Origin of the sequence: Ferrovibrio sp. (assembly GCF_019636075.1) — a bacterium.
Classification (GTDB): domain Bacteria; phylum Pseudomonadota; class Alphaproteobacteria; order Ferrovibrionales; family Ferrovibrionaceae; genus Ferrovibrio.
Genome location: NZ_JAHBYG010000014.1, coordinates 1 through 55,094, shown reverse-complemented (window position 1 = coordinate 55,094; position 55,094 = coordinate 1). Strand labels below are relative to the sequence as shown.

At 63.3% G+C, this 55,094-nt stretch carries 57 protein-coding genes (1 of these 57 running past the window's edge); 30 read left to right on the top strand and 27 right to left on the bottom strand.

What is annotated here, in order from left to right; genetic code table 11:
* Positions 1-274 carry the end of a cupin domain-containing protein gene (locus tag KF827_RS08390; RefSeq protein WP_291003321.1) on the top strand. 275 nt of this gene lie to the left of the window's left edge, so only the last 274 of its 549 coding nucleotides appear in the window; its start codon lies off the left edge, out of view; the stop codon is at positions 272-274.
* 6 nt (positions 275-280) lie between these two features.
* Here the strand turns inward: KF827_RS08390 and KF827_RS08385 are convergent, their stop codons facing one another.
* The 5 genes from KF827_RS08385 to KF827_RS08365 form a co-directional block, all read right to left on the bottom strand.
* Positions 281-634: a RidA family protein gene (locus tag KF827_RS08385; protein WP_291003318.1), complete on the bottom strand. Its 354-nt coding sequence runs from the start codon at positions 632-634 to the stop codon at positions 281-283.
* 53 nt (positions 635-687) lie between these two features.
* Complete coding sequence (locus tag KF827_RS08380) at positions 688-1,998, bottom strand: TRAP transporter large permease subunit (protein WP_291003315.1); 1,311 nt, start codon at positions 1,996-1,998, stop codon at positions 688-690.
* A gap of 6 nt (positions 1,999-2,004) precedes the next feature.
* On the bottom strand, positions 2,005-2,457 hold the full coding sequence (locus tag KF827_RS08375; RefSeq protein ID WP_291003312.1) for a TRAP transporter small permease: 453 nt from the start codon (positions 2,455-2,457) through the stop codon (positions 2,005-2,007).
* 129 nt (positions 2,458-2,586) lie between these two features.
* On the bottom strand, positions 2,587-3,570 hold the full coding sequence (locus KF827_RS08370; RefSeq protein ID WP_291003309.1) for a TRAP transporter substrate-binding protein: 984 nt from the start codon (positions 3,568-3,570) through the stop codon (positions 2,587-2,589).
* A 120-nt stretch (positions 3,571-3,690) separates the two neighbouring features.
* Positions 3,691-5,733 (bottom strand): PAS domain S-box protein, encoded by a 2,043-nt coding sequence (locus tag KF827_RS08365; protein WP_291003307.1) that lies wholly within the window; start codon positions 5,731-5,733, stop codon positions 3,691-3,693.
* Positions 5,734-5,896: 163 nt separating this feature from the next.
* Here KF827_RS08365 and KF827_RS08360 point away from each other — a divergent pair, with 163 nt between their 5' ends.
* Positions 5,897-7,255, top strand: coding sequence for an MFS transporter (locus KF827_RS08360; protein WP_291003305.1), 1,359 nt, complete (start codon positions 5,897-5,899; stop codon positions 7,253-7,255).
* Here KF827_RS08360 and KF827_RS08355 read toward each other — a convergent pair.
* Entirely contained in the window at positions 7,206-8,477 is a 1,272-nt protein-coding gene (locus tag KF827_RS08355; RefSeq protein ID WP_291003302.1) for a cyclopropane-fatty-acyl-phospholipid synthase family protein, read from the bottom strand. The two genes, KF827_RS08360 and KF827_RS08355, sit on opposite strands and share 50 nt — an antisense overlap.
* Before the next feature lie 138 nt (positions 8,478-8,615).
* Between KF827_RS08355 and KF827_RS08350 the strand changes: the two genes are divergently transcribed.
* Together KF827_RS08350 and KF827_RS08345 are read left to right on the top strand one after the other, a co-directional pair.
* Entirely contained in the window at positions 8,616-9,338 is a 723-nt protein-coding gene (locus tag KF827_RS08350; protein WP_291003299.1) for a hypothetical protein, read from the top strand.
* Positions 9,339-9,389: 51 nt separating this feature from the next.
* Entirely contained in the window at positions 9,390-10,175 is a 786-nt protein-coding gene (locus tag KF827_RS08345; protein ID WP_291003296.1) for an SDR family oxidoreductase, read from the top strand.
* 28 nt (positions 10,176-10,203) lie between these two features.
* On the opposite strand, the gene KF827_RS08340 is transcribed toward KF827_RS08345, so the two are convergent.
* Entirely contained in the window at positions 10,204-10,566 is a 363-nt protein-coding gene (locus KF827_RS08340; protein ID WP_291003293.1) for a helix-turn-helix domain-containing protein, read from the bottom strand.
* Positions 10,567-10,637: 71 nt separating this feature from the next.
* Between KF827_RS08340 and KF827_RS08335 the strand changes: the two genes are divergently transcribed.
* Positions 10,638-11,429, top strand: coding sequence for an ABC transporter substrate-binding protein (locus tag KF827_RS08335; protein ID WP_291003290.1), 792 nt, complete (start codon positions 10,638-10,640; stop codon positions 11,427-11,429).
* Positions 11,430-11,438: 9 nt separating this feature from the next.
* On the opposite strand, the gene KF827_RS08330 is transcribed toward KF827_RS08335, so the two are convergent.
* Genes KF827_RS08330 through purH form a run of 5 tightly spaced genes read right to left on the bottom strand, consistent with a single transcriptional unit; the run spans position 11,439 to position 16,590 of the window.
* Positions 11,439-12,032, bottom strand: coding sequence for a Smr/MutS family protein (locus KF827_RS08330; protein ID WP_291003287.1), 594 nt, complete (start codon positions 12,030-12,032; stop codon positions 11,439-11,441).
* Positions 12,007-12,720, bottom strand: a complete 714-nt coding sequence (locus tag KF827_RS08325) for an LUD domain-containing protein (protein WP_291003284.1) — start codon at positions 12,718-12,720, stop codon at positions 12,007-12,009. The genes KF827_RS08330 and KF827_RS08325 overlap by 26 nt, the downstream gene beginning before the upstream one ends.
* Positions 12,717-14,159, bottom strand: coding sequence for a LutB/LldF family L-lactate oxidation iron-sulfur protein (locus tag KF827_RS08320; protein WP_291003281.1), 1,443 nt, complete (start codon positions 14,157-14,159; stop codon positions 12,717-12,719). The genes KF827_RS08325 and KF827_RS08320 overlap by 4 nt, the downstream gene beginning before the upstream one ends.
* Positions 14,156-14,959 carry a (Fe-S)-binding protein gene (locus KF827_RS08315; protein WP_291003277.1) on the bottom strand — a complete coding sequence of 268 codons (804 nt, stop codon included), beginning with the start codon at positions 14,957-14,959 and terminating at the stop codon, positions 14,156-14,158. The genes KF827_RS08320 and KF827_RS08315 overlap by 4 nt, the downstream gene beginning before the upstream one ends.
* Before the next feature lie 47 nt (positions 14,960-15,006).
* On the bottom strand, positions 15,007-16,590 hold the full coding sequence (purH, locus tag KF827_RS08310) for a bifunctional phosphoribosylaminoimidazolecarboxamide formyltransferase/IMP cyclohydrolase (protein WP_291003274.1): 1,584 nt from the start codon (positions 16,588-16,590) through the stop codon (positions 15,007-15,009).
* 190 nt (positions 16,591-16,780) lie between these two features.
* Between purH and KF827_RS08305 the strand changes: the two genes are divergently transcribed.
* On the top strand, positions 16,781-17,734 hold the full coding sequence (locus tag KF827_RS08305; protein ID WP_291003270.1) for an acetyl-CoA carboxylase carboxyltransferase subunit alpha: 954 nt from the start codon (positions 16,781-16,783) through the stop codon (positions 17,732-17,734).
* A 78-nt stretch (positions 17,735-17,812) separates the two neighbouring features.
* On the opposite strand, the gene KF827_RS08300 is transcribed toward KF827_RS08305, so the two are convergent.
* Complete coding sequence (locus tag KF827_RS08300) at positions 17,813-18,613, bottom strand: hypothetical protein (protein ID WP_291003267.1); 801 nt, start codon at positions 18,611-18,613, stop codon at positions 17,813-17,815.
* A 239-nt stretch (positions 18,614-18,852) separates the two neighbouring features.
* On the opposite strand from KF827_RS08300, the gene KF827_RS08295 reads away from it, so the two are divergent.
* From KF827_RS08295 to KF827_RS08285, 3 genes are all read left to right on the top strand, one after another.
* Positions 18,853-19,305, top strand: coding sequence for a thiosulfate oxidation carrier protein SoxY (locus tag KF827_RS08295; protein WP_291003264.1), 453 nt, complete (start codon positions 18,853-18,855; stop codon positions 19,303-19,305).
* 9 nt (positions 19,306-19,314) lie between these two features.
* Positions 19,315-19,644, top strand: a complete 330-nt coding sequence (gene soxZ, locus KF827_RS08290) for a thiosulfate oxidation carrier complex protein SoxZ (protein ID WP_291003261.1) — start codon at positions 19,315-19,317, stop codon at positions 19,642-19,644.
* 128 nt (positions 19,645-19,772) lie between these two features.
* Entirely contained in the window at positions 19,773-20,171 is a 399-nt protein-coding gene (locus KF827_RS08285) for a cytochrome c family protein (protein WP_291003258.1), read from the top strand.
* 228 nt (positions 20,172-20,399) lie between these two features.
* Here the strand turns inward: KF827_RS08285 and KF827_RS08280 are convergent, their stop codons facing one another.
* Positions 20,400-21,113, bottom strand: coding sequence for a DUF2470 domain-containing protein (locus KF827_RS08280; RefSeq protein ID WP_291003256.1), 714 nt, complete (start codon positions 21,111-21,113; stop codon positions 20,400-20,402).
* 142 nt (positions 21,114-21,255) lie between these two features.
* Between KF827_RS08280 and KF827_RS08275 the strand changes: the two genes are divergently transcribed.
* Positions 21,256-21,996 carry a hypothetical protein gene (locus KF827_RS08275; protein WP_291003254.1) on the top strand — a complete coding sequence of 247 codons (741 nt, stop codon included), beginning with the start codon at positions 21,256-21,258 and terminating at the stop codon, positions 21,994-21,996.
* Positions 21,997-22,023: 27 nt separating this feature from the next.
* Here the strand turns inward: KF827_RS08275 and KF827_RS08270 are convergent, their stop codons facing one another.
* The 4 genes from KF827_RS08270 to KF827_RS08255 all read right to left on the bottom strand — a co-directional run bounded on the left by KF827_RS08270 (position 22,024) and on the right by KF827_RS08255 (position 25,919).
* The gene (locus KF827_RS08270) at positions 22,024-22,995 is read right to left on the bottom strand and encodes a quinone oxidoreductase (protein ID WP_291003251.1); all 972 of its coding nucleotides are present in this window, start codon (positions 22,993-22,995) and stop codon (positions 22,024-22,026) included.
* A gap of 24 nt (positions 22,996-23,019) precedes the next feature.
* Positions 23,020-23,718 (bottom strand): dienelactone hydrolase family protein, encoded by a 699-nt coding sequence (locus KF827_RS08265; protein WP_291003248.1) that lies wholly within the window; start codon positions 23,716-23,718, stop codon positions 23,020-23,022.
* A gap of 66 nt (positions 23,719-23,784) precedes the next feature.
* Positions 23,785-24,927, bottom strand: a complete 1,143-nt coding sequence (locus tag KF827_RS08260) for a CoA transferase (protein ID WP_291003246.1) — start codon at positions 24,925-24,927, stop codon at positions 23,785-23,787.
* A 2-nt stretch (positions 24,928-24,929) separates the two neighbouring features.
* Entirely contained in the window at positions 24,930-25,919 is a 990-nt protein-coding gene (locus tag KF827_RS08255; protein WP_291003243.1) for a tripartite tricarboxylate transporter substrate binding protein, read from the bottom strand.
* Positions 25,920-26,023: 104 nt separating this feature from the next.
* On the opposite strand from KF827_RS08255, the gene KF827_RS08250 reads away from it, so the two are divergent.
* Entirely contained in the window at positions 26,024-26,950 is a 927-nt protein-coding gene (locus KF827_RS08250; RefSeq protein WP_291003241.1) for a LysR substrate-binding domain-containing protein, read from the top strand.
* Here the strand turns inward: KF827_RS08250 and KF827_RS08245 are convergent.
* The gene (locus KF827_RS08245) at positions 26,947-27,474 is read right to left on the bottom strand and encodes a methylated-DNA--[protein]-cysteine S-methyltransferase (protein WP_291003239.1); all 528 of its coding nucleotides are present in this window, start codon (positions 27,472-27,474) and stop codon (positions 26,947-26,949) included. The two genes, KF827_RS08250 and KF827_RS08245, sit on opposite strands and share 4 nt — an antisense overlap.
* 162 nt (positions 27,475-27,636) lie before the next feature.
* Here KF827_RS08245 and KF827_RS08240 point away from each other — a divergent pair, with 162 nt between their 5' ends.
* Positions 27,637-28,704 carry a GTP-binding protein gene (locus KF827_RS08240; protein WP_291003237.1) on the top strand — a complete coding sequence of 356 codons (1,068 nt, stop codon included), beginning with the start codon at positions 27,637-27,639 and terminating at the stop codon, positions 28,702-28,704.
* Positions 28,697-29,719 (top strand): WD40 repeat domain-containing protein, encoded by a 1,023-nt coding sequence (locus KF827_RS08235; protein ID WP_291003235.1) that lies wholly within the window; start codon positions 28,697-28,699, stop codon positions 29,717-29,719. The genes KF827_RS08240 and KF827_RS08235 overlap by 8 nt, the downstream gene beginning before the upstream one ends.
* On the opposite strand, the gene KF827_RS08230 is transcribed toward KF827_RS08235, so the two are convergent.
* The 4 genes from KF827_RS08230 to KF827_RS08215 form a co-directional block, all read right to left on the bottom strand.
* Positions 29,716-30,234 (bottom strand): DinB family protein, encoded by a 519-nt coding sequence (locus KF827_RS08230; protein ID WP_291003232.1) that lies wholly within the window; start codon positions 30,232-30,234, stop codon positions 29,716-29,718. The genes KF827_RS08235 and KF827_RS08230 overlap by 4 nt on opposite strands.
* Before the next feature lie 79 nt (positions 30,235-30,313).
* Positions 30,314-30,694 carry a VOC family protein gene (locus tag KF827_RS08225; RefSeq protein WP_291003229.1) on the bottom strand — a complete coding sequence of 127 codons (381 nt, stop codon included), beginning with the start codon at positions 30,692-30,694 and terminating at the stop codon, positions 30,314-30,316.
* A 36-nt stretch (positions 30,695-30,730) separates the two neighbouring features.
* Positions 30,731-31,081, bottom strand: coding sequence for a DUF1127 domain-containing protein (locus tag KF827_RS08220; RefSeq protein ID WP_291003226.1), 351 nt, complete (start codon positions 31,079-31,081; stop codon positions 30,731-30,733).
* Between the two features lie 56 nt (positions 31,082-31,137).
* Positions 31,138-31,749, bottom strand: coding sequence for a TetR/AcrR family transcriptional regulator (locus tag KF827_RS08215; RefSeq protein ID WP_291003222.1), 612 nt, complete (start codon positions 31,747-31,749; stop codon positions 31,138-31,140).
* Between the two features lie 130 nt (positions 31,750-31,879).
* On the opposite strand from KF827_RS08215, the gene KF827_RS08210 reads away from it, so the two are divergent.
* Together KF827_RS08210 and KF827_RS08205 are read left to right on the top strand one after the other, a co-directional pair.
* Positions 31,880-32,461 carry an intradiol ring-cleavage dioxygenase gene (locus tag KF827_RS08210; protein WP_291003212.1) on the top strand — a complete coding sequence of 194 codons (582 nt, stop codon included), beginning with the start codon at positions 31,880-31,882 and terminating at the stop codon, positions 32,459-32,461.
* Between the two features lie 14 nt (positions 32,462-32,475).
* The gene (locus KF827_RS08205; RefSeq protein ID WP_291003209.1) at positions 32,476-33,105 is read left to right on the top strand and encodes a LysE family translocator; all 630 of its coding nucleotides are present in this window, start codon (positions 32,476-32,478) and stop codon (positions 33,103-33,105) included.
* A 176-nt stretch (positions 33,106-33,281) separates the two neighbouring features.
* On the opposite strand, the gene KF827_RS08200 is transcribed toward KF827_RS08205, so the two are convergent.
* Positions 33,282-33,734, bottom strand: a complete 453-nt coding sequence (locus KF827_RS08200; protein WP_291003206.1) for a hypothetical protein — start codon at positions 33,732-33,734, stop codon at positions 33,282-33,284.
* Positions 33,735-33,950: 216 nt separating this feature from the next.
* The gene (locus KF827_RS08195; protein ID WP_291003203.1) at positions 33,951-34,397 is read right to left on the bottom strand and encodes a hypothetical protein; all 447 of its coding nucleotides are present in this window, start codon (positions 34,395-34,397) and stop codon (positions 33,951-33,953) included.
* A gap of 87 nt (positions 34,398-34,484) precedes the next feature.
* On the opposite strand from KF827_RS08195, the gene KF827_RS08190 reads away from it, so the two are divergent.
* From KF827_RS08190 to KF827_RS08125, 14 genes are all read left to right on the top strand, one after another.
* Positions 34,485-35,264, top strand: a complete 780-nt coding sequence (locus KF827_RS08190; protein WP_291003198.1) for an SDR family oxidoreductase — start codon at positions 34,485-34,487, stop codon at positions 35,262-35,264.
* Positions 35,265-35,304: 40 nt separating this feature from the next.
* On the top strand, positions 35,305-38,136 hold the full coding sequence (locus KF827_RS08185; protein ID WP_291003196.1) for a [protein-PII] uridylyltransferase: 2,832 nt from the start codon (positions 35,305-35,307) through the stop codon (positions 38,134-38,136).
* 225 nt (positions 38,137-38,361) lie between these two features.
* Positions 38,362-39,870 carry a flagellar hook-length control protein FliK gene (locus KF827_RS08180; RefSeq protein ID WP_291003193.1) on the top strand — a complete coding sequence of 503 codons (1,509 nt, stop codon included), beginning with the start codon at positions 38,362-38,364 and terminating at the stop codon, positions 39,868-39,870.
* Positions 39,871-39,898: 28 nt separating this feature from the next.
* Positions 39,899-40,573 (top strand): flagellar hook assembly protein FlgD, encoded by a 675-nt coding sequence (locus KF827_RS08175; RefSeq protein ID WP_291003190.1) that lies wholly within the window; start codon positions 39,899-39,901, stop codon positions 40,571-40,573.
* Between the two features lie 137 nt (positions 40,574-40,710).
* Complete coding sequence (locus KF827_RS08170) at positions 40,711-41,031, top strand: DUF1153 domain-containing protein (RefSeq protein ID WP_291003381.1); 321 nt, start codon at positions 40,711-40,713, stop codon at positions 41,029-41,031.
* Positions 41,032-41,196: 165 nt separating this feature from the next.
* The gene (gene fliF / locus KF827_RS08165) at positions 41,197-42,891 is read left to right on the top strand and encodes a flagellar basal-body MS-ring/collar protein FliF (protein ID WP_367273128.1); all 1,695 of its coding nucleotides are present in this window, start codon (positions 41,197-41,199) and stop codon (positions 42,889-42,891) included.
* A gap of 18 nt (positions 42,892-42,909) precedes the next feature.
* Positions 42,910-43,923, top strand: coding sequence for a flagellar motor switch protein FliG (gene fliG, locus KF827_RS08160; protein ID WP_291003185.1), 1,014 nt, complete (start codon positions 42,910-42,912; stop codon positions 43,921-43,923).
* A 1-nt stretch (position 43,924) separates the two neighbouring features.
* Positions 43,925-44,590: a FliH/SctL family protein gene (locus KF827_RS08155; RefSeq protein ID WP_291003183.1), complete on the top strand. Its 666-nt coding sequence runs from the start codon at positions 43,925-43,927 to the stop codon at positions 44,588-44,590.
* 30 nt (positions 44,591-44,620) lie between these two features.
* Positions 44,621-44,956, top strand: a complete 336-nt coding sequence (fliN, locus tag KF827_RS08150; protein WP_291003180.1) for a flagellar motor switch protein FliN — start codon at positions 44,621-44,623, stop codon at positions 44,954-44,956.
* Positions 44,957-44,961: 5 nt separating this feature from the next.
* A complete protein-coding gene (locus KF827_RS08145; RefSeq protein ID WP_291003177.1) occupies positions 44,962-46,353 on the top strand; it encodes a sigma-54 dependent transcriptional regulator in 1,392 nt (463 codons plus the stop codon).
* Positions 46,354-46,483: 130 nt separating this feature from the next.
* Complete coding sequence (gene flhA, locus KF827_RS08140) at positions 46,484-48,526, top strand: flagellar biosynthesis protein FlhA (protein WP_291003375.1); 2,043 nt, start codon at positions 46,484-46,486, stop codon at positions 48,524-48,526.
* A gap of 17 nt (positions 48,527-48,543) precedes the next feature.
* Positions 48,544-49,596, top strand: coding sequence for a GTP-binding protein (locus KF827_RS08135; RefSeq protein ID WP_291003174.1), 1,053 nt, complete (start codon positions 48,544-48,546; stop codon positions 49,594-49,596).
* A gap of 116 nt (positions 49,597-49,712) precedes the next feature.
* Positions 49,713-50,510: a MinD/ParA family protein gene (locus tag KF827_RS08130; RefSeq protein WP_291003171.1), complete on the top strand. Its 798-nt coding sequence runs from the start codon at positions 49,713-49,715 to the stop codon at positions 50,508-50,510.
* A 5-nt stretch (positions 50,511-50,515) separates the two neighbouring features.
* Positions 50,516-52,105: a hypothetical protein gene (locus tag KF827_RS08125; protein ID WP_291003168.1), complete on the top strand. Its 1,590-nt coding sequence runs from the start codon at positions 50,516-50,518 to the stop codon at positions 52,103-52,105.
* Positions 52,106-52,522: 417 nt separating this feature from the next.
* Here the strand turns inward: KF827_RS08125 and KF827_RS08120 are convergent, their stop codons facing one another.
* Positions 52,523-52,999, bottom strand: a complete 477-nt coding sequence (locus KF827_RS08120) for a flagellar FliJ family protein (RefSeq protein WP_291003165.1) — start codon at positions 52,997-52,999, stop codon at positions 52,523-52,525.
* A gap of 13 nt (positions 53,000-53,012) precedes the next feature.
* Positions 53,013-54,338 carry a flagellar protein export ATPase FliI gene (gene fliI / locus KF827_RS08115; RefSeq protein ID WP_291003162.1) on the bottom strand — a complete coding sequence of 442 codons (1,326 nt, stop codon included), beginning with the start codon at positions 54,336-54,338 and terminating at the stop codon, positions 53,013-53,015.
* Positions 54,339-54,590: 252 nt separating this feature from the next.
* Between fliI and KF827_RS08110 the strand changes: the two genes are divergently transcribed.
* Positions 54,591-55,094: response regulator transcription factor (locus tag KF827_RS08110; RefSeq protein WP_291003159.1), on the top strand; the 504-nt coding region annotated here is incomplete at its 3' end.

Sequence of the window (55,094 nt, the reverse complement as noted above, 5' to 3'; positions counted from 1 at the left end):
CCAGGTGGGCGGCGATCTCAGCGGACGTGCGCTGCAGATTCTGGTGGAGCGTTATGCACCTGGCGCCGATACCGGCCGCGTGCCGCTGAAGCATCGCGGCGAAGAGGGCGGCGTGATCCTGAAGGGCCGGCTGGAGGTGACGGTGGCCGGCAACAGCCGGGTGCTCGGCCCCGGCGATGCCTATTATTTCGAAAGCCAGCAGCCGCACCGCTTTCGCGTGATCGGCAGCGAGCCTTGCGAATTGATCAGCGCCTGCACACCGCCCAGTTTCTGACGCAGCTCATTCCTTGCTGGCGGCGATGGCGATGATCTCGATCAGGTCGCCTTCTTCCAGTTCGGCACCCACGCAGGCGCGTTGCGGCGGATTGTCGTGGTCCACCCATTCCAGCCAGACCGCATTCATTTCCGGCTTGCGCGCCATGTCGGCCAGATAGATCGTGGTTTGCAGCAGGCGGGATTTGTCGGTGCCGGCTTCCGCCAGTTGCCGATCCAGGTTGGCCAGGGCCTCCCGGGTCTGCCGGGTCATGTCCAGTTCATAGGTGTCGGCCGTCACCACGGTGTAGACCAATCCAGCATGGGCAACGATGCTGCTGCGCCCCGGCGCGCTGCCCGGGAAGCGTTTGATCGGAAGCATTCTTCACTCCTGCGCAATTTTACGCAAACACCATACCCAGATGCCGGTGCGGTTCAACGCGCCGGGCCGAGCATCTGGTCCGGCAGCCAGGTGACGATCTCCGGGAAAATGAAGATCAACGCCACCGCCACCACCATCAGCAGGAAGAATGGCAGGGCAACCCGGGCGATATAGGTGATCTGATGGCCGGTCATGCCTTGCAGCACGAATAGGTTGAAGCCCACCGGCGGGGTGATTTGTGCCATCTCCACCACCAGCACCACGAAGATGCCGAACCAGATCAGGTCGATGCCGGCGCGCTCGATCATCGGCAGCACCACCGCCATGGTGAGCACCACCATCGAGATGCCATCCAGGAAACAGCCGAGCATGATGTAGAACACCATCAGCACGATGATCAACATGGCCGGGCTGAAGCCCATCGTGGCGATCCAATCCGCCAGATGCCGTGGCAGGCCGGTGAAGCCCATGGCGAGCGTGAGGAAGGCCGCGCCGGCCAGGATCAGGCCGATCATGCAGGAAAGCCGGGTGGCACCCAGCAGGCTTTCGATGAAGGTGCCGATGGTCAGGCTGCGCTGCGCTGCCGAAATCACCAATGCGCCCACCACGCCGAGCGCTGCGGCTTCGGTGGCGGTGGCGATGCCGGTATAGATCGAGCCCAGCACGGCGAGGATCAGGCCCACCGTGGGCAGCAGATGGCGCGAAGCCCAGACTTTCTGGGTAAAGCTGAAGCGCTCTGTCGGCTCCGGGATCTTGTCGCGGTTGAGCAGCGACCAGACCATGATATAGCCCATGAACAAAGCGGCCAGCAGGATGCCGGGAAACACGCCGGCGATGAACAGCTTGGCGATCGACACTTCGGCGGCCACGCCATACACGATCATGATCAGCGAGGGCGGAATCAGCAGGCCCAGCGTGCCGGCGCCGGCGAGGCTGCCCACCACGATGGTTTCCGGATATCCGCGCTGGCGCAGTTCCGGGATGCTCATCTTGCCGATGGTGGCGCAGGTGGCGGCCGACGAGCCCGACACGGCGGCGAAGATGGTGCAGCCGATCACGTTGGTATGCACCAGGCGACCGGGCAGGCGTGTCATCCATGGCGCCAGGCCACGGAACATGTCTTCCGACAATCGGGTTCGGAACAGGATTTCGCCCATCCAGATGAACATCGGCAGGGCGGTGAGGGTCCAACTGGTGCTGGAGCCGAAGATGGTGGTCACCATGGCATCGCCCACCGGGCGGGTGGTGAACAATTCCATCGCCAGCCAGCCGCAGGCGATCAGGCCCAGGCCGATCCACAGGCCGGTGGCCAGGATGGCGAACAGCGCCAGGATGAGAAAGACGGAAATCAGGATCTGATCCATGGCGGCCTACTCCGTGCGCGCCAGTTCGGCGGGGGTGTCGTCCAGCGGCTTGCCGCGCAGCACGAGGAAGAATTCTTCGATCATGGCGATGAACAGCACACTGGTGCCGATCGCCATGCCAAGCTGGGGAATCCACAGCGGCGTGGCATCGTTGGAGGTGGAGATGTCGTTGAACTTCCAGCTCCACCAAACCATCTTGCAGGAATAGAAGGCGAAGAAGCCGGAAAACCCGATACCAAGTGCCACGCACCACAATTCCAGCCCGCGCCGGATGCCGCCGGTGAAGCGCTTCAGCACCAGGGTGACGCGGATATGTTCGCCGTAGGAAAAGGTATGCGCCAGGGCCAGGAAGGTGGCCGCGCCCATGCAATAGCCGGCATAGGCATCGATGCCGCGGATGTAGAAGTTGAACTGCCGACCGAGAATGCTCAGCAGGATGGTCACCAGCAGGGTGATCATGAAAAGGCCGGCGACCCAGCCGCAGGCCCTGTATAGCGGTTCGAGTGGCGAACGCATCGCAAGCAACCTTTTTTATTGTCCCCCGAAAACATTTCGGGCGGGGTTGCCCCCGCCCGATACGCTTAAGCCTTACTTCTTGAAGGCGTCCACGATGGCCTTGCCATCGGCGCCGGCCTTCTTGATCCATTCTTCGGTCATGGTGGCGCCCACCTTTTCGAAGCCGGCCTTCAAGGCCGGCGACGGCGGCAGCACCTTCATGCCGCCCTTCACCAGGGCCGCCTTGGATTCTTCGGTTTCCACCTTCACGGCGTCGAAGCCCCGCTTCTCGGCGGCGGCGGCGGCATCCATGATCGCCTTCTGGGTGGCGGCATCCAGCTTCTTCAGCGCATCGTTATTCACGAAGACCAGATTCTTCGGCAACCAGGCCTGGGTGTCGTAGAAGTGGGTCATGCTTTCCCAGGCCTTGATGTCGCGGCCGGTGGAGCCCGAGGTGATCATGGTGACGATCACGCCGGTGGCCATCGCCTGGGCCAGTTCGGCCTGCTGCACGGTCACCGGCTGGGCGCCCACCAGTTCGGCGATGCGCGAGGTGGCCGGGCTGTAGGCGCGGTATTTCAGGCCCTTCAGGTCATCGATGGTGTTGAGTTCTTTCTGCTTGGTGTAGATGCCCTGCGGCGGCCACGGCACGGCATAAAGCGCGGTCATGCCCTGCTCGGCCAGCTTCTTGGCGATGAAGGGCTTCTGCGCGGCCCACAGCTTGGCGGCATCGTCAAACGACGTGGCCAGGAAGGGCACGCCATCGGCGCCGAAGATCGCGATTTCGTTTTCCACGTTCACCATCAGCACTTCGCCGATCTGCGCCTGGCCGGTCTGCACCGCGCGCTTGATCTCGGGGGCCTTGAACAGCGATGCGCCCGGATGAACGGTGATCTCCAGCTTGCCGCCCGACAGACGCTTCACGTCCTCGGCGAAGGCAACCAGATTCTTGGTGTGGAAATTGCCGGCCGGGTAGGCGCCGGGCAGGTCCCATTTGGTCTGGGCCTGGGCCATGCCCGGGGCGGCGAAACCGGCGGCCAGCACAGCGGCGGTGGCAAGCAAAGTGCGACGAAGCATGTTTGTGATCTCCCTGCTTTTGGCGGTGCGTTTGCACCGAAGCGGGTAGTAAATCATTTGTATGCCGATAAAGGCAAGCTTTGCCGTGGCGTGCCGGCGATTCATTCGCAGGGCAGGGCTTCAGCCGCGCCGCAGGGCCGCCAGGGCATTCAGCACGGCTTGGCGGTTGAAGGGTTTTTCCAGCACCGGCCGATCTTCGCCGTTGCCGGCCTGACCGGTCAGATTCAGCGTATCGCCGCTCACGAAAATCAGCCGCTGCGCAAGCTCTGGTCGTTCCGCCTGCAAACGCAGCAGAAGTCCGCGGCCATCCAGCACTGGCATGCGCATATCGCTTAAAATGGCGGCATACTCGGTGGTGGCAATGCGTTCCAGCGCCTCGGCGCCGTGGCGCGCCAGGTCCACCCCATAGCCGGCTTGATTGAGGATTTCGCGCAGCAATTCCGCCACTTCGGGATCGTCGTCCACGACCAGCAGTCTGGCCCCAGCCGGCAAGGCTGCGAAGGCAGCCGATTCCGGTGCGGCGATTGGTTCCGGCGCTGCTTCATCGGCATGTTCCGGCAGTGGCAGCCGCAGGGTGAAGCAGGCGCCGCCGCCCTGATTGTCTTCCACCGTCAGACTGCCGCCATGGGCTTCCACGATACCCAGCGATACCGACAGGCCGATGCCGGTGCCGCTGCCTTCCGGCTTGGTGGTGAAGAATGGCTCGAAAATCCGCCGCCGCAATTCCGGCTTCACGCCCGGGCCGTTATCGGCCACTACGATCTCGGCCCAGCGGCGATCCAGGCTCAGCATGGTCTGCACGCTCAGGCGGCGCGGTTCCGGTCGTTCCAGCAGGGCCTGCTGCGCATTCACCAGCAGATTGCTCAGCACCTGGCCCAATTGATCGGCATCGCCGCGTAAGGCCGGCAATGGGTCGAGCTGCGCGCGCTGCAGGCTGATGCCGGCACTGCGCAGGCCGTAATCCAGCAGGCTTAGCGCTTCATCCAGCAGCGTTTCCACATATACCGGCTTGGCGGTTTCGCTGGCGGCCTCCGGTCGGCGCTGGCGGGCGAGTGCCAGAAAGCCGCGCACGATGCGGCCGCAGCGTTCGGCTGCCTGGGCAATGCGGTTGGCGCGTTCGGCCAGGCCTGCCGATGCTTGCGATGCAGCATGCGTGGTCGCGGTATTCTGGCCAGTATTTTGACCAGTCTTCTGGCTGGCATTATGTACCGCGTCGCGCAGCAACTGCGCCTGCCCCAGCACGATGGCAAGCGGATTGTTCAATTCATGCGCCACGCTTGCCAGGAGCGAGCCTTGCGCAGAGAGTTTTTCGCTCTGATACAGCGCCTCGCGCTGGCGGGCGATTTCGGCTTCCGAACGTTTGCGTTCGGTGATGTCGCCCAGCGAGCCGGCGATACGCAGCGCGCGGCCCAGATCGTCGCGTTCGATGGCGGCGGTGGCGCGCAGCCAGCGTTCGCTGCCATCGGGGCGCAGGATGCGGAATTCCAGCATGGTGATGTCGCTGTCGCCCTGCAGCATGGCGCGGATGGCATTGCGCACGATCTCCTTGTCGTCGTCATGCACAAAAGCCTGCCAGGCATTCAGGTTCGGCCCCAGATCGCGTTTGCTGCGTCCGGCAATGCGCTCCAGCCGCTCGGAATAATAGGTGCTGTTGCTTTCCAGATCCCATTCGAAGATGCCGTCTTCCGAACCGCGCACAGCCAGGCTGTAACGTGCCTCGCTACGCCGCAGCGCGGCCTCGGCGGTCTTGCGGTCGGTGATATCGCGCAGATAGGCGGTCAAGAACCGCACGCCGCCGCGCTCGATCTCGGTTACGGTCAGTTCCACCGGAAAGCGGCGGCCATCGGCATGCAGGGCCTCGGTCTCGATGCGGCGGCCCAGCAGGCGCGGCGGCTCGCCGGCCATATGGCGCTTGATACCTTCATCATGGGCGGCGCGCAGATGCTGCGGTACCAACAACTCGCCCACGCCGCGCCCCAGCGCGGCATCGCGGGCCAGGCCGAACATACGCTCGGCGGCCGGGTTGAATTCCAGCACCTTGCCGCGCAGATCGGCCACGATCACGGCATCCAACGCCGCCGCCAGCAAGGGGCGGGCCCGCTTGATCTCATGGGCCAGGGCATCGTGACCCTGCGGATCGGTATCGGCGGTATTTGCGGTCATATGTATAAGAATATCGTTGGTATTCCATCATAGGCTGCCATGCGGCTGTAACAAGAGATGGTTACAGGAAAACCGCGTTGGCTGTAGAGTAAGCTTCATGGCAGGGGGAGACGGCATGGCAGCGGGTGGGTCGGAAACAGGGCAGGCGGATCGGAATCCCGCTATGCCCAAGATGGCGCCCTGGCGCGCCCGGTTTTCCTGGGCCTTGTTCGATTGGGCCAACCAACCCTATTTCACTGTCATAACCACCTTTATTTTCGCACCTTATTTCACCTCGGTGGTGGTGGGCGATCCGGTGCAGGGCCAGGCGCTGTGGGGCTATACCACGGCCTTTGCCGCCACCATCGTGGCGCTGGGGGCGCCGCTTCTGGGTGCCATCGCCGATATCGGCGGCCGGCGCAAACCATGGCTGCTGCTGTTTCAGATCGTGTTGGCCGGCGGCTGCATGCTGCTCTGGCTGGCCCGGCCCGACACGCCGCAAACCCTGCCGCTGGTGCTGCTGGGCCTGGTGCTGGCCAATATCGCGGCGGAATATTCCATCCTGTTCAACAATTCGCTGCTGCCCGGCCTGGTGCCGCAAAACCGCATGGGCCGGCTATCCGGCTTCGGCTGGGGCATGGGCTATATCGGCGGCCTGATCGCGCTGTTCGCCATCCTGATCGTTTCGCGTCCGGAATTGCTGGGCATCACACCGCCGGAAGGCGAGGCGCTGTTCGGGCTGGACCGCACAACCCACGAGGCCGAGCGCATCATCGGCCCCGTAGCCGCGCTGTGGCTGCTGCTATTCGTCACGCCGATGTTTCTATTCACGCCGGATCGTCCGGGCACCGGCAAGAGCACGCTGCAGGCGGCGCGCGAGGGCTTTCGCCAGGTGGTGCATACCGTGCGCCAGTTGCGCCAGCACGGCAACACGCTGCGGTTTCTGATCGCCTACATGCTGTATTACGATGGCCTCAACGCAGTGATCGGTTTCGGCGGCATCTATGCGGCCGGGGTGTTCGGCTGGGGCACCACCGAACTCGGTATTTTCGGCATCGCGCTGAATGTGGTGGCGATACCTTCGGTGATGGCGGCCGGTTGGCTGGACGACAGGCTGGGTTCCAAGCGCACCGTGCAACTCGCCATCATATTGGTGGGGCTGGGTACCCTGGGCATCGCCTCGATCACTGCCGACAGCGTGCTGTTCGGCCTCGCCATCACACCTAAGGCAGCGGGTGCTGCAGCCTTCTCCTCCGCCGGCGAGCAGGTGTTTTTCGTCTGCGCCGTATTGCTCGGGCTGGGCATGGGGCCGATGCAATCGGCCAGCCGCACCATGGTGGCGCGCCTGGCGCCCGCCGGCATGGTCACGGAATTCTATGGCATATTCTCGCTGTCGGGCCGTGCCACCAGTTTCCTGGCGCCGGCAATGATCGGCCTTGCCACCACGTTGTTTCAGGTGCAGCGCATAGCCACGCTGGTGGTGCTGGTATTCCTTACCCTGGGCTTCTGGCTGCTCTGGCAGGTGCGTGAACCCCGGGAGTGAACGCCCCCGGCTTCAGCGACATGCCGCGTTCGTCATCCAGCATGTAATCGCGGGTGACCGGCAGCACATCCACATCCGGCGCCAGCTGAATCTGGAACACCATGTGGCCCATATGGCGGAAGGTGATTTCCGAGGCGGCCAGATAGAATTCCCACATCCGGCAGAAGCGTTCATCATACAACGCCTTGGCGGCATCCCAGCGCGCCATGAAACGCTGGCGCCAATGGCGCAGGGTTTCGGCGTAATGCAGGCGCAGGATTTCGATATCGGTGGTCCACAGGCCGCTACGCTCGATGGCGGGCAGCACCTCGCTCAAGGCCGGGCTGTAGCCGCCGGGAAAGATGTAGCGCCGGATAAAGCCGGCCGTAGAGCCCGGCCCATCGGCGCGGCCGATGGCATGCAGCAATGCCACGCCATCGGGTTTCAGCAGCCGGCGCAGCGTATCGAAATACGCCGGGTAATGCGGTGTGCCCACATGCTCGAACATGCCCACCGAAACGATGCGGTCGAACTGCCCGTCCAGCGTGCGGTAGTCGCGGATCTCGAATTTCACCCGGTCGGCCAGGCCGCGTTCCTGCGCACGCCGGGTCGCCACCGCATGCTGTTCCACCGACAGCGTAATGCCCAGCACATCCACGCCATGGTTTTCCGCCAGATGCAGCGCCATGCCGCCCCAGCCCGAACCGATATCCAGCACGCGCAAGCCCGGCCGCAGCCGCAGCTTGGCGGCGATATGGCGTTTCTTGGCCAGTTGCGCCTGTTCCAGCGTGGCATCTGGCGTTTCGAAATAGGTGCAGGAATATTGTTTGTCGGTATCCAGGAACAGGTCGTATAGCCGGCCATCCAGATCGTAATGGTGGCGCACATGGGCCGAGGCGGCACCCATGGGATTCCATTGCTGCCATTTGCGCAGCAGCCAATCGCGCCAGCGCGCCAGCATTTCCGAGGTGATGCTGCCCTTCATGCCGAGATTGCGGGCCGCCAGTTCCAGAAAATCGTAAATCGTGCCCTGCTCGATCCGCAGATGGCCGTCCATATAGGCTTCGCCCAGGGCCATACGGGGGTCGATGGCGATCCGCAGCGGGGTCAGGCGGTCGGTGATGCGGATCGTAACCCCGGGGCCCTCGGCGGGGTCGCCAAAATCATGGCGGCGGCCGGTCGGGTCGTAATAGGTGAGCGAGCCCTTTTTTATCAATGTGCGAAGCAAAGCTACCAGCAGCATGTCGCCCTCTTCTCAGGCTTTCCAGCCGCGAGCCGACAGGCGGCCAACACGGCTGCAAAATTGAAAACGGGGTAATGGCGTAGTCTTGACCTATTATAAGGGGCGGTTAGCCTGTAACGGCAAGGGGGGTATGAATCGATGCTCAAAGCCACCATGGGGTGTGTTGCCGCCGGGCTTCTGCTGTTCGGCTGCGTGGGCGCCAATACTGGCGACGAGGCGCGGCTGAACCAGCGGCATTGGCGCGGCGCGGCCGGCTGGGATGCCGCCATGGCGCGCGAGGAAGCGGATTTCCTGCGCCGGCCGGAGGCACGGGCCAGCCGGGATGCGGGCGGTCTGCAGCTGTTGCTGGCAGATGGCCGGCGGGTGACGGTGGCCGAGGACCGCTCTTGCCGGGCAGGCTCGGGCATCCCATCCGCAGCCGATATCCTGCGCGATTGCGTGCGCAAGCATGCCATCGCGCGCTTTGCCGAACGCGGCTATTGGCTGTTGGCCGTGCGGCTGCGCGAAGGCGAGGCCTATGCCTTGGTCAGCGAGCGCGATGGCCGCGAAACCATGCTGATCGGTCCACCCTATTTCAGTCCGGATGGCCGCCATCTCGCCGCCGTCAACAAAAGTCTCCAAGGCGATACGGTCAACGGTATCGAAGTTTGGCGGCTGGACGCATCCGGCCCCGAGCTGGTTTTCTTCCATGAGGAGAAAGACGATGCCGGCTATGATTTCACCGATTGGTTCTCCGCCGATACCGCACGGCTCAGCTATCGCGGCTGCATCGGCAAACCTGATGTTGCCTGCGAGCGCCCGCGCGAGGCGGTGCTGACCGGGCGCGGCGGCAAATGGCGCCTGGTCCCCTGGACACGTTGATCCGGATCGGCGTCTACTCCAAAGCTAGATAACGATTATAGGGAGGGGCACATGGCAGGCGATCTGGCGGGCAAGGTGGCGTTGATCACCGGCGCATCGGCGGGCGTGGGCGCGGCCACGGCAAAGCGCCTGGCGGCGCGCGGTTGCGCCGTGGCGATCAATTTTTCGCGCAGCCATGCCGCCGGTGCTGCGGTGGCGGCCGCCTGCGAAAAACTCGGCGCGCGCAGCCTGCTGGTGCCGGGCGATGTGGCAAAGGATGCCGATTGCCGGCGCGTGGTGGCGGAAACCGTCGCTGCCTTCGGCCGGCTGGATTATCTGGTCAACAATGCCGGTACCACCAAATTCGTCAGCCATCGTAATCTCGACGGCCTGACGGCGGAGGATTTCCAGCAGGTTTATGCGGTCAATACCATCGGGCCCTATCAGATGACCCGTGCCGCCGAGCCGCATCTGCGCAAGGCGGGCGATGCTGCCATCGTGAATGTGTCTTCGATTGCCGGGGTATATGGCACCGGCTCGTCGATCGCCTATGTGGCATCCAAGGCTGCGCTGAACGGCATCACGCTATCGTTGGCCCGGGTATTGGGGCCGGAAATCCGCATCAATGCGGTTTGCCCCGGTTTCATCGAAGGCGAATGGCTGCGCAATGGCATCGGCGACAAGGCTTATGAGGCAGCCCGCGAGAACTGGCAGCGGGTCACGCCGCTGGGGCGCACCAACCAGCCCGAGGATGTGGCGGCCAGCATCGTGTTTTTCCTGGTCGATGCCGCCAATGTCACCGGCGAAACCCTGCTGATCGATAGCGGCATGCGGCTGGCGCAGCCACGCGGGCGCTAGGATGCGGCTCACGGGTGGGCGTGAGATGTCAGGCGCCGTCCTTCTCCTGCAGGATTTTCAGCAGCCGGGCGATCCGGGCCTCGTCCAGGTCTTTCACCCGCCGGGCCAGTTCATTGGCCAGCAGGGTGGCTTTGGGATGCAGGCCGGCGGTATCGATGGTCACGCGCGGATGCGACAGTTTGGCCAGATCGGCCAGGGCCTCGGCATCGTCCCAGATAATGTTGAAATAGCCGCAGACGCGCTGGATGAACAGCCAGCTCGGCCGGCCGCGATGGCCATGCTCCAGGGCCGAAAGATAGGCCGAGGTAACGCCCAGATCCTCGGCCATCTGGCGCAGCGTAAGGCCGCGCGCCTTGCGCAGGGCACGCATACGGGCACCGAACGGGGTCATGGCCGGTATGATGCGGGTTGTGTTGAAATCGGATTAGGCGACATGGCCGGCCCAGCCTATAATCCCGAACCGTGAGCCTGCAACCATGCTGCCTTTCCGATCTGCGCCGTTTCGGCCTGGGGCTGCTATTGCTGCTGTTTTTGTTGCCGGGCCCGGTTTGCAAACCGGCCAATGCCGCCGAAGTGGTGATCGGCTTTCGCCTGGTGCCGCCCTATGTGATGGAAGCCGAGGATGGCGGATTGCATGGCCTGGAATACGAATTGGTGCGCGAAGTACTGGCGCTTACCGGCCATGGCATGCAGGCGCGCATTCTGCCATTCAGCCGGTTGATAGAGGATTTCCGCCGTGGCCGCCTGCCGGCCTTCGTGCCGGCAAACCCGGTGATGAACCTGTCGGGCGCCTTTTCCGATGTAATGTTGGTCTACAACAACGTGGGCCTGTCGTTGCAGGCCCGCCGGATCATGGCGGATCGGGCGGATAGCCTGCGTGGCCTGCGCATCGTCGCTTTCCAGAATGCCCGCCGCCTGCTGCCGGGATTTCTGGATATCCAGGAACGCAACCCCGATTATCTGGAGGTGGCCGACCAGACCCTGCAGGTCCGCGCCCTGTTTGCCGGGCGCGCCGATCTGATCGTGGGTGAGCGCCGCATCCTGCAGGTATTGATTCGCTCGGTGCAGGACAGCGCGGGCGGCGTGGCGATCCGCGAACATGCATTATTTCCGCCCACCTATTACCGGGCGGTATTCGCGGATGCATCCTTGCGCGACGATTTCAATCAGGCGCTGGAGCGCTTCAAGCGCAGCGGCGAATACGAGCGCCTGTTGGCGCGCTACGACATACCGGTGCAGATAGCCACGCCGTAATACCTTGTGTTATTCGCGCTGGCGCCGCAGCAGCACGAAATAGGCACCGCTGCCGCCCAGGTCGCGTCGCGCCGGGGCAATGCCCAGCACATGGTCCCGCCAGGGGCCACGCTTCAGATAATCCGGCAGCCAATGGCGCAGCACGCCGCGCCGTTCGAAAATCGGCTGCGGATGGTCTGGGCGTTCTCCCTTGCCGGTGATAACCAGCAGACCGCGCTGGCCACGCGCCACAGCCTCGCGCAGCATGCGGTCCATGGCGCGCTCGGCCTCCGCAATCGTCAGGCCATGCAGGTCCAATCGGCGGTCGATGGGCAATTCGCCACGGATCAGCTTCTGCTTCAACCGGGCATCCATCTGCGGCAGCGGTTTTTCCCGATGCGCCGGCAAGGGCATGCGCTTGCCGGCCTCGGCGCGATGATAATCTGCCGGGCCTGGGCGTTCGGGCCGATGGATTTTCGGCAGTGGGCTGAGCGGCCGTGGCGCGATATCGTCTCGCCTCAGCGGCTTCGCGCCGGCGGCCACATGGCGCCAGATTTCGCCATCCGGTTCCGCGCCACCCGGTATCAGCGGCTGCGGCTTAAGGCTGCTGCGCTTGGGCGGCATCTTGCGGCACATCCTCGATCAGCACCACATGCAGGCGGCGCGGCCCATGGGCGCCCAGCACCGGCACGCCTTCGATATCGGCGGTGCGCGAAGGCCCGGTCACCATGTTCACCGTGCGCGGCCAATGATCGGCGCCGCCAACCTGCGCCCGCAGCTTGGCGAAGGCATCTTCCATACTGCCGCTGATCTGGCTGGCGCGCAGCACAACGATATGATTGTCGGGCGTGAAATGCAGCGTGGTGGGATTCTGCGGCCCGGAATGCAGCATCAGCGTGCCGGTTTCGGCGATGCCGGCGAAGGCCGGAGTCAGGCTTACCAGATCGGTGGCGCGGCCCGGGCCTTCGCTGAGTTGCAGCAGGGGGCGCTTCTGCCAGGGCAGGGCGCGCAATTCATCATGCGGCGCCATGCGGATTTCGGTGGGCAGGTTATGCAGCACCAGATAATCCGCCACCGCATCGGGCACGGCGGCCGTGCTGGCCACGCGTTGCACGGTTACGGTCAGCGCGGTGATCTTTTCGATGAACAGCTTCACCTGTTGCGGATGTGGCAATTGCGCCCGCTGCGGCACCAGATTGCGGGCCATCGCCGATAGCCGGGCATTCACCGCAGCCTGCGCCTTGGCGTCTTCCGGCCCGCGGCCCAAGCCGCGCCGCAGGCTGTTGAAAATGCGTTCGCGGGAATTGCTCATCGCCTTCTCCCGCTTTTCCATTGCGCCATGAAGCTGCCGCCCGGTTGCGGCGCGGGGAAATCGCGCTGCGCGGTCCAGCCATCGGCCAGTGGCAACGAACGCAGCCGGCCCTTGCTGCCGGCCACGGCGCGCAGCGCGGTCATGCCGATGCGCGTTGCCAGGCGATACAGCGCGGGTCGTTGCGCCAGCCAGGCCCAGGCCTCGATGCCCCAGCGCTGCATAGGCGGCGTGATGCGCTTGTCATGGGCCTGCTCGCGCCAATGCCGCATGATCTTGGGCAGCGGAATCCGCATCGGGCAGACTTCCTGGCATTTGCCGCAGAAGGTGGAGGCATTGGGCAGATGCTGGGCGGCTTCGAGGCCGATCAGATGCGGATCCAGCGCGGCGCCGATCGGGCCGGGATAGACCCAGCCATAGGCATGGCCGCCCACCGATTGATAGACCGGGCAATTATTCATGCAGGCGCCGCAACGGATGCAGCGCATCAACTCCTGCAACTCGCCGCCCAGCATTTCGCTGCGGCCGTTATCCAGCAGCACGATATGCATCTCTTCCGGGCCATCGGCATCGTCCGGCCGTTTCGGGCCGCAAGACACCGTGGTGTAAACGCTCATCTCCTGCCCGGTGGCGGAGCGCGCCAGCACCCGCAGGATGGTGGATACATCCTCCAGCGTGGGGATCACCTTCTCGATGCTGGTCACCACGATATGCATCTTCGGCAGGCTTTGCGTGAGATCGCCGTTGCCTTCGTTGGTCACGATCATGGTGGCGCCGTTTTCGGCCACCAGGAAATTCGCGCCGGTGATGCCCACATCGGCCTGGAAATAGCGTTCGCGCAACACCGCGCGTGCCTCGCTCACCAGGGTTTGCGGCTCGGTGGAACGCGGCCCCGGCTTTATGCCATTGGGCGCGTAATCGGGGTGATGTTCCTCGAACAATTCCGCCACTTGTTCGCGGGTCTTGTGCAGGGCGGGGCCGATGATGTGGCTCGGCGGTTCATGGGCCAGCTGGATGATGTATTCGCCCAGATCGGTTTCCACCGGCTGGATGCTGTGCTGTTCCAGAAAGGCGTTGAGGCCGATCTCTTCCGTCACCATCGACTTGCCCTTGGTGACGGTGCGGGCATTGCGGCTGCGGCATAGTGCCAGCACGGTCTCGCGCGCCTCGCGCGGCGTGCGGCACCAATGCACATGGGCGCCGCGCGCGGTGGCGGCCGCCTCGAAGCGCTCCAGGTAGATATCCATATGCGCCAGCGTATGGTTCTTGATCTTCACGGCTTCGTCGCGCAGGGCTTCGAATTCCGGCAATTCGCTGGCGGATTCCACGCGGCGCCCGGCCATCGGGCCGGCGATGATCGCCATCGCCTTGCGCAGATTGGGATCCGCCAGCGCGGCCTTGGCATTGTCCTTGAAGGCCGGCGATGTGATATGCGCGCTCATCGCGGTTCACTCCCACCCCAGTTTGGCTCTCCAATGCCGGGCTGATCGGTCATCCCGGCCAGCACTTCCGCCACATGGCGCACGGTTACGGCAGCACCTTCGCGTTGCAGCTTGCCGGCCATGTTCATCAGGCAGCCCATATCGCCGGCCAGCAACAGATCGGCGCCGGTTTCCTTGATTGCCTGGGTCTTGCGGCCGGCGATATCGGCCGATACCTCGCCGTATTTCACGCAGAAGGTGCCGCCGAAGCCGCAGCAGGTTTCAGCCGCCGGGCTTTCGATCAATTCCAGGCCGTTCACGCCGGCGAGCAATTGGCGCGGCTGCCGCTTCACGCCCAGTTCGCGCAGGCCCGAGCAACTGTCGTGATACGTCGCCTTGGCCGGCAGCGTGGCCTGGATGGTTTCAAGCTTCAGCACATCCACCAGAAAACTGGTGAGCTCCCATACCCGCGCGGCAAAGGCCTCCGCGCGCGCCTTCATCTCGGGATCTCCGGCGAACAGGGCGGGATAATGATCGCGCAGCATGCCGGCGCAGGAACCCGATGGCGCCACCACGTAATCATAGCCGTCAAACGCTTCGATCACCTGGCGCGCAATGGCGGCGGTGTCCTTGCGGTCGCCGCTGTTATAGGCCGGCTGGCCGCAGCAGACCTGCGCATCCGGCACCTCAAGGCGACAACCGGCCTCTTCCAGCAGTTTCACGCTGGCAAAGCCCACGCTGGGCCGGAACAGATCCACCAGGCAGGTGACGAACAGGCCCACGCGCGGATTATGCGGTGCCTCTTGCGGCGGTGTCAGCATCGGCGTTCTCCCTGGGGCCGGGTCTACGCGTTTTATAGAACAATCCGTCAGTGGCGGAAATGCCGCATGCCGGTGAACACCATGGCCAGGCCGGCTTTGTCGGCGGCATCGATCACTTCCTGGTCGCGGATCGAGCCGCCGGGCTGGATCACGGCTGTGGTGCCGGCTTCCACCAGCACTTCCAAACCATCGGCGAACGGGAAGAAGGCATCCGAGGCCGCCACCGAGCCTTGCGTGAGCCGGCCCTCAAGGCCTGCGGCACGGGCGGCATCCTCCGCTTTGCGCATGGCGATGCGGGCGGAATCCACGCGGCTCATCTGGCCAGCGCCGATGCCCACGGTGGCGCCGTTCTTGGCATAAACGATGGTGTTGGACTTCACATGCTTGCCGACCCGGAAGGCGAACAGCATATCGGCCAGTTCCTGCGTGCTGGGGGCGCGTTTGGTCACCACCTTCAATTCGGCCTCGGTGATGCGGCCGGCATCGCGGGTCTGCACCAGATAGCCGCCGGCCACGCTTTTCACGCTCCAACCGGTCGCCACCGGATCGGCCATGCCGCCGGTCAGCAGCAGGCGCAGATTCTTTTTCTTCTCCAGCAGCGCGATGGCCTCGGCCTCGGCTTCGGGCGCCACGATCACCTCGGTGAAAATCTTGCCGATCTTCTCGGCGGTGGCGGCATCCAGCTTGCGGTTCATCGCCACGATGCCGCCAAACGCGGAAACCGGATCGCAGCGCAAAGCGGCGTCCCAGGCGTCGGACAGGCTGGCGGCCGTGGCCACGCCGCAGGGATTGGCATGCTTGATGATGGCAATCGTCGGCCGGTCGGAGAATTCCGATACCAGCTCGAAAGCCGCATCGGTGTCGTTCAGATTGTTGTAGCTGAGTTCCTTGCCCTGCAATTGCCGTGCGGTGGCCACGCCAGGGCGGCTTTGCCCGGAAACATAGAAGGCCGCGCGCTGATGCGGATTCTCGCCATAGCGCAGAATCTGTTTGCGCTCGGCCGAGAGCAGCAGGGTGGGCGGAAACTCCTCGCCATTCTGGCCGGCGAACCAGGTGGCGATCATCGAATCGTAGCTGCCGGTATGGGCATAGGCCTTGGCGGCCAGCTTGCGGCGCAGCATCAGATCGGTGCCGCCGCCATTGGCCTTCATCGAGTCCAGCACGGCGGCATAATCGTTCACATCCACCACCACGGCCACGAAGCCGTGATTCTTCGCTGCCGAGCGCAGCATGGCCGGACCGCCGATATCGATATTCTCGATGCAGGTGGGGAAATCCGCGCCCTTGGCCACGGTGGCGGCGAAGGGATAGAGGTTAACCACCACCAGGTCGATCGGCGGAATGTTGTGTTGCTGCATGGCCTGGGCATGGCTGGGTTCGTCGCGCAAGGCCAGGATGCCGCCATGGATGGTGGGATGCAGGGTTTTCACCCTTCCATCCATCATTTCGGGAAAGCCGGTATGTTCGGCCACTTCCTTCACTGCCACGCCGGCCTGCTGCAAGGCCTTGAAGGTGCCGCCGGTAGACAGCAGCTCCACGCCCTGGCTGGCGAGGGCGCGGCCGAAATCGACCAGGCCGGTCTTGTCGGAAACGGAGAGCAAAGCGCGGCGGACGGGTACGATATCGGGCATGGACCGGGTGCCTCTGGCGGGTCAGCGGGAAAGCGCAGGCTATAGCATGCCGGCCCCTGGCAGCCCAAGGCTTAACCGCCGCCGACCCGCCGCTATGCCCGGCGGTTGCGGCCAAGCCCGGAAAAGCACGAAATATCATGTGGTTGCCGGCATTTGTGCCGTGGCGCATTCGATGCTATAGGAGGCCGCCATGCGCTCTTATCTGGAATTCGAGAAGCCGCTCGCCGAGCTGGAAGCCAAGATCGCCGAGCTGAAGCAGCTGGCGGCCGATGGCAATGCCGATATGGCCGATGAGCTGACCCGCCTGGAAAACAAGGCGGCTCAGCAGCTGCAATCCACCTATGCCAAGCTCTCCGCCTGGCAGAAAACCCAGGTGGCACGCCACCAGGAACGGCCGCATTTCGCCGAATACGTGGCCGGCCTGATCCAGGATTATACGCCGCTTTGCGGCGACCGCGCTTTTGCCGACGATGCCGCCATCCAGGGCGGCCTGGGCCGTTTCCGTGGTCGCGCCGTGATGGTGATGGGTCATGAGAAAGGCCGGGGCACCGAAGGCCGCGTGAAGCACAATTTCGGCATGGCCAAGCCCGAAGGCTATCGCAAGGCGATCCGCCTGATGCGTCTGGCCGAACGGTTCCGGCTGCCGGTGATCACCCTGGTGGATACGTCTGGCGCCTATCCCGGCGTTGCCGCCGAGGAGCGCGGCCAGGCCGAGGCCATCGCGCGGGCCATCGATTGCTGCCTGGATATCCGCGTGCCGCTGGTTGCCGCCATCGTGGGCGAGGGCGGTTCGGGTGGTGCCGTGGCGCTGGCTGCGGCCAACAAGGTGTTGATGTTCGAGCATGCGGTCTATTCGGTGATCAGCCCGGAAGGCTGCGCGGCCATTCTATGGAATGCCGGCGACAAGGCGCAGGATGCCGCCGAGGCGCTGAAGCTCACCGCCGCCGATCTGCATAAGCTGAAGGTGGTGGACGAGATCGTGCCCGAACCGGTAGGCGGTGCGCATCGTGATCCCAACGGTGCCATCAAAAGCCTGGGCGATGCGCTGGAAATCCAGCTGCGCGGCCTGCAGGGCCAGGAGCCGGGCGCTCTGCGCGAGGCCCGGCGCCGCAAATTCCTCGATATCGGCTCGGTAGGTTTGTAACCGCTATCGCTCGGTAGGTTTGTAACCGCTATCGCTCGGTTGGTCTCTAACCGCTATCGCTCGGTTGGTTTGTAACCGCTATTCATCGTAGCTGTCGCTGCCATCATCCTGCACCGGCCCGAGGGCGGTGAGGGCGGCTTCCGCGCGATTCAGGATGGCCTGCAGCGCCGCCGGATGGCGGGCAGCAGATACTGGCCCCAGTAGGTTTTCCGGCAGCGCGCCTTCCGCATAGCCGATCTCGGCGCGGGCCAGGCTTATCGTGCGGCGCAGGGCGGCGGCCTGGGTCAGCTTGTCGCCCGCAGTCGCAGCGGCCAGCGCCAGATCTTCCGCCAGATCCAGATTGCTTGCCTTGAAAGCCGGATAGCGCATGGCGCCGCGCAGGCGCGATATGGCGGTCTTCGGCTCTTTTGCTGCTATCGCAAAGGCTTCGCCGCGCAGTTTCCATTGCGGCCAGGCCGTGGCGGCAGCGGCAGGCAGGGTCAGTTGCACCGGCAAACCCTGGGGCAGCAGGCGGATCGCCCAGGGCGTGGGATCCACCCGTTTGCCATCGCGATAGACCTCCAGCGTCACATGGCCGGGCAGGCCGGGCCAGAGCGGCGTGGGGTCTGCCGCCACTGCCAGCGGCATGCCGGCCTGCTGTTTCTCGCCTGGCCGCAGATTGGCGCTGGCCCCCACCAGGCGCACCGTGATTGTGCCGTCGGGACCGGTCAGTTCGGCCACCAGGCTGGGCCATACAAGCGATTTACCCTGGGCGGTTAGTTTCCCTTGGGCCCGGATCAGGGTGGCTGGCCGGGTGAAGGCAATCGCTGTGCCGGCCGGAAAGCTCAGATCGATGCCGGTGGGATAGGGTTGCTCGCTGGGCGGCTTGTTGGCGGCCACGGCCGGCCATTTCGGCCAGGACTGCACAGGTCTGGATTGCACTGGCCCGGATTGCGCATAAATGGGCGCAGCGGGCAGAGCCAGAAACGTGAGGAGCAACAACAGGCGAATCATGGCGCCTAGGCTTGCCCATGCCGCCCGGCATGGCAACCCGTTAACACTGTTTGTTGATCCTGTTGCAGGGTCAACGAAGCCGGCCTGTGACTTTTCCCGGGCCGCAACTGCGCTATATTCCAAGCATGCAGCCCCGCTCTGTGAAATATACCCGCCGCAGCGCCTTGCTGGCCGGCTTTGCCGCCATCCTGGCGCCGCGCATGGCCTTTGCCGATGCCGCTGCCGTTTCGGCGGCGCTGAAGCAGCTTTATGCCGACAAGCCGATGGCAGCCGGCCGCATCAAGCTGGATTTGCCGGCGATTGCCGAAAACGGCATGTCGGTTCCCCTGGCGGTCAGCGTGGATAGCCCGATGAGCGAGCAGGATCATGTGAAGACCCTGCATGTTTTCGCCGATGGCAATCCGCTGCCGGTGGTGGCCAGCTATCGTTTCACGCCGGCCTGCGGGCGGGCGGCGATTGCCATCCGCATGCGCCTGGCGCAGAGCCAGACCATCATCTGCGTGGCCGAAATGTCGGATGGTTCGCTGTTCACCGCCAAGGCGGCGGTCAGCGTCACCGTCGGCGGCTGCAGCGTATAGGAGGCGGCGATGACAGCAGCATCCATGCCGCGCGTGCGCGTACCCACTAGTGCCAAGCGCGGCGAGGTGATCGAGATCCGCACCCTGATCACGCATGCCATGGAAAGCGGATTCCGCAAGGACGATGCGGGCCGGCTGGTGCCGCGCAAAATCCTCAGCAAGTTTACCGCCAGCTTCAACGGCGCGGTGATTTTCGAGGCGGATTGGCATCCGGCGGTAGCTGCCAATCCGCAGCAGAGCTTTTATTTCAAGGCGCGCGAGAGCGGCGAATTCCAGTTCACCTGGACCGACGACGATGGTTCCGTCTACGGCACCAAGGCCAAACTCGCCGTTACCTGAGCCGGGTGGGTATTCCCTGCGGCAATCTACCCCTGCGGCAATCCACCCCTGCGGCAATCCACCGCCGCGCCTTTGCCGGGCCGTCTTGCTATCGTCAGGTGCTTTCAAGCAACACCAGGAATACCAGCATGAAAATCCGTTTCGTTGCCGCTTGTGCCAGCCTTGCACTGTTTGCCGTCGCCCTGCCGGGCCTTGCCGCCGCGCAGGATGTCGAAGCCGGGCAGAAATCCTTCAACAAATGCCGTGCCTGCCATCAGATCGGCGAGGGTGCCAAGAATGTCACCGGTCCGCATCTCAATGGGCTGTTCAGCCGCAAGGCCGGCGAAGTGCCGGGCTATGCCTATTCCGCCGCCAACAAGAATTCCGGCATTGCCTGGAGCCCGGAAAGCTTCGCCAATTACATCAAGGATCCCAGAGGCGTGATTCCGAATACCAAGATGGTATTCCCCGGTATCAAGAACGAGACCGAGATCGCCAACCTCACCGCCTTCCTGGCGCAATACACCCCGGATGGCAAAAAGAAGTAATTGACTGGAAATTCAACATTTCCTTTGGCCGCCTGGGCAAAACTATCAGGCGGCCAATTTTTTTTGAGAATCTTTCTCGATTGCACTTGTGTTTGAAAATCATTCTCAATAAGATCGGAGCCAGCACAGAGAAACGTCGTCACACTGCTGGTTGCGACGACGGGGTCCGGGGCGGTGTTGTGGGGCGACACCGCCCCGGCATTTTTTTGGCCCGGCTTTTTTTTGAGCCTAACTCCCCTGCCGGGCACGCTTTACCAGGCGCACCAGTTCCACCCGCGCGCCTTCCGCATCCCAGACCGTCTTATCGAAGGGCAGGCGGGCAAGCTGGCCCTCAGGGTGAATCAGATCCGCGCCTTCCGGGTCGATGCCGCAAAGCTGCCAGCCTTCGCCATCACGGCCCAGCAGCTTGCTGGCATACAATGCCACGGCATCGGCATGGTCGCTGTTCATATGCGCGATGATGCTGGCTTCCGCCTCGGCCAGCGCCTGCATGTCGCCCGCCAGCCGGTAATCCTCGCACCAATGGATGCGGCCGAAGCCGGCCACGATATGGGCACGCTCGATTGCCAGCGTGTAGAAAGCGAAATCCTTGAAATCGGCATACATCGCAGCACCCGGATGCCGGGCCAGGAAGCGTTCGCGATGGCGCGGCTCATCCGTGCGCACCGCGCGGCCGAGCAGGGTGGCGCGCGGCCCGGTCAGTGGTTCGGCATAACCCGCCGTGCCGTCGCAAAGTAGCGACACGCGCGGATCGGCCAGCAGGTTTTTCGTATGCTCGGCCAATTGCGAGATCAGCAGCAACGGCGTGGCATCCAGATCGAAGGCCGCCAGCACCAGCGAAGCATAAGGCGAGCCGGCCATATTGGTCGCCAGCGTTGCCGTGCGGCAGGCACGGGCCACAGCGCGGCATTGTTGGGCGGCATCGATACTGGCGGTGGACATGGCGGGCGCTTTCTCCAACGATCAAATGATTGGACAAGCATAGGTCAGGCAAGGCGGCAACCAAAAGGGATTGGAAAATTTCTCGTTTTTAGTGTTATAAATTTCTCATAAGCACTAATAGATATGTGGTTTCGGGGGGCGAATGATAAAAAAATTCGGCGTTTTCGGCGCGCTTCTGTTGCTGCCGGCATGCTCGTCGATCACCGAAGGCACCACGCAAACCCTGACCTTTCAGAGCGATCCACCGGGTGGCGAATGCGTTTTGCGCCGCGATGGCATCGTGATCGGCAGGGCCACCACGCCTGGTGCCGTACTGGTGCATAAAACCCGCTCGGGCATCGACCTGAACTGCACCTTGGCGGGCTATGAGGATGTATCCGCCCATATCAAGTCGGATGTCGCCGCTGCGACGTTCGGCAACATCATCCTGGGTGGTGGCGTTGGCCTGATCATCGATATGGCCTCCGGCGCCAACAATAAATACGATCCGGTTACCGTTGTGGCCTTTACGCCAAAAACAGGCAGTGAAGCAGCGGCTATTCGTGCTGATCGTATGCCTTCGGCATCCTCGCCGCCCAATTGGATTGAGGTCGAGCCCGTTCTGAGACAGCATTTTGAAGCCAATCGTGCGAGCTATGCATCATATTTGGGGGCATATAGCTCTGGTGCAATGCAGTTGGTTGGAGTGAAAAAACAGGACGAACAAAATCAAGAACAATCCGCAAAACTGATTATCTCGGCACGCCTTGATGTCGATGGTACGGCAGCGCCCCATCCGACAGGAGTTACGCAAGCAATGACGCAATCGCGCTTGTTCCAATATACGTTGCAGCGTGAGAATGGTCGCGTGCGCGTCGTTGATTGGAAGATGGTTGCGGGCTGAGCATCAGCCCACAACCATTTTGCGTGACTAAGGAATCAACACCGTCGAGCCGGTGGTCTTGCGGGCTTCCAGATCGATATGCGCCTGCACGGCATCCTTCAGCGCGTAGGTCTGGTTGATCTCGATCTTCACAATGCCCTTGGCCACTACGTCGAATAGGGCGGCGGCGGAAGCCTCCAGCCAGTCGCGGCGGCCGATATAGGTCATCAAGGTCGGGCGGGTGAAGAACAGGCTGCCCTTGGCGCTGAGCAGTTGGCCTTCCACCGCCGGGATCGGACCCGACGAATTACCGAAGCTGACCATCATGCCTAACGGCTGCAGGCAATCCAGCGAGGCCGGCCAGGTATCCTTGCCCACCGAATCGTAAACCACCGGCACGCCCTTGCCGCCGGTGATCTGCTTCACGCGTTCGACGAAATTCTCCCGGCTGTAATTGATCACATGGTCGCAGCCATGCGCCTTGGCCAGCGCCGCCTTTTCATCGCTGCCCACCGTGCCGATCACCGTGGCGCCCAGATGCTTGGCCCATTGGCAGGCGATCAACCCCACGCCGCCGGCTGCGGCATGGAACAGGATCGTATCGCCGGGCTTCACCTTGTAGGTGCGGTTCAGCAGATATTCGGCGGTCATGCCTTTCAGCATGATGGCGGCGGCCACCTTGTCGCTCACGCCCGCCGGCAGCTTCACCAGCTTATCTGCCGGTGCCAGCCTTTCCTCGGCATAGGCGCCGAGGATCGAGCTATAGGCTACATGGTCGCCGGGCTTTAAGTCGCCCACGCCTTCGCCCACGGCGATCACTTCGCCGGCGCCTTCCATGCCGATCGGGCTGGGCAGCGGCATCGGATAGAGGCCGGTGCGGTGATAGGTGTCGAGATAGTTCAGCCCCACGGCGGTGGCCTTCAGCTTCACCTGGCCGGGGCCGGGCAAGCCGACCTCGACATCTTCCCATTGCATCACTTCGGGGCCGCCGGTGCGGTGGAAACGGAATGCCTTTGCCATGATGTCTGCTCCTGTGCGGCTGCCTCAGCCGAGATGCTTCTTGAAGAAGTCGCGGGTGCGGCCATTGGCCAGATCGGCGGCTTCCTTGTTGTAATGTTCGCCACCGATGCGGGCGAAAGCATGGTCCTGGCCCACATAATCCTCGCGGGTGACCAGCGCATGGCCCTTCAGGCCGGCTGCGATCTGTGCCTGCGCCTCCTTGGGCACGAATTTGTCTTCGGTGGCGCAATGCAGCAGCAGCGGCTTTTTGATAGTGGCGGCTTCATCCAGATGGTTTTGCAGATACACACCGTAGAAGCCCACACTGGCATCCACATCGCTGCGGGTGGCCATCAGATAGGCCAGGCGGCCGCCCAGGCAATAGCCCACGCTGCCGGCCTTGCCGGTGGCGCCATCCAGCTTGCGCAGCACGGCGAGCGCGGCTTTCAGATCGGTGATGCCCTTGTCGATATCGAACTGGCCGAACAGCTGAAAGGCGCGCTGCAGATCGGGCTCGATGCGGTCGTCCAGCATGATGCCCGGTTCGATGCGCCAGAACAGATCCGGGCAGAGCGCGAAATAACCCTGGCGGGCGAGATCGTCGCAGATGCCGCGCATCACCGTGTTGATGCCGAAGATTTCCTGGATCACCAGCACGCCGGGGCCCTTGCGGCTGGCGGGTTCGGCCAGATAGGCCTGGAAGCTGCCGCCATCGGCGGCGGGAATGCTCAACATGCGCGGCATGGCTTATCCTCCCGTTATGAAAATCGGGAGGCAGCCTATCGAATGCCGCGCGTGGGCCGCAAGCCTTCAGGCCTGGAACACTCCGAAGCCGAGGCCTGGCGACCAGGAACTGGCTTCGCCCTCGCCCAATTGCACGGCGCAGGAGCCCGGCATGGCGCGCAATTCGCTGGCGAATTCGCCCAGCCTGCGCAGCCGCGCCACCGGAACGCCTTGGGCGGCCAGGGTCTCTTCCAATGCGGCGGCCGGATGTTGACGCAAAGCGGCGGCTAAGGCCGCTTTTAGCTTGGCTGGATCGGCCGCCCGCGCGAAGGCAGCCGGCCCATCGGTGACCAGGCCATCGGGAAAGATCGAGCGGTCGGCGGCGATATCGTCCAGCTTCAGCGCGCGCAGCAAGGCCGCCACATGTTTGGGCTTGTTGGCGCCGATGGCGATCCAGCCGTCGCTGGTTTCAAACAGGTCGGCGGCCGGGCTACCGGAATAGCCCTGGTTGCCCACGCGCGGCGGCGTGTTGCCGGTGGTCAATGCGTCGCAGGTGAAGGGATACATCAATTGCAGCGCGGCATTGCTCATGGATACATCCAGCAGCATGCCGCGGCCGCTGCGGTCGCGCTCGCGCAGGCCGGCCAGCATGGCAAACGCCGCCAGCAGGCCGGTGGCGGCGTCGATGGCGGGAAAGCCAACCTTGATCGGCGGATCGCCCTCGTTGCCGGCCATCAGCGCCATGCCGGTGGCGGCCTGCACCACATGATCATAGGCCGGCCGTCCCGCCCAGGGATTGGCGCCAGGATCGCTGCCAGGTCCGCTACCGGCGCGGCCGAAACCGGAAACCGAGCAGTAGATCAGCTTTGGATTGGTAGCCAGCAGGGCGCCGGGCCCGAGGCCATGCTTTTCCAGCGCGCCGGGGCGCAGGTTATCCAGCAGGATGTCGGCCTTGGCCGCCAGCTTCAGCGCTTCCTGCTTTTGCGCGGCATCGTTCAGATCCAGCCGCAGGCTTTGCTTACCGTGATTGAGCGCGGCATAGGCCTGGGCTCCGCGCGGCGTATTGCGCATTACATCGCCCTCGCGGCCTTCCACCTTGATCACCGTGGCGCCGAGCTGCGCCAGATAGAAACTGGCCAGCGGGCCGGCAATCACATGGGAAAAATCCAGCACCTGCACACCCGAAAGCGGTGCGAATGCTTCTGCCCGCTTGCCTTGGAAAGCCGTCATGCCTACTCCGCCTTGATCTTCGCCGATGCCACGATACGGGTGTATTTTTCGGTCTCGCTGCGCATGAAGGCGGTGAAGTCCGCCGGCGATGCGGTCACTGCGGTATCCGCGCCCATGCGGCTGTTCAACGCCACGATCTCCGCTTCCTGTGCTGCGCGCGAGGCCGCCATATACAGGATGCGCACGGCCTCTGCAGGCGTCTTGGCCGGTGCCCACAGGCCGCTCCAGGCTTCCAGCACCAGATCCTCGCTGCCGAATGCTTCCTTCAGCGTGGGCACATCGGGCAATTGTTCCTGGCGTTTGGCGGCCGTGGTGGCCAGCGCCCGCACCTTGCCGGTATTGATTTGCGGAATCGCCGTGGAGGCGATGGGAAAGCCGTATTCGGTGGTGCCGCTCATGATCGAGGGCACGATTTCCACCGAACCCTTGTAGGGCACATGCACCACATCGATGCCGGTATGGGTGGCGAACGCCGCGCCGGAAAGATGCGCGGCCGAGCCGACGCCGCCCGAGGCATAGTTGAACTTGCCGGGCTGCGCCTTGGCGGCGGCGACCAGGTCTTTCACGCTGCGATAGGGCGAGCCTTCCGCCACCACCAGCAGCGACGGGCTGATGCTCAGCCGGGTGATATGCACGAAGCTGGTCAGCGGATCGAATTGCAGGCTGGGCTGGATCAGTTTCTGGGTGATGTGCGTGGAAGAGCCCAGCACGATGGTATAGCCATCCGGATCGGCATTGGCCGCCACCTGGCCGGCCAGCATGCCGCCGGCGCCCACGCGGTTATCCACCACCACGCGCTGGCCCAGATGTTCGCTCATGCGCTCGGCCATGGCGCGGGTCAGCAGATCGGGGCCGCCACCCGGTGCATAGGGCAGGATCAGCTTCACCGGCTTGCTGGGGAAATGCGCTTGCGCCTTTGCCGCCGATGGCAGGCCGGTCAGTGCCGGCAGGGCTGCCGCGCCAAATAGAAAGCCGCGCCGCGAAACACGCATGATGGTTTCCTCCTGGATTTTATCGTTAGGCCCAGGCTATGGGCTTTCCTTTTATCGGTAAATTATCGATTATTGATCTATTCATAACTCTAGGGAATATCGGGATGGACGCGCTCGACCGCCTGCGCATACGCAATCTCAAACTGCTGCTGGCGGTGCAGCGGCTGGGATCGCTCAGCGCGGCGGCTGCCGAGCTCGGCTTCACCCAACCTGCCGCCACGAAGATTCTGCGCGAACTGGAAAGCCTGTTCGGCCATCGCCTGCTGCATCGTATGCCGCGCGGCGTGAAGTTGACCGAGGCCGGCGAGGCCGCCATCGAGCGGCTGAAGCTCGGCCTCACCATGTTGGATCGTGCTTTGCAGGATGCCCGCCAGGGCGGCGGTGCGCCATTGCGGCGCCTGCGCATCGGCGTGTTGCCGCTGGCGGCTGTCGATCCATTGCCGCAGGCGGTGCGGGCTTTGCTGGCGGATGCCATGGATTTCCGGCTGGAGATCGTGGAGCAGACCGTGCCCGTGCTGTTGCAGGCCTTGGAGCGGCGCGAGATCGACGCCTTCATCGGCCGCGTCGATGCGGGTCTGCTGCATGGTACGGATAATGCAGCCTTGCATGCGGTGCGGTTGCGCGAGGAGGGGCTGGGTTTCGCCGTCGCGGCTGATAATCCGCTGGCGCGTCGGCGCAAAGTGCCGTTGGTCGAACTGGTGGCCGCACCCTGGATTCTGGCGCCGCGCGGCAGCTTCACGCGCACGGCGCTGGAGCAGCATTTTTTGCAGCATGGCGTGCCTGCGCCGCAGGCGATGATCGAATCGCTGTCATTCCACACCAATCTGCGCCTGTTGGCCGGCACGGCATTGATCACCGTGGCGCCCAGTTCCGCGGTGAATTATTACGCCGGATTGGGGCTGGTGCGGGCGTTGCGGCCGGATCATCCCATGGCGCTCAGTCCGCTGCTTTTCCTGGCCAAGCCGGAAAACATGGCATTGCCGCATCTGCGCCGCTTTGCCGCTGCCCTGAAGGCAACGGAGCTTGGCTAGGCGACCGGCTGCGGCGCCGAATACGAGAAGAGCGGCAGGTCGAACAGGCTGGGCTGGCGGCGCGGCAATGCGCCGTCGTTTTCCAGCGCCAGCAGGCGGCGCTTGCTGGCAATGCCGCCCAGGCCGGAAAAACCGCCCAGGCTTTTTTCGCCCACCACGCGGTGGCAGGGAATGATGATCGGAATCGGATTGGCGCCGCAGGCGGTGCCCACCGCGCGCGCGATGCTTTTGATGCCCAGCGCCAATTCGCCGTAGGTCATGGTTTCGCCATAGGGTATGGCCTGCATGGCCCGCCACACCTTCTGCTGATGTTCGCTGCCTTGCGGCGCCAGCGGCAGGTCGAACAGCTTCAGCCGGCCATCGAAATAGGCATCTAGCTGCTCGGCGGCGGTTTCCAGCAGCAGCGAGGGGCCTTCGCCGGGCAGGCGGCCCCAATCCAGCGACACGATGGCATCGTCGCGTTCGGTCACGCTGAGCGGCCCAAAGGGCGAAGGAACGACAATACGGCGAATCGGCTGGTCCATTGCGCCGATTCTGGCCTCGAATCGGCAAAAAAGCCAGCGATTATCGGCTTTTCCATCCGGAAGCCGGTTCGCCGGAGGCAGTTGCGCCCTTTTCCCTGCCGGCCTGGCGGCCTATATACAGCCTCGATTTTCTCGGCGCGATTTTCCTGGAAGGCCCGCATCATGTCCGCTCCCGTGCCCGTTACCGTGCTCACCGGCTATCTCGGCGCCGGCAAGACCACGTTGCTCAACCGCATCCTTACCGAGCAGCATGGCAAGCGTTACGCCGTGATCGTGAACGAGTTCGGCGAGATCGGCATCGACAACGATCTGGTGGTGGATGCCGACGAAGAAGTGTTCGAGATGAATAACGGCTGCATCTGCTGCACCGTGCGCGGCGACCTGATCCGCATCATCGAGGGTCTGTGGAAGCGCAAGGGCAAGTTCGATGCCATCCTGGTGGAAACCACCGGCCTGGCCGATCCCGGCCCGGTGGCGCAGACATTTTTCGTCGATGACGACGTTTCGCGCCGGGCACGTCTGGATTCCATCGTCACCGTGGTGGATGCCCGCCATCTGCCGCTGCGGCTGGCCGATAGCCGCGAGGCTGAAGAGCAGATCGCGTTCGCCGATATCATCATCCTTAACAAGACCGATCTGGTATCGCCGGCGGAACTGGCCGATATCGAGCGTCGCATCCGCGCCATCAATCCGCTGGCGCCGATTCATCGCACCAGCCGTTGTGCCTTGCCGCTGGATAAGGTGTTGGATCGCGGCGGCTTCGATCTCGAGCGCATCCTCAGCCTGGAGCCGGATTTCCTGAAGCGCGACCTGGGTGAGGATCATCTGCCGCATGATCATCATCACGACCATGATCACGGGCATCACGACCATGACCATGGCCATGATCACGGGCATGATCATCACCATCATCATCACGACCACGAGCATGACAGTACGGTGGCCAGCGTTTCGCTGAGCAGCCTGAAGCCGCTGGATTCGAATAAATTCGATGCCTGGCTGTCCAAGCTGCTGGCCGAACAGGGGCCGGATATCCTGCGCGCCAAGGGCATTCTGGCCTTTGCCGATGATGAGCAGCGTTTCGTGTTCCAGGCCGTGCATATGATCCGCGAGGGGGATTTCCAGCGGCCCTGGAAAGATAATGAACCGCGCATCAGCCGCGCCGTGTTCATCGGCCGCAAGCTGGATCGCGATGCCTTGCAGAAGGGTTTCGAGGCCTGCTGTGCCTGAGGCCGCAACGAGTGGGCCGGGCTTTCGCGGCTTTTTCTGGCAGTTCGATGCGCCGGTAACGGCCATTGCCTGGGCCGTCCCCGATGTCGCGGCATTTGGTTTGGGCGATGGCAGCCTGGCCTTGCGCGATCTTGCCGCGCCCGACCGGCCGGCCGAGCGTTTCCCCGCGCATGCGGATGCTTTGCTCTGCCTGGGTGTGTTGAAAGACGGCGGCCTGGTTTCCGGCGGCGCCGATGGCCGGTTGATGCTGTGCCGCCGCGATGCCGAACCGAAATTGCTGGCGGAGGCGCCGCGCAAATGGATCGAGCATCTGGCGATTTCGGCGGATGCGGATTTGATTGCCTATGCCGTCGGCAAGGAAGCCGTGCTGCTGCAGCCCGATGGCACGCGCCTGGCCATGCTGGCCGATCATCCCAGCACGCTTAGCGGCCTGGCCTTCAATGCGCGCGGCAAACGGCTGGCCACGGCGCATTACAACGGTGTGTCGTTGTGGTGGGTGAAATCATCCGAGCAGAAACCCAAGCGGCTCAACTGGCGCGGCAGCCATGTTGGCCTGAGCTGGAGTCCCGATAGCCGTTTCATCATGACCGCCACCCAGGAAAACGAATTGCATGGCTGGCGGGTGGAGGATTTCGCTGACATGCGCATGAGCGGCTATCCCTCCAAGCCGCGCGCCATGGCCTGGAGCCATGATAGCAAATGGTTGGCCACGGCGGGTGCCGAAGTGGCGGTTTGCTGGGAATGTGCGGGCAAGGGGCCGATGGGCAGCACGCCGGTGGAGATGAATGCCGGCGCCATGGTCACAGCCGTGGCGTTCCATCCGCGTCATGCCATTTTGGCCAGCGGCCATGCCGATGGCGCTGTGATCCTGGGCCGGTTGGGCGATCAGCGCAGCGTGAAGCTGGAGCAGGTGGGCCATCAGCCCATCGCGGCTTTGGCCTGGAGCCCTGATGGCCGTTTCCTGATGGCCGGCGGCGAAGAGGGCGCTGCGGCGATCCTGGATTTCGAGGTTTAAAGCCCGATTTCGCGCAGGTAATGGATCAGGTCGAGTTCCGGCGGCTCGGCCACGCCGGCTTCCGATAGCATCTGATGCACCTGGCCGCGATGATGCGCCTGATGATTATGCGCATGCATCAGCAGCGGAAATAGCGGGTGATCGAATGTCGCGCCGCTCACATTGGTGTAATGCAGCGTGATATTCAGTTGGGCTTCATCCAGCCCATAGGCAAAGGCGACGATCTCGTCATCCTTCGCCACGCGCGCTTCATGCAACGAGGGCAGATCGGCATACAGAATCTGATTCAGCCGGGTGATATGCCTGGCAGGCTTGCCGGTGAAGCGCGCCCACCACACGGTATCGCCCAGTATGATATGATTCAGCGTGTTGTGGATGCTGCCGAAAAAGCTCGGCCGTTCGGCGTAGTAATCATGCGGCGGCAAGGCCAGGCTGGCCTCGTAGAGCCGGCGATTGGCCCAGGCATTGTAGTCGGCCATGCGGTGGACATGCAGCAACAGCGGCGAGATCGTCATCGGGGGCGTCCTTTTGATTTGCCGACAAGGTTAGCGCCGTTATCGCTTTCCGCCAGTGCTATATTGTCGCGGTACATTATCAGGGTGTTATGGCCTGTCCGATGCGGAACAGGTTACGGTCCGGATCCAGGAAATGGAACTCCCGCTGTCCCCAGGGTTTGTTTTCCACGCTTCCGGCAATGCGGGCATCCTGCTGCCATAACCGGGTTTGGCCGATCCATGCCGCATGTAATGCATCGGCATCCGCCACGCGCAGATAGGCGCCGGCGCAATTGGCCGCCACATCGAATGTGTATTCGGGGGTTTCCGACAGAGCGAAATGCAATTCCTGGCCGTTGCGGCTCAGGATCAGGTAATCCGGATAGCGGCCGCGCAAGGCAAAACCCAATGCGGCGAAAAAACCCTGCGTCCTGTCCAGGTTGCGGCAGGGTAGAATCGGAATGGCGTGCAGCAGGCTCATGGCATCAGCATGGCGGATGCCGTGGCTGCGGCGCAATCATTCCGCAGCGGCGCCCGGCGCCTGTTGTGCGATAGCGGCGTTCGGTCGGATGGCGATGTAGCCTGCCTGTGCCCGGCTGATGCCCAGATCGGCCAGGGCGCGACGTTCAAGATCCGCCAGGCTGGCCAATTGCCGGTGCCTGGCCGCCCGCTCGCGCCATTGCAGCCATTGTATCCGCAGTGCTGCCAGGGCCAGTTTCCAGGCCGGCTGATACAGGCCGCTGAAAACCCGCTCGGCGCCGGCAAAGCCGGATAACAGGCCAAGATCGGGGGCGATTTGTCGCTGATATATCGAACGTTCGTGCTTTTTAATTCGGGCAACCTGCTTAGGATGGATTGGGTAGGTCATGACATGCTCCTGAGAGGGGTGTTTGGGGTATTCGGTTGAGTCAGGATTCAGTTGAGTCAGGCGGCCTGGGCTGTCCTACTTGCGGCCCTGCTGACCAGGGCTTCGAAAGCGGTGCTGCAACGCTCGGCGGCCTGCCGGTCGCGCAAAAGCCGTTGATGGAAGGTCAGGTTCAGCAGGATACCGTTCAATTCGAAGGCAAACTGCTCGCAATCCAGATCGGCGCGGAAATGGCCTTCACGCACCGCCAGTTCGATGGCCTTGGCGATGGTGGCCTGCCATTCCTTCTGCATGCTCACCAGGCGGTCGCGCACCGGGCCGGGCTTGTCGTCCAGCGCCGTGGCCGCCGAGGTCAGCACGCAGCCGCCCGGCAGGTCGGGATTGTGCAGCATCCATTCCTGCCAATTGCGATACAGCGCCCGCAGCCGGGGCAGGCCGCGCGGCTCGGCCTTGGCCGGCACCCAAACCGCATCCAGGAACCGCCGGGCAGCAGTGTCCATCACCGCTTCCTGCAAGGCTTCCTTCGAGCCGAAATGGGCAAACAGGCCGCTTTTCGACATCTTCAGCTTCGTGGCCAGATTGCCGATGGTCAGGCCATCAATGCCCTCCACTGAGGCGGTTTTCAGCGCCTCGCGGATGATGGCTTCCTTGGTTTCCGCGCCTTTGCTCATACCCATAAAATACGAACGGTCGTACTAATTGTCAACATATATCAGCGCAGGCCCGCCCTCGCCGAAGCGTGAATGGGACTAGCCTGATCGTGAACAAGGCCTCCTCTCTGGAAAGCATAGAGTGTTTCCCATGACATACATGAAGCGCCGTACCCTTCTTACCGCCGGCTTCGCGGCCGGCTTGTTGTTGCCGACGGGCAGTCTTTTCGTTGCCGCCGGCCAGGCCAGGGCCGAGGTGACGCCAGCCTGCGGGGCTGCCACCCCGGAGCAGACCGAAGGTCCGTATTTCACCCCGAATGCGCCGCTGAAAACCGATCTGCATGAGCCCGGCATGAAGGGCGAACAGCTGCGCATGGCCGGCCGGGTGCTGGATAGCCATTGCCGCCCGGTCTCGCGGGCGCTGCTCGAAGTCTGGCAGGCCGATGCGGATGGCGTATACGACAATCGCGGCTATCGCCTGCGTGGCCATGTCTTTGCCGACGAGGCCGGCGGCTGGATGATCGACACCATCCGCCCGGGTCGCTATCCCGGCCGCACGCCGCATATCCATGTGAAGGTGAAGGGGCCGACCACGCGCCTGCTCACTACGCAGCTCTATTTCCCCAACGATCCCGGCAATGCGCGCGACGGCATCTACGATCCGCGTTTGCTGCTGCAACTGGAACAACGCGGCGAGGGGCTGCTCGGGCGCTACGATTTCGTGCTGAGCTGAGATAAGCTGGCGGCATGACCGCCGCCACCTTGCTCACCTTCGCCCTTGCCGCCCTGGCGCTTGCCATCACGCCGGGGCCGGACATGCTGATGGTGCTCACGCGCTCGCTGGCTCAGGGCCGCGCCGACGGCCTGGTGGCGATGCTGGGCATATCGCTGGGCTGTTATGTGCATGCGCTGGTGGCGGGATTGTCCTTGAGCGGCGCGCTGCTGCTGGGGCCGCTGGTTTTCGAGATCATCCGCTGGGCCGGTGCGGCCTATCTGCTCTGGCTCGGCCTCCAGTGTTTTCGCGGCCATGGCGGCGTGCAATTGCCCGCGCAGACTCTGCCGAAAACGCATTTGCGCAGCGTGTTCGCGCAGGGCTTTCTGTGCAATGTGCTGAATCCGAAAGTGGCGTTGTTTTTTCTGGCGCTGTTTCCGCAATTCATGCTGCCCGATCCGGGCACGGCCTTGCCGCAGGCTTTGCTACTGGCCAGCATTCTCAATATCGCGGGTGCGCTGGTGTTGACGCCGATTGCGCTGATGGCTGGCCGGTTCGGCGAATGGCTCGGCCGTAAGCCGGGTTTCCTGGCCTGGCAGAATCGGTTTCTCGGCCTGGTCTTTACCGGCCTGGCTGTGCGGCTGGTGCTGGATGCCAGGCGATAGGCGGCATCTGAAATTGAAATGGCGATGGGCAATCGGATTGCTGGGTACAATTATTTTGATCTCGTGGCTGTATCACGAGATTGCAATCGACCGCTGTCTTGATGCTGGCGGGCGATGGAATAAAGCCGATCAGAAATGTGAATTTTGATTTGTGCGGCGAACAACGCCTTCGCTGATCAGTCCACCACCTTCACGCCGCGCACTTCGGCGGTGCCGTCCAGGATCACTTCCTTCAGCAATTCCAGGCCGTGGTTCAGTTCCTCGATCTGCTCGCGCATCAGCTTCAACTCGTTCAGCTGTTCGCGGCGCAGCGGGCGGTCGGATTGCGCATGTTCCAGCACCAGGGTGGCATAACGCCCCCGCAGCTTGGCGATATGGCGCAACAGGCCGTCCAATTCCTCGGGCTCAACGCGGCCCAAGGCCCAGGAAACCTGTTCCTGCGCAAGCTCGCGCGCCCGGCCATTGAGCTTCTGCACATATTGCCGGGCGGTGAGCGGGGTGGCGGCAAGGCCATCGCGTTTCGCGAGGCGCTCACGTGCCGTGAGGGTTTCTCCCTCTGGCATCAGCGCGGCTTTCAGTTGCGGCTCGACCTTCTGTGCCTGGCGCAAGGAAAGCAATGCTAAAGCCATGTCGATCTCCTGTGTCTTAACGATAACGGCCGCTTCTCGGCTGGATCGTTAACGCTAATTGCAGGGAGCGTGCCAACTGAATATTTACTGGTTTTCTGGTTATATTTGTGGGGCTCGGATTGACTGGAGGCAGAATCTTCCCAGGCAGGCTTCGCCGGCCATGGTTTAATTTGCCGATTGCTCCCGCCGATTATTCTGGCCAGTTACTCTGGCCAGTTACTCTGGGGCGGGCCCCGGAATGCCCCGGGTGGCGTTGCCGAAGGTGAGATAGACCATCCAGGCCTTGGGATCGGCGCGGTAACGGTCCAGCAGATCGGGCGGCAGGCGGAATTCGGCCTGCGCGGCGATGGGCCGTTTGCGTTCGGCGGCGAACGGGTTTTTCAGCGGCAGGCTGAGGCCGATGCCGGCATCCATGCCGCTAGACGAGCCGCCGCTGCCGCCCAGGATCACGCCGGGCCGTCGATTATCCTGTTCCGGCTGCGGCGGTTCGCGCAGCACCAGGCGCTGGGCGGGAAAGGCGCGGCCATCGGGGGCGGTCAGCTCGGCTTGCTCAAGGGCGGTTGCGGCACTCACCCGCAGAATCAGCTTGTCTGGCGGCTGCAATTCGGCGGAGGCTGCCAGCGGCGGCTCAGCCGGGCTGGAGCAGGCCGCCAGCAGAAACATTATTGCCGGAAAAAATTGCCGCAACGTCATACTGGCAAGCATAATGCGGTTTGCCTGTATAAGAAACGCATAGAAGGGGAGGAACCCATGGACAGCCTGTTCGACCTGACCGGGAAAGTGGCCTTGATCACCGGCTCCAGCCGCGGCATCGGCCGTGCCATCGCGTTGCGCATGGCCCAGCATGGTGCGCGCGTGGTGGTATCCAGCCGCAAGGCGGAGGCCTGCGAAAAGGTGGCGGCCGAAATCCGCACTGCTGGCGGCGAGGCTATCGTGGTGCCCTGCAATATCGCCGAAAAGGCGCAATTGCAGGCGCTGGTGGAGGCCACGCTGAAGCAATGGGGCGCCATCGATGCCCTGGTCTGCAACGCGGCGGTGAATCCGTATTTCGGCCCCAACAAGGATATCCCCGACGACGCCTTCGACAAGATCATGGCCTGCAACATCAAGAGCAACCATTGGCTCTGCGAGATGGTGGCACCGCATATGGCGGCACGCAAACAGGGCGGGGCGATGATCATCGTGTCGTCTGTGGGCGGGCTGATCGGCACCAACCTGATCGGTGCCTACAACATCTCCAAGGCCGCCGACATGCAACTGGCGCGCAATCTGGCGGTCGAATGGGGCGAGGCGAATATCCGCACCAATTGCATCGCACCCGGCTTGATCAAGACCGACTTCGCCCGCGCCTTGTGGGAAGACCCCACGATCTCCAAGAAGGCCACCCAGGGCTATGCCCTGAAACGGGTGGGCGATCCCGACGAGATTGCCGGCGCCGCCGTATTCCTGGCCAGCCGGGCCGGCAGCTTCATGACCGGCCAGACCATGGTGATCGACGGCGGCGGCATGGTGAATTTCCAGTCCGTCTGATCCTGACTATTGCTGTCTGGCGCGGTATATATAACCCATCATGCTTGCCACCATCCCCAATCGCCGCGCCATCATCGACCGCAAGAGCCTCACCTTGCAGCTCGAGGCGCTTGGCAATGACGGCGGCAAGAATGCAGCCCAGGACCAGCGCAACCAGGCCCTGGCGCTGCTCAAGGCGGCGCTGGCCCATGGCCGCGAAACCATCCGCACGCGGTTCGAGGCCGGCGAAAGCGCCTTGGTGACCCGGCAATCGATTGCCTATCTGACCGACCAGATCATCCGCCTGGCTTTCGATTTCACCACCGGGCGGGTCTATCCGCTGCCCAACCCCACGGCGGCCGAGCGGCTGTCGGTGGTGGCAGTCGGCGGCTATGGCCGCGGTGAGATGGCGCCTTTCTCGGATGTGGATCTGCTGTTCCTGTTTCCCTACAAGCAGACCCCCTGGGGCGAGCAGGTGGTGGAATACCTGCTGTATCTGTTCTGGGATATGGGCCTGAAGGTGGGCCATTCCACCCGCTCGGTGGAGGATTGCCTGCGCTTGGCCATGGGCGATCTCACCATCCGCACGGCTTTGCTGGAAATGCGCTGGATCTGGGGCGACCAACCGCTGGCGCAGCAATTGCGCACGCGTTTCGCCGCCGAGGTGATGGCCAAGACCGGGCCGGATTTCATCGAGAAGAAGCTGGGCGAACGCGATGATCGTCATCGCCGCATGGGTGATTCCCGCTATCTGGTGGAACCCAATATCAAGGAAGGCAAGGGCGGCCTGCGCGATCTGCACACGCTGCTGTGGATTTCGCGTTATGTGTATGGCGTGGAGGATCTCGCTGCGCTGATCGATCTCGGGCTTTTGGCGCCCGATGAATACAAGCGCTACAATCAGGCCAGCGAATTCTTGTGGACGGTGCGCTGCCATCTGCATTACCTCACCGGCCGCCCGGAAGAGCGCCTCACCTTCGACATGCAGACCGAGATTGCGCGCGCCATGGGCTATGCCGACCGGCCGGGCCGCAAGGATGTCGAGCGCTTCATGAAGCGCTATTACCTGGTGGCCAAGGAGGTGGGCGATCTCACCCGCATTTTCGCCGCCGCGTTGGAAGAGCGCCATAAGAAGAAAAAGCCGCTGGCGGTGCTGAAATCGAAAATCCGCCGGCCCAAAACCACCGATGGCTTCGTGGTGGAAGGCGGCCGGCTGGATCTGGCCGATCCGGCATTGTTCGAACGTGAGCCGGTAAAGCTGCTGCGCCTGTTCCATCTGGCGCAGGAGCAGGGGCTGGATATCCATCCCGATGCGCTGCGCCAGGTCAGCCGCAGCCTGAAGGCGATCAACGCCGAACTGCGCAACAACGCGGAAGCCAATCGTCTGTTCGTCGAGATGCTGACCTCGAAGAACGATCCCGAGACCACCTTGCGCCGCCTCAACGAAGCCGGCGTATTCGGTCGCTTCGTGCCGGATTTCGGCCGCGTCGTCGCGCAGATGCAGCACGACATGTATCACGTCTATACGGTGGACGAGCATACCATCCGCGCCATCGGCATTCTCTCGCGCATCGAGGCCGGGCAACTGGCCGAGGAACATCCGCTCAGCGTGAAGGTGATGCCGCAGGTGGTGTCGCGGCGCGCGCTGTATGTGGCGGTGTTGCTGCATGATATCGCCAAGGGGCGCGGCGGCGATCATTCCATTTTGGGCGAGAAGGTGGCCTGGAAGCTCGGTCCGCGTTTCGGCTTGTCGGATGCCGAAACCGAAACCGTGGCCTGGCTGGTGCGCTGGCATCTGGCGATGTCGGCCACCGCCTTCAAGCGCGATATCGCCGATCCGAAAACCGTGGTGGACTTTTCCAAGCTGGTGCAAAGCCCCGAGCGTTTGCGGCTGTTGCTGGTGCTCACGGTTGCCGATATCCGCGCCGTGGGGCCGAATGTGTGGAATGGCTGGAAGGGCCAGCTGCTGCGCGAATTGTATTATCGCGCCGAGGAATATCTGTCGGGCGGTTTCAGCGTGCGCGGCCGCGAACAGCGCGTGGCGGAAACCAAGAAACAGGTGGCAGCCCAGTTGCCCGATTGGCCGGCGGCCGAGCGCAACGCGCTGCTCAAGCGCCATTACGAGACTTACTGGTTCTCTAACGACGCCGATACCATCGCCCGCCATGCCCGGCTGATGCGGGTGGCCGATAAGGAAAAGCGCGGCCTCACGCTCGAAACCCGGGTGGATGGCTTCCGTGCCGTCACCGAAATCACGCTCTACGCGCCGGATCATCCCGGCCTGTTCGCGCGCGTGGCCGGGGCGATTGCGGCCTCTGGCGGCAATATCGTGGATGCCAAGATTTTCACCACCACCGACGGCATGGCGCTCGACACGTTCTTCATCCAGGACATGGAGGGCAAGGCGTTCGACCGTTCCGACAAGCTGGCCAAATTGTCTACCGCCATCCAGCGCACGCTGTCGGGCGATCTGCGGCCGCGCCTGGTTCTGGGCGCCGACAAGCCGGGTCTGCCCAGCCGTACCCGTGTGTTCAAGGTGGCGCCGGCGGTGCTGATCGACAACACCGCTTCCAACCGCCATACCGTGGTGGAGGTGAACGGCCGCGACCGGCCCGGCTTCCTCTACGACGTGACGCGCGGCCTCTATGATCTCAACCTGTCGATCCGCTCGGCGCATATCGCCACCTATGGCGAACGTGCGGTGGACGTATTCTATGTGCAGGATCTCACCGGCCAGAAGATCGAGGATGCCGCCCGGCTGAAACAGATCGAGGGCCATCTGCTCAAGCAGCTCACCGTGGCCGAACATAAGAGCGGCGACCTCAAGGCAGCCGACAAACCCGGCGCCGGCCGGCCGGCCGCCAAGGCCACAACCCGTAAGGACGCCGCCTGATCCGCCGGCGATTCCAGGCTGCTGCCAGGCGTATCGGGCCGGCAGAAAACGCCACCCGGTAGCAAGGACGGCCTCGGCAAAAGCTGCCGCCCGGCAATCATGGGCGCTTCGGCCATCCGAATAAATCCAATATAAATCAATATATTACCTCTATTTTTGGACTTGGCCCGGGCTTTGCAAATACCCCGCCGAACACATTCGTCCGTCCTGCGAATAGAGGCATCCATGCAGATCGGTTCCGCCACTTCCTCCAGCGCCGCAAGTCAGGCCGCTCCGGCTTTTGCCGCCGACGATACCGGTGCGCCGGATTTCGCCAACCTGCTGGCTGGCAGCTATGCCGCCAAGGCGGCGCGCCGGTCTGAAGCCGGGGCGCCCGATCTGAAGGGCCCGGAAGTCTCCCAGATTCGCCAGGCCGATCGTTCGGCTTCCGACCGCGGCGGCAACGACCGCGCCGACCGTGCATCCGAAACCCGCTCCTCCGAGCCTGCCGATAAGCGCTGCGACCGCGCCGATGACAGCTCTGCATCGGCCAAGCCGTCTGATCGTGAGCGGCCCAAGCAGGCCGACAAACCCGCCGAACAGACCGCCGATGCGGCCTCCGACAAGCCCGTTGATAACAAGGCCGAAACGCCCGCCAAGCCGGCCGCCGATGCGGCGGCCAAGGGCGAAGAGGCTGCCGCCGATGCCGAAGGCAAGGACAAGAAGGCCGAAACCCAGGTAGATCCGTTATTGCTGGTGGCTGCCCCCGCAACAGCCGCGGTTGCCACCACCGCCCATGCCGCTGCCGCCCATGCCGGTGCTCAGGCGGCTGGCGCAGGCACTGCCGAAACCCCGGCGGATGCCGCTTTGCGCGCCCTGCAGGCAGAAGGCCTGTCGCCGGAAGCGCAGCAGGCTGCCTTGGAAGCCGCCAAGAATGCCGCGCAGAATGCCGGCCAGGGCAAGACCGAAGGCAAAGCCGCCAAGTTGAGCGTGCAGACCAGCAGCGATGCTAGCGCCCAGCTTTCGCTGGTCGATACATCGTCGTTGTTCGCCGAGATGCTGAAGGTGGAAGGCGAGGAAGGCCTGCCGCCGGAATTGGCCGCCGAATTGCTGGGCGACCATGCCATGCAGCTGCAGAATCCGCTGGCGGGCGGCGCCATGGTTTTCGATCTGGCGAGCCAGAACCAGGCCGCTGCCGGCAATAGCAGCCAGCAGCCCGGCGGTATCGCCGCGGTGGCCGGAAGTGCCGCGAATATCTCTACCCAGGCTGCCCATCATACCGCCCATGCCCAGGCTGCCCGCCATCCGCAGGCCCTGGTGCCGCCGGGCGAGCAGGTGGCTGTGCAGATCAAGCGCGCGGCCTCCGAAGGGCTGGATACCATTTCGATCAAGCTGGATCCGGGCAATCTGGGCAAGGTGGAGGTGACGATGGAAGTCTCCTCCGATGGCCGCCTGTTGGCGGTGATCGCCGCCGACAAGCCGGAAACCCTGGCCATGCTGCAGAAGGATGCCCAGGTGCTGGAACAGAGCCTGCGGGATTCCGGCCTGAAAACCAATCAGGACAGCCTGAACTTCATGCTGCGCGAGCAGGGCCAGAATGGCCAGGGCGATGGCAATGGCCGTGGCCAGCGCGGCGGTCGCGGCGGCGATGACATGGCCGATGCCGGCCAGCTTGGCGCCGATCCGCGTGCCGTGGCCCAGGCTGCCAATGCCCAGCGCGCGGCTGCGCGCGGCGGGCTCGATATCCGTATTTGAAAGTTAACAGAGGGAAGGAGCATAGAACATGGTCACCTCCGTAACGAATAACACCGCCACCACCGCCACCTCGGCCGCCGGCACCGCTGGCGTATCACTGGCGAAGAATTTCGACACCTTCCTGAAGCTGCTGACCACGCAGCTGAAGAACCAGGATCCCACCTCGCCGATGGATTCCAAGGAATTCACGCAGCAGCTGGTGCAGTTCAGCCAGGTGGAGCAGCAGATCAATCAGAACAAGAACCTGGAAAAGCTGATCTCGATGATCGGCGCCCAGACCGCCAACGCCAATCTTGGCTATATCGGCAAGGATGTGGTGGTGAATGGCGGCGGCGGCACGCTGGCCCAGGATGGCAAGATCGACTGGATGTATAACCTGCCCGCCGGCGTCACCACGGCCAAGGCCAATGTGTATGACGAGGCCGGCAAGCTGGTTTACAGCACCAATCTGACGCCGAAAGCCGGTCGCGCCGATTTCAGCTGGGATGGCACCCGCAGCGACGGCGTGATCCCCAAGCCGGGCAATTACAAGATGGAAGTCGTTGCCAAGGATGGCAATGGCAAGGCTTTGACCGATGCCAAGGTTTACACCACGGGCCGGGTGGACAGCCTGGAATACGATAATGGCGATCAATACCTGGTGGTGGGCAATGTGAAGGTGCTGCCGGCCGACATTGTGGCTGTGCGTGCAGCCCAGCAGTGAATTCAAAAATAACCCGCTTTGGCCTGAGTTTTTGCCTTGGCAGTGTGTTAACCGCTGCTTAACCAAAGCGTTTAGGGGTTTCTTAAAGCCGGAGTCAGAGAATGCGACAGCCCGATTATCACCCCCAGCCGGTTCGGATGTTCACGCGCGACCGTAGTATAGCCAGCATTATCGGTCCCGAGGGTCAGCAACTGACCCGCGACAGCCTGCCTGCGCCCAACACCAAGCGCTGGGTGATTCGCCGCAAGGCGGAGGTGGTGGCGGCTGTGCGCGGCGGATTGCTCACGCTGGACGAAGCCTGCGAACGTTATAGCCTTACCACCGAGGAATTCCTGTCCTGGCAGCGGGCCATCGAAAAACATGGCCTGGCCGGCCTGCGCACCACCCGCCTGCAGGAATACCGCCCCGGTACCCTGAAGGCAGGCAGCCTGAAAGTCGGAATGCGCAACCGCTTTTAGAATAGCCTTCCTGCCCCTTGGGGGCCTGATATTCGGTCCGATCTCCCCGCCCCATCCCGGCATACGCGGCGGACGAAAAAAGGTTAACAATCCACTAGGCAAAATTTGCCGGGGTGTTAACCTCTTCTTCATCCCCGCTCCCTACCCTGGCAAGCAGATGTCCAGGTGCGTGGAAACGCATGGGGTGATGCCGTGAACGGTCTGATGCAAATGCTGCGTAATCTTGGGGCTGCCCGCCTCGCCATCCTTGGCGTGACGGCTGCGGCCCTGATCGGTTTTTTCCTGTTTATCGGAATGAAGGTGACGCAGCCGCGCATGGCGCTGCTGTATGGCAACCTCGATCTGCAGGATTCGGCCAGTATCGTCGCCCGACTCGAACAGCAGAAGATCCCATACCAGATCGCCGCCAATGGCGCGCAGGTGCTGGTGCCGGAAGATCGCGTGCTGCGCCTGCGCATGCAGATGGCCGAAGCCGGGGTGCCTTCGGGCGGTTCCGTCGGCTATGAATTGTTCGATAAGGCGAATGCCTTGTCGGCCACCAATTTCATGCAGAACCTGAATCACCTGCGCGCCATGGAAGGCGAGCTGGCCCGCACGATTCGCGCCATCGACCAGGTGCAATCGGCGCGCGTGCATCTGGTGCTGCCCAAGCGCGAGGTGTTCAGCCGTGAGCAGCGCGAACCCTCGGCTTCTATCGTGATCAAGACGCGCGGCGGCCGTATCGACCAGCCGCAGGTGCGCGCCATCCAGAACCTGGTTGCCGGCGCGGTGCCCGATCTGAAAGCCAGCCGTGTTGCCATCATCGATGATCGCGGCAATCTGCTGGCCGGCACCAGCGAGGAATCCGCCGATCCGGTTGCTGCCGGCGCCACCAAGATGGTGGAAGTGCGCCGCCAGGCCGAGGATCGCCTGCGCAAATCCATCGAGGCCTTGCTAGAACGTTCGGTCGGCATCGGAAATGTGCGTGCCGAGGTTTCGGTCGATATGGATTTCGACCGCATCACCACCAATCAGGAATTGTTCGATCCCGAGCAGCAGGTGGTGCGCTCCACGCAAACCATCTCGGAGCAGAACCAGAGCCAGGAAGGCCAGCAGGCCGTTACGGTGCAGAACAACCTGCCCGAAGCCCAGGCCCAGGGTGCCAATCAGGCCACGCAGCGCGGCCAGCGCAACGAAGAGCTGGTCAACTACGAAATCTCCAAGACCATCCGCACCCAGGTGCGCGAAGGCGGCGTGATGCGCAAAGTATCCGCCGCCGTGCTGGTGAACCACATCGTGCTGGTGGATGGCGAGGGCAAACGCGCCTATCAGCCGCGCAGCCCTGAGGAATTGCAGCAGCTCACCGCGCTGGTGCGCAACGCCATCGGTTTCGACCAGGGGCGCGGCGACAATGTGGAAGTGGTGTCGATGCGCTTCGCCGAGCCGGGCGACATTCCCGAAGAGCTCGACCCCGACCTGCAGCCGATTTTCATGGGGCTGAACAAACGCGACCTGTTCCGCATCGGCGAAATCGCCGGCTACCTGCTGGCCGCCTTGCTGGCCCTGCTGCTGGTGGTGCGCCCGATCGTGCGCCGCATCATCGAGGCTTCGCAGAATCCCGACGATGTACCGCCGGGCATGCTGACGCCCAGCATGCCGGGTGTGCCCTCCGTGGTGGGTTCCGCGCCGATAGCCGAATTGCCGGCTGCGCCCGATGGTATGTCGCCGATGGCAACGCCCGGCATCGAATCGATGATCGATATCGCCCGCATCGAAGGCCAGGTGAAGGCTTCCAGCTTGAAGAAGATCGGCGAGATCGTCGATAAGCATCCGGAAGAAGCCATCTCCATCATCCGCAATTGGCTGTATCAGGCGGCATAGTTCCAGGAGGCATGATTCATGGCCGATAAGGATTTCCGCCAGCTCAAGGGGCCCGATAAGGCCGCCATCCTGATGCTTGCCTTGGGCGAGGAGCATTCCTCCAAGCTCTGGCCGCTGCTGGATGATGAAGAGATCAAGGAAATCTCGCAGAACATGGCCAATCTCGGTTCGGTGAATTCCGAACTGGTGGAAAAGCTATTCCTGGAATTCGTCAACAACTTCTCCTCCACCGGCTCGCTGTCGGGCACCTTCGACAGCACCGAGCGTTTGCTGATGAAGGCCCTGCCGGCCGATCGCGTTACGCAGATCATGGAGGAAATCCGCGGTCCTGCGGGTCGCACCATGTGGGACAAGCTTGCCAACGTGAACGAAAACGTGTTGGCGAATTATCTCAAGAACGAATATCCGCAAACCGTTGCCGTGGTGCTGTCCAAGATCCGGCCAGAGCATGCCGCCCGCGTGCTGGCGGCGTTGCCGGAAGAATTCTCCATGGAAGTGGTGATGCGCATGCTGCGCATGGAATCCGTGCAGAAGGAAGTGCTCGACAAGGTGGAGCAGACGCTGCGCACCGAATTCATGTCGAACCTGGCGCGTACCAATCGCCGCGACAGCCACGAAATGATGGCGGAAATCTTCAACAGCCTGGATCGCAACACCGAGGCGCGTTTCCTGGCCGCGCTGGAAGAACGCAGCCGCGATGCCGCCGAGCGCATCAAGGCGTTGATGTTCACCTTCGAGGATCTGATCAAGCTGGATCCCAGCGGCGTTCAGGCCCTGCTCAAGGCGGTGGAGAAGGACAAGCTGGGTCTGGCGCTGAAGGGCGCTTCGGAAACCCTGCGCGACCTGTTCTTCTCAAATATGTCCGAACGCGCCTCCAAGCTGCTGCGCGAGGAAATGGAAAGCATGGGCCCGGTCCGCCTGAAGGATGTGGACGAGGCGCAGATGATCATGGTCAACACTGCCAAGGAGTTGGCGGCCAAGGGCGAAATCATGCTGGCCGACAACAAGGGCGACGACGAGTTGATCTACTGACATGGTGGGCAAGGCCAAATTTCTTTTCGACCATCCCTTCGACGGCACGAAGCCGAAATCGTCGTCGGAGCCGATGTATCGTCCGAAGGGGCCGCCGCCGAAATTCAGCCTCGATGATCTCGAGGCCGCCAAGAAGCAGGCTTACGACGAAGGCGAACAGGCAGGCCGCACCAGCATCGAGGCCGAGCATGCGCGGGCTGTTGAGCAAGCGCTCGGCGCCATCGAAGCGCGGCTGGGCCAGTTGGCCGAGGGGCAGAATCAGGCCCAGGCCGCCGCCCGTGCCGAGGCGGTATCGGCTGCGGCGGCCATCGCCCGCAAGCTGGCTTCGCATGCCATGGCGCGCGAGCCGCTGCGCGAGATCGAGGCCCTGGTGCTGCGCTGCATGGACGACATGCGCGACGAACCGCGCCTGGTGGTGCGGGCCGCCGAGGCCGTGGCCAAGCTTTTGGACGAACGCATCGATGCGCTGGTGGCGCAATCGGGCTTCGGCGGCAAGGTGATGCTGGTGCCCGACGACAGTCTGCCGGCCACCGATTGCCGCGTGGATTGGGCCGATGGTTCGGCCGAACGCAATCAGGCCGCGCTGGAACGCGATGTGGACCAGGCGGTGCAACGCTATCTGCAAGGCCTGATGGCCGAGGCACGCGAACCGCAGGCGGAAGCCTGAGGCGGCGCGAAACAAAGGGGATGACGGATCATGGCTGAAGGCGGCGACGATCTCGAACTGAAGGATATCGGCCAGGGCGCGCTGCCCGAGGAAGATGATCCCAATGCGGCACGCACGGCAGCCGATCTGCAGGCGGTGTTCGATATTCCGGTGCATGTCTCGGCAGTGCTGGGCAAGGCCAACATGCAGGTGAGCCAGCTGCTCAAGCTGGGGCGCGGCGCGGTGATCGAGCTCGACCGCAAGGTGGGCGAGGCGATCGACATCTATGTGAACAACCGGCTGGTGGCGCGCGGCGAAGTGGTGGTGGTGGAAGATCGTCTGGGCGTGACGATGACGGAAATCATCAAGGGCGGCAGGCAGGGATAAGAACGATGCGGTTACTCATCATCGGAACGCTGAACGGGCAGATCGGGGCCGCCACCCGCATCGCGCTGCAGCGCGGCGCCAAGGTGGCGCAGGTGGAGGATATCTCTGCCGCGCTCAATCTGCTGCGTTCCGGCAAGGGCGCCGATCTGGCGATGGTGGACGTAACCCTGGATGTGAAGGCGTTGGTCGAAAGCCTGAAGGACGAGCGTATCAACCTGCCGGTGGTGGCCTGCGGAATCGGCAATGATGCGCGCGCCGCCGTGGCGGCCATCCGTGCCGGCGCCAAGGAATATCTGCCGCTGCCGCCCGATGCCGATCTGATCGCTGCCGTGCTTGAAGCCGTGGCGGAAGAAAACCACCAGATGCTGTTCCGCGATCCGGCCATGGCCCAGGTGGTCAAGCTGGCCGAACAGATCGCGCCGTCGTCTGCCAGCGTGATGATCACCGGCGAAAGCGGCACCGGCAAGGAAGTGATGGCGCGCTATGTTCATGCGCGCAGCCCGCGATCCGACAAGCCATTCGTCAGCGTGAATTGCGCGGCGATCCCCGAGCAATTGCTGGAATCGGAATTGTTCGGCCATGAGAAAGGCGCTTTCACCGGCGCCGTGGCGCGCCGTATCGGCAAATTCGAAGAGGCCAACGGCGGCACGCTGCTGCTGGATGAAATCAGCGAAATGGATATCCGCCTGCAGGCCAAGCTGCTGCGCGCCATCCAGGAACGCGAAATCGACCGTATCGGCGGCTCCAAACCGGTGAAGGTGGATATCCGCGTGCTGGCCACATCCAACCGCGATCTGGCGGCCGAAGTGGCGCGCGGCACGTTCCGCGAAGATTTGCTGTTCCGCCTGAATGTGGTGAATCTCAAGCTGCCGCCGCTGCGTTCGCGCCCGGCCGATATCGAATTGCTGGCCACGCATTTCGCCAAGAAATACGCCGAGGTGAATGCCGTGCCGGTGCGTCCGCTGGCTGCCGAAACGCTGGTGGCGCTTAAAAAAGCCCCCTGGCGCGGCAATGTGCGCGAGTTGGAAAACGCCATGCATCGCGCGGTGCTGCTGGCGCTGGGCGACAAGATCGAGATCGAAGCCGTGCGGCTGCCCGATGGCACAGCGCTGGCCGAATTGGTGGGCGGCGAGGCCGGTCCGGCGCCGGGTTCCACCGCCGCTGGTGCCGAAGCCGCCATGCCGGTTGCTGCGGCAGGTTCGCTGGTCGGCCGCGCGCTGGCCGATGTGGAACGCGACCTGATCATCGATACGCTGAAGCATTGCCTAGGCAATCGCACCCATGCCGCCAATATCCTCGGCATCTCGATCCGCACTTTGCGCAACAAGCTGAAGCAATATACCGACGAAGGCGTGCCGGTGCCGGCCGCCAATGAAGGGCCCCGCGCCACCGCCTGATGGCGGCGCGCGTCACGGAATACAGAATCAAGGCAGGATGCAGAGCTAAGGTATGACCGAACTGGTTCCAGCGGATAAACCGGCAGTAGCAGGCGGCGGCGGCCCCAGCTTCACTGATCGGCTGAAGCGCATGACCCAGCATGGCGAGATTTTCCTCGCCGTGGGCGTCATGGCCGTGCTGGCCATGCTCATCCTGCCGATGCCCACCTGGCTGCTCGATTTCGCGCTGGCGGTGTCGGTCACGTCGGCCGTGCTGGTGCTGATGACCTGCCTGTTCGTTACCAAGCCGCTGGAATTCGGGGCCTTCCCCACGGTGCTGCTGATCACCACCATGCTGCGCCTGTCGCTCAACCTGGCTTCCACGCGCCTGATCCTGGGCAATGGCCATGAGGGCACCGATGCCGCCGGCCATGTGATCGAGGCTTTCGGCCAGTTCGTGATGGGCGGCAACCTGGTGATCGGCATCATCGTGTTCTCGATCCTGGTGTTGGTGAACTTCGTGGTCATCACCAAAGGTTCGGGCCGTATCGCCGAAGTGTCGGCGCGTTTCACCCTGGATGCCATGCCCGGCAAGCAGATGGCGATCGACGCCGATCTCTCCGCCGGCCTGATCGATGAAGCTTCCGCACGTACCCGGCGCAAGGAACTGGAAGACGAATCCAGCTTCTTCGGCGCCATGGACGGTGCATCGAAATTCGTGCGCGGCGATGCCATTGCCGGCATCATCATCACGTTCATCAATCTGATCGGCGGCATCCTGATCGGCATTCTGGATAAAGGCCTTACCTTCCAGCAGGCGGTCGCCACCTATTCGATCCTGACCGTGGGCGATGGTCTGGTGTCGCAGATTCCGGCGCTGATCATTTCCGTGGCGGCTGGTTTGATGGTGTCGAAGGGCACGGCCACCGGCACCACCGATCAGGCCCTGGCTACCCAGCTTTCCGGCGAGAAGGCGCTGGGCATGTCTGCTGCCTTGTCGCTGGCCTTCGCGGTGATTCCGGGCATGCCGTTCCTGCCTTTCCTGGTGCTGGCATTGATATTCGGCGGCCTGGCCTATGCCGCACGGCAGGAAACCAAGCGGCGCCGGATCGCGGCCATCGTGCCGCCGCCCGAACCGCCCAAGCCGGTCAGCCCGCTGGATGAACCGGTCACCAATGCATTGGCTATCGACGATTTGCGGCTTGAGCTGGGCTTCAGCCTGTTGCCGTTGATCAACGATGCCCGCGGCTATCGCCTCACCGACCAGATCAAGGCGCTGCGCCGCCAGGTGGCCATCGACATGGGCTTCATCATGCCCAGCGTGCGCATCCTGGATAACATGCAATTGCCCGGCAATTCCTACGTGATCCGCGTGAAGGAAGTGGAAGCCGCGCGCGGCGAAGTGCGCGCCACCATGCTGCTGGTGATGGATCCGCGCGGCGAACGCATTGCGTTGCAGGGCGAAGAAACCATCGAGCCTACCTTCGGCCTGCCGGCCATGTGGGTGGATGACAGCTTGCGCGACGAAGCCATGTTCCGTGGCTATACCGTGGTGGATCCCGGCACGGTGATCACCACCCATCTCACCGAGGTGGTGAAAGACAACATGGCCGATCTGCTGTCGTTCGCGGAAACGCAGAAGCTGATCGACGAGTTGAAGAAGACCAACGAAAAGCTGGTGACCGAAGTGATCCCCAGCCGCATCAATGTCAACGGCGTGCAGCGCGTGCTGCAGAATCTGCTGTCCGAGCGCGTCTCGATCCGCGATCTTGCCACCATCCTGGAAGCCGTGGCCGAGGCCACCGGCTATACCCAGAGCATCACGCAGATCACCGAACATGTGCGGGCCCGCCTGGCGCGGCAGATCTGCAATGCCAATGTGGGCCCCGATGGCTTCATCCCGCTGGTTACGCTGTCGCCCAATTGGGAGCAGGCCTTCGCCGAATCGCTGATCGGCCAGGGCGAGGAACGCCAGCTTTCCATGGCGCCGTCGAAGCTGCAGGATTTCATCGCCGCCGTGCGCCAGACCTTCGAGCGGCTGAGCGGCGAAGGTTATGTGCCGGTGCTGCTGGTCAGCCCGGGCGTGCGGCCTTATGTGCGCTCGATCATCGAGCGTTTCCGGCCGTCCACCATCATCATGTCGCAGCAGGAGGTCCATCCCCGGGCCAAGCTGCGTACATTGGCGCAAATCTGATGCGGGAGGTTTGAGCGATGCGCCTGAAGACCTTCTCCGCGATCAGCATGGCCGAGGCCATGGACATGGTGCGCAGCCAGTTGGGCGAGGATGCGATCATCGTATCCACGCACCAGAATCGCGCCGATGGCCATGTGGAAATCACCGCGGCGATCGACAGCGACAGCGAAGACGATTACGCAACGCCGGAGGCGCGTGCGCTGCGCGAGACGGCGCGCTATGGCGCCAATGCGCGCGGCTATGTGCCGGCGGAGGATTTCGGCCCTGGTGCGGATGAGTATGCCCAGGAATTCTCCGAATTGCTGCAAGGCGCCTTGGCCTGGCATGGCGTGCCGGCGCGCCTGGCCGACCGGTTGATCCAGCATGCGCTGAATGTGGGCCTTGATGATGCGCCTGGCGCGCTGGCCGAAGCGCTGGACGAAGCCTTCCGTTTCCCCGGCCTTTCCTCCGATAACCGTCCGATGCTGGTGATCGGTCCGGCCGGTTGCGGCAAATCGGTGGCGGTGGCCAAACTGGCCGCGCGGTCGGTGCTGGATCAGCGTGCCGTGCAGGTGATTTCCTGCGATCTGTCGCGCGCCGCCGCTGGCGAACAGCTTGCAGCGCTTTGCCGTGTGATGAGTGTGCCGTTCGTCGAGGCCGGCGATGCACAGGAATTGCAGGCGCTGATGGCCCAGGCCGGCGATGCCAAGGTGATCATCGATACTGCCGGCATCAATCCCTATCGGCAGAAGGAGCGCGATAGCCTGCAGGCCTTGATCCGCGCATCCGGCGCCGAGCCCATGCTGGTGCTTTCGGCCGGCGGCGATGCCGGCGAGGCTGCCGATATCGCCCGTGTATTCGCCACGCTCGGCGCGCGCCGTTTCATGCCCACGCGGCTGGATGCCACCCGCCGCATCGGTGGATTGCTGGCCGCCGCCGATGCCGCCGGCCTGGCCTTTGCCGATGCCGGCTGCTCGCCCTTCGTGGGCAAGGGTTTTGAACGACTCGATCCGCTGCAACTCGCCCATTGGCTTCTGCGTGATCCCGATACCGGGGTTGGCGCGCATCAGACTTCGAAGGCTGCCGAATGAACGTGATCGCCATGCAACCGACTTCGCCCGCCGCTTCCTCCGCGCACACCCCCGGCGCCGCGCAAACACCCGGCTCCGCGCAAACACCCGGCCAATCCACCGGCCAGGCAACCAACATGCCGCAGCGGCCAACGCGGCATCCATCGGCGCCGATCCGCCAGGCCAATATCGTTGCCGTTGCATCGGGCAAGGGCGGCGTGGGCAAAACCTGGCTGTCGATCACGCTGGCGCAGTATTTCGCCCGCCAGGGCATTCGCACGCTGCTGTTCGATGGCGATATCGGTCTGGCCAACGTGGATATCCAGCTTGGCCTGATGCCGGATCGTGATCTGGGCAGCGTGATCGCCGGCCGTTTCGGCCTGGCCGATGCCGTGATGCCGTCTGAAGCCGGCTTCGATATCATCGCCGGCAAATCCGGCTCGGCCAGCCTGGCCACGCTGGATCAGGCCGCGCTGAATGGTTTGCGCGACGAACTGTGCCAACTGGCCCGCAGTTACGACAAGGTGGTGATCGATCTCGGCGCCGGTGTGGATGGCGTGGTGCGCACGCTGTCGCAGGCCGCCGGCACGATCCTGGTCGTTACGAATGACGAACCCACCGCGCTCACCGATGCCTATGCCTTCATCAAGCTGGCGCGCATGGCCGACAAGACCGCCGATGTGCGGGTGGTGGTGAATATCGCCGCCACCACGCGGGAAGGCGAACGCACTTATGGCAAGCTCAACAAGGCAGCCGAGAATTTCCTGAAATTCTCGCCGCCGCTGGCCGGCGTGATCCGCCGCGACGAAAAGGTGCGCGACGCCATCCGCAACCAGATGCCGCTGCTCACCCGTCATCCGATGTGCGATGCGGCCGAGGATGTGGAAGCTATCGCTTCCGGCCTCACCGGCGCCATCGCCAGGGCGCGGTACTAGGTGCCATGAGCGAGGTCGGCCGGGTCGGTACTCCGCCCCCGGCCGCTGTTTCCGGGCAAGCGCAACCAGCGCCTGCACAGCCATCCGCCGCCGATGGCGCCAACAAGATTCTCGATAGCGGCAGCAACACGCCGCAGCAAACTTCAAGCAAGCCGCAAACCGCCGATGCCGTGCGCACCAGCGAAGTGGCCGATGCGGCCAAATCCGGCCGCGCGCTGGATGCCCAGGTCGCCGCCCGCGATGGCAATGCATTGGTGCTGCGCAGCCAAGGCGGCAGCGTACTGGTGCTCAGCGGCAATCCCAAACTGGTGGATTTTCTGGTGCCCGGCGCCACGCTGAGCTTGCAGGTGAAGCCCGGCACGCCGCCTGGCGTTACGCTGCTCAGTGCCAATGGCGTGGCCTTGCAGCCGCCGCTTTCGGCTTTGCTCGGCAATCCCACACCCACGCAACTCGCGCTCGCCGTGCCCCAGCCGGGCCAGGCGCAAACGCCGCTGCTGTTGCCCCAGGCTGGCCAGATGCTGCAAGCCAGCGTGCTGCCCTTGCCGGCCCAGGGTCAGACTCAGGCATCAGCCATGCCGGGCCAGACGCTGCCGGTGCAAAATTCGCCTGCCGCATTGCAGGGCGCAGCATTGCAGGGCACTGCCTTGCAAAGCAGTGCCGCGCAAGGCCTGCCGGCCGGCGCCCAGGCCCAGCTTGTGGTGCGCGCCGCCGCCATGCCGGGCCAGCCGCTGCCGCCGGTGGCCGCAGCCGCGCAGATCGCCGTGGCGTTGGGCCAGAATGCAGCGGGGCAGACCTTGCTGCGTTTGCCGCAAGGCTTGCTCGCGTTGGATTTGCCGCAGCCCTTGCCCGCGGGTACGCAATTGGCGCTGGAGCTTGCCGGCCTCACGCGCCCGGGTACGGCCGCTGCGTCGGTGGCGTCGCCCAGCATCGGCGTGATGCAGCGCTTGCAGGCCGGCTGGCCCGCTATGCAGCAAACCCTCGATGTGCTGCGCGGCCTCAATCCCGGTCTGGCCGATCGTCTGGCCCAGGCATTGCCGCAGCCCAATGCGCGGCTGGCTGCGAATGCTCTGCAATTCATGGCGGCATCCGCGCTGGGCAATGCCCAGGCCTGGTTGGGCACAGAGGCCAGCCGTGTGTTGCGCGAAGCCGGTCGGCAGGATTTGTTGAGCCGGCTGGATGAGGATTTCCGCGATCTCGGCAAGCTCAATCAGCGCGGCGGCGACAGCGACTGGCAGGCGCTGACCATGCCGATGCTGGTGCAGGGCAAGGTGGAGCCGGTTCAGATTTTCATGCGGCGCCGGCGCGACAAGAAGAAGCAGCAGGGCCAGACCCGTTTCATCATCGACTTTACGTTGGAAAGCACCGGGCCGCTGCAATTCGATGGCTTTCTCAACGACAAACGCTTCGATCTGATCCTGCGCGCGGACAGCGAATTCGGCCCGGCCTTCCGGCTGGATGTGCAAAGGATATTCGACGATGCGATTGCCATCGGCGGCATGACCGGCACGATCCAGTTCCATGATCGGGAGCCGCCGATCCCCTGGCCCAGCCCGGAACTGGAAACCAAATCCGGCGGCAATGCGTTGACGGCGTGAATCCGCTTGCGGTGATGCCCACCACCCCGGCACCCTCGCAGTTGCCGCGCGGCTGTCCGGTTTAAATTCGCGGTGTTGATTTCAAATCCTGTCGTCACCACCGGACTTGTTCCGGTGGTCCATGGTTCAGCGGCTTTGCTGGGTCAGGCATGGACCCTCGGAATAAATCCGAGGGTGACGCGTTTAGAGTTCCTACCACTATTTTTTTTTGGGCCTTAAACCGGGTGGCCGTTCTATCGTCAAAAATGTGAAGAAAAAATGCGAGAAACTTGATCCTGTTGCGCCTCGCCGCGTATTTCGGCACCACAGCGGAATTCCGGCTGAATCTGCAATCGCGCTATGATCTGAAAATCGCGCGCCGCGATCTCTGGCCGATTTTTGCGCAAAGAGATTCGGCCGCTCAAGGCGGCTTGATCCTCAGTGCCGGCTGCCGGCAGGTTCGGTGTTGCCGGGCTGCCCGTTATTCTGATTTGCGTCACTCTGCTGCTGGCGCAAAAAGCCCTGCAGGCCGGCTTCGTCCAGCTCTGCCTGTTCGCGCTTTGCCTGTTCGCGGGCGGCGGCGGCAAGCCGGGTTTCCTTCACCAATTCGTATTTCTTCAATTCGCGGAAGGCTTCGTTCACATCGTCCTGGGCGATGGCGATCTTGGCGATCACTTCTTCGCGCGATGCCATCAGGCGGTCCACCCGCTCGCGGTTCACCCGCCGGTAATTGGCAAAGCTGTAGCCGGCTTCCATCGAGGTGGCGGCGAATTTGCGTTCGCGTTCCAACTCCTCGTCCAGGGCTTGGATCTGGCGTTCCAGGCCGGATCGCAGAACCTCGAGATCCACGATCACCCGGCGCTTTTCGTCCAACGTCCATTTCGACAGGCGGATCAGGCCATCAATGCCGCGCATGGGTCAGGTCCGCCTATTGTTTCGCATCGCCGGCGGCGAAGATTTCCGCCAGTTGCATATAGCAGGATTCCAGATCGGCGCGTTCGCTTTTCAACTGCTTGAGAAAAGCCTCCAGCGCCGGCTGATAGCGGATCGCCTCGTCCACCTTGGGGTCCGATCCCATGCGATAGGCGCCCAGCCGGATCAGTTCCGACATATCCTCATAGGCCGCCATCAATTGCCGCGCGCGATTCACCAGCGCGTTTTCGGTTTCGGTGTTGCAGCCCGGCATGGTGCGCGAGATCGAACGCAGGATGTTGATGGCGGGATAGCGGCCGCGTTCGGCGATGCGGCGCTCCATCACGATATGGCCGTCTAGAATGCCGCGCACCGCATCGGCGATGGGCTCGTTATGATCGTCGCCATCCACCAGTACGGTGAACAAGCCGGTGATGCCGCCATCGCCGGTGCCGGGGCCGGCACGTTCCAAGAGGCGCGGCAATTCCGCAAATGCGGTGGGCGGATAGCCCTTGGTGGTTGGCGGTTCGCCGCCGGAAAGCCCGATCTCGCGTTGCGCCATGGCGAAGCGTGTGACCGAATCCATCAGGCACAGCACCTGCAGGCCGAGATCGCGGAAGAATTCCGACAGGGTGAGCGTCATGTAAGCCGCCTGGCGGCGCACCAGCGCGCTTTCATCGGAGGTTGCCACCACCACGATGGTGCGGGCCAGGCCAGCGGGGCCCAGATCGTCCTCGATGAATTCCTGCACCTCGCGGCCGCGCTCGCCGATCAGCCCCACCACGTTCACATCGGCTTCGGTATAACGCGCCATCATCGAGAGCAGCACGGATTTGCCCACGCCCGAGCCGGCGAAGATGCCCATGCGCTGACCGCGGCAGCAGGAAATGAAGGTGTTGATCGAGCGGATGCCCAGATCGATCTTGCCGCCCACGCGCTTGCGCGAATTGGCCGGCGGCGGATTGTTGCGCAGCGGATAGGGCCGCATGCCGTTCACCAGCGGCGGGCCGCCATCCAGTGGCCGGCCCTGGCCATCGATCACCCGGCCCAGCCAGCTCACATCGGGGTAGACCACCGGCTGTTCCTCGGCCACCACGGCCCGGGTGCCCAGCCCCACGCCCTCCAGCGAGCCATAGGGCATCAGCAGGGCGCGGTTCTGCCGGAAGCCCACCACCTCGCCTTCCACCACGCGGTTGTCGCGGGCCAGCAGCCGCACGCGGGAGCCGATGGACAGGTAGCGCTCCACCCCGGCCACTTCCACCAGCAGGCCCTGGATCGACACCACACGGCCGGTGAAGGTCATGTCCTTGATCCGGTCGAGTTCCATCATCAGGCTTTGCATGCTGGCATAATCCTTTCTTTCCGGCGCTTTAGGGTAACGCCGAATCCCTTAAACCGGGTTAAGACCTCCGTCTAAATATAGGTTGTTAACTTTATTCGTTAACCATGGTAAATTATCGCGAATCGCAGAAAGCTTGAAATCCGCCAATTCCGCAAGGTCGTCTCGGGTTTCGTCATAATCCGCCCGAATCAGGCGCAAATCCAAAGGGCTTAACCGGGGCCGATCCGGGGCCGACATCCATAGGGGGATGCCATGCGCGTATTGCTGATCGAAGACGATGCCGCCACTGCCAAGAGCATCGAATTGATGCTGGGCCATGAGGGCTTCAATGTCTACAAGACCGAGTATGGCGAGGAAGGCCTCGATCTCGGCAAGCTTTATGATTACGACATCATCATTCTCGACCTGAACCTGCCCGACATGTCCGGCTATGACGTGCTCAAGCAGCTCCGGGTCTCCAAGATCAAGACCCCCATTCTGATCCTTTCCGGCCTCGCCGGCATCGAGGACAAGGTCAAGGGTCTCGGCTTCGGCGCCGACGACTACATGACCAAGCCGTTCCACAAGGACGAGCTGGTCGCGCGCATCCACGCGATCGTGCGCCGCTCCAAGGGTCACGCCCAGTCGGTCATCAAGACCGGCGACCTCGTGGTCAATCTCGACACCAAGACGGTCGAGGTCGGCGGCCAGCGCGTGCACCTGACGGGCAAGGAATACCAGATGCTGGAGCTGCTCTCGCTCCGCAAGGGCACCACC

Excerpts from the sequence above, each read along its gene's own strand:
- KF827_RS08230 (WP_291003232.1), bottom strand. The coding sequence starts at position 30,234 with ATGACGATCTCGCCGCTGTTGCTGCATGTCCACCGCATGGCCGACTAC.
- KF827_RS08130 (WP_291003171.1), top strand. The coding sequence starts at position 49,713 with ATGCCGCAGCGGCCAACGCGGCATCCATCGGCGCCGATCCGCCAGGCC.
- KF827_RS08155 (WP_291003183.1), top strand. The coding sequence starts at position 43,925 with ATGGTGGGCAAGGCCAAATTTCTTTTCGACCATCCCTTCGACGGCACG.
- fliN (WP_291003180.1), top strand. The coding sequence starts at position 44,621 with ATGGCTGAAGGCGGCGACGATCTCGAACTGAAGGATATCGGCCAGGGC.
- KF827_RS08170 (WP_291003381.1), top strand. The coding sequence starts at position 40,711 with ATGTTCACGCGCGACCGTAGTATAGCCAGCATTATCGGTCCCGAGGGT.
- KF827_RS08275 (WP_291003254.1), top strand. The coding sequence starts at position 21,256 with ATGATAAAAAAATTCGGCGTTTTCGGCGCGCTTCTGTTGCTGCCGGCA.
- KF827_RS08245 (WP_291003239.1), bottom strand. The coding sequence starts at position 27,474 with ATGGACCAGCCGATTCGCCGTATTGTCGTTCCTTCGCCCTTTGGGCCG.
- KF827_RS08195 (WP_291003203.1), bottom strand. The coding sequence starts at position 34,397 with ATGTTTCTGCTGGCGGCCTGCTCCAGCCCGGCTGAGCCGCCGCTGGCA.
- KF827_RS08185 (WP_291003196.1), top strand. The coding sequence starts at position 35,305 with ATGCTTGCCACCATCCCCAATCGCCGCGCCATCATCGACCGCAAGAGC.
- KF827_RS08135 (WP_291003174.1), top strand. The coding sequence starts at position 48,544 with ATGCGCCTGAAGACCTTCTCCGCGATCAGCATGGCCGAGGCCATGGAC.
- fliG (WP_291003185.1), top strand. The coding sequence starts at position 42,910 with ATGGCCGATAAGGATTTCCGCCAGCTCAAGGGGCCCGATAAGGCCGCC.
- KF827_RS08270 (WP_291003251.1), bottom strand. The coding sequence starts at position 22,995 with ATGGCAAAGGCATTCCGTTTCCACCGCACCGGCGGCCCCGAAGTGATG.
- KF827_RS08375 (WP_291003312.1), bottom strand. The coding sequence starts at position 2,457 with ATGATCACCCTGCTGGTGACCATCCTGCTGAGCATTCTCGGTCGGCAG.
- KF827_RS08175 (WP_291003190.1), top strand. The coding sequence starts at position 39,899 with ATGGTCACCTCCGTAACGAATAACACCGCCACCACCGCCACCTCGGCC.
- KF827_RS08200 (WP_291003206.1), bottom strand. The coding sequence starts at position 33,734 with ATGGCTTTAGCATTGCTTTCCTTGCGCCAGGCACAGAAGGTCGAGCCG.
- KF827_RS08330 (WP_291003287.1), bottom strand. The coding sequence starts at position 12,032 with ATGCCGCCCAAGCGCAGCAGCCTTAAGCCGCAGCCGCTGATACCGGGT.
- KF827_RS08365 (WP_291003307.1), bottom strand. The coding sequence starts at position 5,733 with ATGACCGCAAATACCGCCGATACCGATCCGCAGGGTCACGATGCCCTG.
- KF827_RS08120 (WP_291003165.1), bottom strand. The coding sequence starts at position 52,999 with ATGCGCGGCATTGATGGCCTGATCCGCCTGTCGAAATGGACGTTGGAC.
- KF827_RS08240 (WP_291003237.1), top strand. The coding sequence starts at position 27,637 with ATGTCCGCTCCCGTGCCCGTTACCGTGCTCACCGGCTATCTCGGCGCC.
- KF827_RS08295 (WP_291003264.1), top strand. The coding sequence starts at position 18,853 with ATGCAGCCCCGCTCTGTGAAATATACCCGCCGCAGCGCCTTGCTGGCC.
- KF827_RS08360 (WP_291003305.1), top strand. The coding sequence starts at position 5,897 with ATGCCCAAGATGGCGCCCTGGCGCGCCCGGTTTTCCTGGGCCTTGTTC.
- KF827_RS08225 (WP_291003229.1), bottom strand. The coding sequence starts at position 30,694 with ATGAGCCTGCTGCACGCCATTCCGATTCTACCCTGCCGCAACCTGGAC.
- KF827_RS08305 (WP_291003270.1), top strand. The coding sequence starts at position 16,781 with ATGCGCTCTTATCTGGAATTCGAGAAGCCGCTCGCCGAGCTGGAAGCC.
- flhA (WP_291003375.1), top strand. The coding sequence starts at position 46,484 with ATGACCCAGCATGGCGAGATTTTCCTCGCCGTGGGCGTCATGGCCGTG.
- KF827_RS08210 (WP_291003212.1), top strand. The coding sequence starts at position 31,880 with ATGACATACATGAAGCGCCGTACCCTTCTTACCGCCGGCTTCGCGGCC.
- KF827_RS08255 (WP_291003243.1), bottom strand. The coding sequence starts at position 25,919 with ATGCGTGTTTCGCGGCGCGGCTTTCTATTTGGCGCGGCAGCCCTGCCG.
- KF827_RS08345 (WP_291003296.1), top strand. The coding sequence starts at position 9,390 with ATGGCAGGCGATCTGGCGGGCAAGGTGGCGTTGATCACCGGCGCATCG.
- KF827_RS08205 (WP_291003209.1), top strand. The coding sequence starts at position 32,476 with ATGACCGCCGCCACCTTGCTCACCTTCGCCCTTGCCGCCCTGGCGCTT.
- KF827_RS08320 (WP_291003281.1), bottom strand. The coding sequence starts at position 14,159 with ATGAGCGCGCATATCACATCGCCGGCCTTCAAGGACAATGCCAAGGCC.
- KF827_RS08180 (WP_291003193.1), top strand. The coding sequence starts at position 38,362 with ATGCAGATCGGTTCCGCCACTTCCTCCAGCGCCGCAAGTCAGGCCGCT.
- KF827_RS08125 (WP_291003168.1), top strand. The coding sequence starts at position 50,516 with ATGAGCGAGGTCGGCCGGGTCGGTACTCCGCCCCCGGCCGCTGTTTCC.
- KF827_RS08355 (WP_291003302.1), bottom strand. The coding sequence starts at position 8,477 with ATGCTGCTGGTAGCTTTGCTTCGCACATTGATAAAAAAGGGCTCGCTC.
- KF827_RS08325 (WP_291003284.1), bottom strand. The coding sequence starts at position 12,720 with ATGAGCAATTCCCGCGAACGCATTTTCAACAGCCTGCGGCGCGGCTTG.
- KF827_RS08370 (WP_291003309.1), bottom strand. The coding sequence starts at position 3,570 with ATGCTTCGTCGCACTTTGCTTGCCACCGCCGCTGTGCTGGCCGCCGGT.
- KF827_RS08250 (WP_291003241.1), top strand. The coding sequence starts at position 26,024 with ATGGACGCGCTCGACCGCCTGCGCATACGCAATCTCAAACTGCTGCTG.
- KF827_RS08265 (WP_291003248.1), bottom strand. The coding sequence starts at position 23,718 with ATGCCGCGCATGTTGAGCATTCCCGCCGCCGATGGCGGCAGCTTCCAG.
- KF827_RS08380 (WP_291003315.1), bottom strand. The coding sequence starts at position 1,998 with ATGGATCAGATCCTGATTTCCGTCTTTCTCATCCTGGCGCTGTTCGCC.
- KF827_RS08260 (WP_291003246.1), bottom strand. The coding sequence starts at position 24,927 with ATGACGGCTTTCCAAGGCAAGCGGGCAGAAGCATTCGCACCGCTTTCG.
- KF827_RS08385 (WP_291003318.1), bottom strand. The coding sequence starts at position 634 with ATGCTTCCGATCAAACGCTTCCCGGGCAGCGCGCCGGGGCGCAGCAGC.
- KF827_RS08145 (WP_291003177.1), top strand. The coding sequence starts at position 44,962 with ATGCGGTTACTCATCATCGGAACGCTGAACGGGCAGATCGGGGCCGCC.
- purH (WP_291003274.1), bottom strand. The coding sequence starts at position 16,590 with ATGCCCGATATCGTACCCGTCCGCCGCGCTTTGCTCTCCGTTTCCGAC.
- soxZ (WP_291003261.1), top strand. The coding sequence starts at position 19,315 with ATGACAGCAGCATCCATGCCGCGCGTGCGCGTACCCACTAGTGCCAAG.
- KF827_RS08350 (WP_291003299.1), top strand. The coding sequence starts at position 8,616 with ATGCTCAAAGCCACCATGGGGTGTGTTGCCGCCGGGCTTCTGCTGTTC.
- KF827_RS08315 (WP_291003277.1), bottom strand. The coding sequence starts at position 14,959 with ATGCTGACACCGCCGCAAGAGGCACCGCATAATCCGCGCGTGGGCCTG.
- KF827_RS08280 (WP_291003256.1), bottom strand. The coding sequence starts at position 21,113 with ATGTCCACCGCCAGTATCGATGCCGCCCAACAATGCCGCGCTGTGGCC.
- fliI (WP_291003162.1), bottom strand. The coding sequence starts at position 54,338 with ATGCAAAGCCTGATGATGGAACTCGACCGGATCAAGGACATGACCTTC.
- KF827_RS08285 (WP_291003258.1), top strand. The coding sequence starts at position 19,773 with ATGAAAATCCGTTTCGTTGCCGCTTGTGCCAGCCTTGCACTGTTTGCC.
- KF827_RS08215 (WP_291003222.1), bottom strand. The coding sequence starts at position 31,749 with ATGAGCAAAGGCGCGGAAACCAAGGAAGCCATCATCCGCGAGGCGCTG.
- KF827_RS08220 (WP_291003226.1), bottom strand. The coding sequence starts at position 31,081 with ATGACCTACCCAATCCATCCTAAGCAGGTTGCCCGAATTAAAAAGCAC.
- KF827_RS08190 (WP_291003198.1), top strand. The coding sequence starts at position 34,485 with ATGGACAGCCTGTTCGACCTGACCGGGAAAGTGGCCTTGATCACCGGC.
- KF827_RS08340 (WP_291003293.1), bottom strand. The coding sequence starts at position 10,566 with ATGACCCCGTTCGGTGCCCGTATGCGTGCCCTGCGCAAGGCGCGCGGC.